The sequence below is a fragment of the Acinetobacter modestus genome (genome assembly GCF_014636095.1).
GTDB lineage: Bacteria > Pseudomonadota > Gammaproteobacteria > Pseudomonadales > Moraxellaceae > Acinetobacter > Acinetobacter modestus.
The window spans coordinates 1-40,414 of record NZ_BMDV01000012.1 but is presented as its reverse complement, the minus strand read 5'-3'; the positions used below and the strand labels follow the sequence as shown (position 1 = coordinate 40,414).

Genomic DNA, 40,414 nt, shown 5'->3' with positions numbered 1-40,414 from the left:
GGTAATATTCTAGGAGAAGTTTGGCTAGTAAATAGAGTTTTCGGTCTCTAAGCTTTTTTGAAGGGAAAATCATTGACTCAGATCCCTATTTGCAACAGTGCCGTTATGACTATGTAATTGTCGATGTTGCTGGACATGACAGCAAAGAGCTTAGAACAGCAATGTTAACGGCACATTACCTGGTAGTACCATTTAGACCATCACAATTCGACTTGGATACTTTGCCTCATCTGTCAGAAGTCATTGACCAAGCCAAGTCCTTTAATGAGGAACTTAAGCCATTTGGATTACTAACATTGGCCCCAACAAATCCATCGGTGTCTGAAGTACAACAAGCCAATGATTATCTAGCTGACTTCCCACTGTTCACAGCGTTGTCATCAGTGATCCATGATCGCAAGGTTTATCGTGATGTCACTGCTGAAGGTAAAGGTGTAGTTGAATCCAATAATCCAAAAGCAATAGAAGAATTTGAGGCATTCATGGAGGAGCTTCTGGCATGATTAAGAAAAGAGAAACTACGAAACCTTTTTCTGAGGAAGCATTCATTAATGGTGCTAATGAACAGCTCACACCAAAATTAGACCCGAAAGCTTCTAGAAAATTTAAGACGCATACGATCCCGATGAATGAGTATGAGTACAAGTTATTAGCTGAACTGGCAGAGAAATATGGTCAAACCCATAATGGAATTATTAGATTTGCACTAAAGAAATTAAGTGAGGAATAACAACTAATATAGAACTTATTTGAAACTATTTTAGTTTCAAAAAACTTAATTGAATGTAGTAAAACCATAGTAGGCTGTTGATGTTCATCACAGACTAGACATTTTTATTGGTGAGAATACAGACAAGACACTTTAAATTGTTTCTAACATCTGAACTGCGCATAAGAGATTTTATGTTAAATAGATTGTGGTAGTTAAGAAGATACAATGTGGTACTTTAAATAAGTATTATAATACTTAGCTTTCTAATGATTAATGGAGGTGTTCTATGTTGTATTTCACAACAAAAGATACTCGTAAAGCTACTATTGCAAAAGGTTCACGTACAAGTACCTCAAACTCAAATACCTCATCTGGTTGTAGTAAAGAAGGATCAGATATTGATCTTTATAAAGTAAATTCTGCCTTTAATAACTCAATGAAACGCCATGCCAACTCAGACAGAAAATAATAGAAATCAAAAATATAGCTATGTTTTTCAAGAGCTTACTAAAGATGATAATGATGAGCATAATCTAGTTAGCTACATTGCATACATCTTATATAAGGAAAGAAAGATTGAATTTATTTCCTCAAAAAATGGTAATCCAAGTCCTGAAGAAATAAAAACTTTCAATGACATTTATTTAATGCCTGCCCAGTTAGATGGTTTGAGGAATGAGGCTGAGTCTATATTGACAGATATTTTGAATGTTACATATGGTGAGAAGCTTAAAGAAGTAGAGATCCGTTTAGAGGCATCTCTACCTTCTGAAATGAAAAAAGAATATCTTCAACTACAAACACAAATTCGTACTAATCAAGGCCAACTTCAAACAGAGCTTAGTACTTTGAATAAACGTGGTTGGGGCTATTGGTTAACTGAAGTGGGTAAAGGAACATTAATCACTATTGTTTCAACCCTAATAATTTGGAATCTTGCTGCTGCTTTTGTTGGAAAAGAAGTATTAAGTAAAATGGACGCAATTTTTACACCTAATTCCCAGAATAATACATCGCCTAATACGAATATTAATTCATCAAAATCTAGTGGTAGTAATGACGCAAATCAATAAACCTAAGTTATTTATTGCATCTTCAACAGAGTCAATTCATATAGTTGAAGCAATAAATATAAAATTATCAACTACATGTGAAGTATCACAATGGGATAATGCTTTTGATCCATCGAGTTTCACTTTTCCAACCTTAGTTAAAAAAGCAAATGAAGTAAATTTTGCTATTTTTGTTTTTCATCCAGACGATGAAATTATTATTAGAGAGAATACATATAGTATTGTTAGAGATAATGTATTGTTTGAATTAGGTTTATTTGTTGGAACTTTAGGAATTGAAAAATGCTTTATTATTTGTCCTGAAAGTATGGATCAAAAAACTTTAAGAATCCCAACAGATTTATCAGGAATAACTTACTGTACTTATGATCCAAAGAGGTTGGGAACAGAGCCTTTAGATGCGGTTAGCACAGCTTGCGGTCGTATTAGAATGAATATAAATGGTTATATGCAAGAGCAGCAGCAAGCGGAACAACCACAATCTTTACCCTTAAATATTCCTACTGAGCATATACGCAATTTAGAAAGTCAAGTCTGGAACATGACGCATGATCTAAAAAGAGCGGAAGAAGAAAAGCATAAGTTAGAAAATATTATATTAGAGCACTTTAATTCAACTGTTCGTCCTGCAACAGAACGGGAAATCAAAGCATGGATTGAAGGGGCCAAAGATAATTATGAAAGTCCTATGATTTCTAGACACAATATTTTTTATACTGATAGTGATGTTATTTTACCACCATTGTATGGTGCTAATTCTCTTGGCCTAATAGTTGGCCCTAATGCCAAGGTATTTGGAATACATAATAGAGGACATAATGACATCTATTTTATGAGTGGTTTTACGAAGCTAAACTAATCTAGACAATAAAAAAGCCCGACATCCTGTCGGGCCTTTTTACATTGGGTTGTGCGTTATATTGTTAGAGCTAGGCCCATTCCTTGAACAATTTTCTTATTCTTATTTTTTGGGAAACATCCAGTTCCCTTATGTCTGATCATAGGACTAAGATTTTAGTTATCCAATCCGCAAATTATCTAAATCTATGTACGCTTTGGCTTACAAAGTTGGCCTATTTTATCCCAAGAGTTGTCCGCAGAAATTGGGGATTATTTCTGAATCTGGACCATTGAGAAATCAGGAAAAAATACAAAAACGAATGTTTTTTGATCAATTTTATTGGCGAAACATATCAAAACTGCTCATAAAAAAGCTGATTTGTTTCAAAATCGGCTTTTTGTGCAATTTTTGGTTAGCGCTAAATTTTTAAGTAATTGATATTTATATTAATATACAAGTGTACTTCGTATAAGCACCATTATGTTAAATGGATCTTGGATTGAGCGATTTTTAGAGAGTTTTACTTTTAAAAAATAGATAAAATTTGAATCGGATGATTCATGAAATATATGGTTAGATATCCCAAGATTATAAGCCATATCAAGATAATTATTGCGGCTGCCCAACGGTTTACAGGTCTCTCAACGAGACCCTCTGCTAGAATTTTACAATCATCTATTATATTTTGTGGAGTAAGCTTAATAACCAATAAAAGACCTAAAGGTACAATAATAATATCGTCTAAATATCCAAGTATTGGGATAAAATCTGGAATTAAATCAATTGGTGATAAGGCATAAGCCGCAATAACTAGAGCTAATAGCTTTATAAAATTGGGTGTTCGCTTGTCTTTTGCAATAAGCCAAACAACTAAGATGTCTTTTTTTACCGATCTAGCCCATTGTTTGATTCTTTGATACATAGCAGATATAAAATTTTATAGAGATCCAATCATAAGTGAGTTTTCTTAAATCTATATTATTTTATTAAGAACTTCTAAAATTAACATAATACACGTTATGCGAAATTATTTTATTTTTCATTTAAAATCAATTACTTAATTGTTGTTGGAAATCCTAATCCTCATCGATTGGGCTTTTTATCTTCTCGCATGTTTTTACCTGTTTTTCAAACATCACTCCACAAGACAGCTTATCGTGTTTTTTTAAGTACACCCTAAAATTACATTTTAAAAGTTCTTAAAAATATGTACCATTTAAATGTTTTTTAATCATAAGTAACATGTAACTTTGGTATTAAAGATTTATAATTTACGAAATTGTTCATTTTTATCCAATTGGGGCGTAAAAAGTGAAAGGCCAAAAAGTAGGCTATGTGCGAGTGAGTTCGGTCGAGCAAAATACGGGACGTCAACTTGAGGGAATTGAAGTCGACCGGATTTTTGTTGACCGTGCTTCAGGTAAAAATACCGACCGACCGAAATTTCAGGAAATGTTGAATTATGTCCGGGAAGGAGACCAGGTGATAGTACATTCCATGGATCGTTTTGCGCGAAGCTTAAAAGATTTGGTGACTGAAGTGGATAAACTGGTCAAACGAGGGATTGCCATCCAGTTTGTAAAAGAAAATATTACTTTTACGGCCCAATCCACCCCGATGGATAATTTGATGCTGCAACTGATGGGTGCTTTTGCACAGTTTGAACGTGAGATCATTTTAGAGCGGCAAAAGGAAGGAATTAAACTTGCCTCTTCTCAAGGGAAGTACAAAGGCCGGGTACATAAATTGAAACCTGATCAGGCTGAAGCTTTGCGACAAGACTGGAAGGAAGGGAAGTACCCTTCAAAAATGGCATTAGGCCAGGCATTTGGAATTAGTCGCCAAGCGGTATATCGGTATTTAAAAGCCGGGAAATAACTCAATTGAAATTGGCGACTATATTTAGTTTAGCTTATGAAAATCGTGAAACGTTGATTAAATAATAAGTGCAGAAAGCAAAGAGTTACTAATTTTATACAATATAAGTTTTTGATTTATAATTAATTAACTCGATTGCAATCTAGCTTTTTCAGCAACGATTTATCTTTTTTAAAATAGTATTAATTTATTTTTTTGAGAACAAACCTTAACAAAATTACAAGTTTGTAATTTTGTTGTCATTCTGATGTATATATTTACTCATTATTATAAGTAAAGATTTTTTTGCTCAGTTCTATGTTGTAAATTCCAGCAATTATCATAGCCACGCGGCTGTTACTGAAGAGAATAGTAAGAAGTTAATATTTGCTGTAGGTTTGACCACTACTTTTTAATCGTAGAAATTATAACCGTTTTTATTACTCTAAGTTTAACTTTTGTGATTGTCTAAAAACACATAGCGGTCGAATGGCCATATTAACTGACTTAAAATCAGTCGCATACTTTAATGTAGCGGTTCTGATAGCACAAAAGTTCGCAGCATGAAAACGGAACCGGCATAATTGATTTATAGTGAACCCATACACTAAGCATAATGATTTAGAGGACGATAATCCCAATGAAAAAATTCCTTTTAGGAGCTGTTGCCGCATCTGTTTTGGCCTTTTCAGGTAGTGCTATGGCCAATTTTGTGGCAGGTCAGGACTATCAGGTGGTCGCAAAACCAGTCAAAGTCGAAAAACCGGGCAAAATTGAGGTACGTGAATTCTTCTGGTATGGCTGTGGTCACTGTTTCGCGCTTGAACCACATATGCAGGGCTGGTTGAAAAAATTACCAAAAGATGTACGTTTTGTACGTACACCTGCTGCAATGAACCCGCTTTGGGAACAGGCTGCACGTGCTTATTATGTTTCAGAAGCCCTGGGTGTGCGTCAAAAAGCACATTTACAGTTATTCCATGATATTCATGACAAGCAGCGTCCAATTTTAGAACAGGCACAATTGGCCAAGTTCTATACCCGTTATGGTATTTCTGAAGAGAAATTTAACACGACTTATAAATCTTTCCCGATCACTTCGAAAATTGCCCAAGCCAAAAATCTGGCTGCTCAGTATCAGTTAAGTGGTGTTCCGGCAGTGACCGTGAATGGTAAATATATTGTGCAGGGTAATGATGCCAAAGTCATTCAGGTGGTGAATTACCTGATCGAGAAAGAGCGTAAAGCCAAATAAGACGCGATTGATTATCTCTAAAAAAAACCTGCATCGAATCTGCAGGTTTTTTTATTTAAACTGGAGGAATGGTTATTTACGTCCTGACTGCCGGATCTGGTGTTTCTATCGGCGGGCGATACCAGTGTAAAATTCCTCGGAATAAGAGCTGCATCTGCAACACGCTTTGCGCTTTAAAGGCATGGGATTGAATATGAATCGTGGATTGTATCTTTACCCGTTCATACCCGATATCTTCATTCAGAAAATGAATTTTCCTTTCTATTTCAAAACGCAGCACTGCCGAGGCGCCCCGACGCTCTACAACAAACAAATTCTAATCTAAGATTTACATAAATAGACTGATAAAGTTTAAAAGGAATAAATATTAATTTAAACAACATGGAAATTCTTGTTAATTTCAACAGAAATATGAACAATTTCTTCATGAATTGACAAAGCTTTACGAACTACCTCTGCTGTTAAGGAGTCATTAACTGTATTTAGGGATAAAATACATGAAAATTTACTTCTACCTACTTTCCAGACATGCAGATCAGTAATCGTAATTTGGTTATCTAATTCCTCTACAACTTCCTGAATCTCCTTTACTACAGGATGTTCCATCTCTGCATCAAGCAATGTTTTACCTGTTTCTCTAATCAATCCCCAAGACCATTGTGCTACAAGCACTGCACCTACGATCCCTAGAATTGCATCTAAAAAATCCCATCCAAAATACTTCCCTGCGAAAAGTGCAATAATAGCTAATACAGAAGTTACTGCATCTGCTACTACATGAAGAAAAGCGGCTTTCTGGTTTAAGTCATGGTCATCATGAGAGTGATGATGGTGGTGGTGACCATTTTCACGTAGTAACCAGGCACAAATAAAATTAACGATCAAGCCAACAATCGCAATTGAAATTGCCTCGTTGTAGTGAATATTCACAGGATTGAATAAACGTTCTATCGATTGAACACCCATGAATACAGCAACAACCATCAATAAAATGGCACTCGAATATCCAGCTAAGATTTCTATCTTCCATGTACCGAAACAGAATCTCTGATCACGAGCATATTTTCGAGCCATTTTATAGGCAAAATAAGCTAAGCCCAATGCCAACATATGAGAACTCATATGCCATCCATCAGCCAATAAAGCCATGGAATTAAAGAACCATCCTCCAAAAATTTCAAACACCATCATTACACCAGTGAGGATGGTTGCGATTAAAATTTTCTTTTGTGCTAAAGGATTTCCTTCGTCAAATTGATGCGAATGGTCACTTTTAACATTATTTAGATATTGCATTTTATTGCACCACAATTAATACTCCCCCATAGTATATGTTCTTGAGGTTGAATAGTATGTCTCACTTAAATCAGAACAAAAAAATTTTAAATCGGATTAGACGAATTCAAGGTCAAACCAATGCCCTTGAACAGAATATTTTAAATTCTGAAAATTCTTGTATTGAGGTATTACAGCAAGTTGCAGCAATTAAAGGTGCGATAAATGGCTTAATGAGTGAGTTAATAGAACTTCATCTTAGAGAACATGTACTCGGTGATACTGAGGAAATAAAGGAAAAAGAACTGAATGAATTTTTAGCTTTAGTTAAACGCTACTTATAACTTTAAAGCACAGTCTTTTAAATAAAAAAACTGTGTGCGCACCTATTAATGACAGTGGTAATCACCAGTTTTACTGTTGGTATGACAACCCTGTGAGTTCGTTCCCCCAGAATGAGCATTCGCATAGGTAAATGACATGCCTATAAAGCATATGAATAAAATTCTTTTCATCTTAATCCCTCTCAAATAATTAGAATATCAACTGTATGATCTTTAATCAAAGCCAACATGGCTTAGACCATTTTTAAATAAATCAAATATATAAAAATATAACGGGAAAATTTAGCCATCAAAACTAAAAAAAGGAACTTATAAAATTTCTCCTTAAGCATTCCACTGACCAGGGTAATGGGATCACCGATCACTGGAACCCAGCTTAATAGCAGTAGAGGTGAACCATAACGCCCATATAGGTTCTGTGCCTTTAATAGCTTTTCTTCAGACACAGGAAACCATTTCTTCTCTTTGTATCTTTCAATTTGTATTCCCAACCACCAATTCACGCATGAACCTAATACATTCCCTAGCGTTGCCACACCTATAAGTAAAACCGGTGAATATTCTCTCAATATTAGCATTCCTGCCAATACAGATTCTGATTGAAGAGGCAGTAATGTTGCTGCCCCAAATGCACTTAAGAATAAAAAAATATAAGCCACTATTTAGGCCAGTGCTGGTGATAGCTATCAATCATAAATTCATGCTCATGCTTACCTTTATGATTGTGCTGCAATAAATGCTCATGGTCTTGCGGTAAATCAGGATGAGTATGCTCTAGCACTAAATCATCTTTCTTGGGCCAGATAACAAACGCGACGACTATTGATACCAAGGCGATGAATGCCATAGGCACAAAAGTAATCAATGTCCCAAATTTTGTACTTAACCAGCCCACTAATGGATAAGTGATTAGCCAGCAGGCATGTGAAAATGCAAATTGAGCTGCAAATAGCGCTGTCCGGTTTTCACTGGGAGCAGACTTTCTAATAAGACGTCCGGTTGGTGTTTGAGAAACTGAATAACCAATACCTAATATAAACCAAAGGGCTAATAGCCCAGTATAGGCAGAAATAAAGTAACCGCTAAACAGTCCAACGACGAGAACCACAGTGCCTGAAAGCATGACAGTTCTATCATTCAATTTATCTAATATTTTTGGTAATGCAAATGCAGCAAGCATTGAGCCTAATCCAAATAAACCAAATGCCCAAGTAGTCGCCTGTTCAGTTAATTCAAATGTCGTTTGAACTAAAACTACAGTATTGACAATGACAACCGCACTGGCTGAAGCAATAGCCAGATTTAAAGCGAGTAAAGCTTTTAGGCGGGGTGTTCTGAAATATATTTTTGCGCCTTGTTTGATTCGGTTATATACCCCGATAAACTCCGGCATTTTCGCATTTGGTAATTTCGCACTGACTACAAATAGTGCCGAACCAATAAATCCAACCACAGTTCCCAAAAACAAGTTGTGATAACTCATCACAGTGAGTAACAAGCCTGCCAGCATTGGACTTATAATATTTTCAAGATCGTAGGCCAATCGTGATAGAGACAGCGCGTTTGTATACTCTTCTTCTATGGGCAATACATCAGGAATCATGGCTTGAAATGTGGGGGTAAAAGCAGCTGAGGCAGACTGAAGAATAAAGATCAAAATATAGATTTGCCAGATTTGAGTCACGAAAGGCAGACACAATGCGGTTAAGGCTCGAATGACATCCAACCCTACCAAAACTTTTTTTCTCGGTAATCTTTCTGCAAATGCGGAGGCAATGGGTGCGACACTAATATAAGCAATCATTTTAATCGCCAAGGCAATACCCAGGACTTGGGCTGCTTGCTCTTTTGCGATGTCATAAGCCTGTAAAGCTAGAGCAATAGTAATGAGTCCAGTACCAATCAAAGCGATGACTTGGGCTAAGAAAAAATGCCGATATGTTGTGTTTTTTAATACTTCTAGCATTTTAGGGACTCCTTATTTAGAACCTAACTTTTATGCCATACAGGTTCCAGATGAGGCTTAGACCTCATCTGGAATTTTACAAATTAAAAGACCTTTTTAATTTCACTGAAATGACCTTCAATATTCAAAGTTACAGTCACTGGATTTTCTGTTCTGTTTCGCCAGAACCAGCCATGCTTTCCGTCAAATGCAGCGGTCAATGTGCCAGATTGCTCAGTTTCATTTTTACCTTTACCGTATCCATGATAGAAATCTTTTGGTGCATTTACAGGATCGCCATGCGTGTCATAGTTCAGACCACCACCTGAAGATTTCCAATCAAAGCTTACACTGGCATGTTTAGGCATAGCCAACTTAACTTCAGTTGCCTGGTTAGGTTTTAATTCGATAGAGATCGATTCTTTCTTAATAGCTGGCATCATATTTGAGCTCTCATCTGATACAGCAGCCTGAGCAACCGAACTATTAGCAGTAATTACTGAAGGGACCTGAGAGGTCTCTCCCATACCATTCTCTGATTCAGCCGCTAAAGATTGCTTAATTTCACCCATTTTGGTTAAACCTAACACTTTACCTACACCAGTAGGGTCAATAGCGTATTCGGCTGGCATTACCCAAGTCACAAGAACAACAATGGCGCTCACCGCAGCAATAGCAGTTGATTTGATCAGTTTTTTTGAAGAGGGTAATTCAACATCTTTTGGAATTTCAGCGTTAAACATAATTTAGATCCTTATTGAGTAATGAAGCCAGTGAGTTGGTAGCCAACAAGTAGAAAACCAAGGAACATCAAGAAGACATTGCTTTGATATGCTGTTCTGAAGAAATAAGGGGTTTTTCTCCACATCGTCATAAGCAATAAAATGATGGCTAATGCCATGAATTGCCCTAATTCGACCCCGATGTTGAATGAGATCAGATTCGCAAGCAGGCCATCATCTGGCACTTCATATTCCTGAATTTTTACAGCTAAACCAAAACCATGAATCAAACCAAAAATCAGCGTGGCAATTTTTGTATTGGGCTGGAATCCAAACCAGCGTTGATAAGCACCTAAATTGTCTAAAGCTTTATAAACAATAGAAAAACCAATAATTGCATCAATAATGTATGCATTCATCGAAATGTTGTAATACACCCCTATCAGCATGGTAACTGAGTGACCAATTGCGAACAGGCTGACATACAAACCAATATCTCTCATACGGTATAAAAAGAAAATAATACCGACCAGAAATAATAAATGGTCATAACCTGTAACCATGTGTTTGGCACCCAGATAAATAAAGGGGATCACATGAACACCGTAGATTTCCTGTATATAGCCTTTATCACCCTCTGCAACACCATGAGCAAAAAGTGCAGGGCTTATCAAGACCATACATAAAGCAATCAACAGCTTTAAATAGGTTTTGAGCTTCACATAATGTGAATCAATAATTTGCATCTAAATCAAACTCCAAAAATTAAAAAATGGTTCAAAAAACTTATGATTTTTTTGGAGGTTTAAAAATACGACTTGCAAGCAATAGAGCGTATTTCTGCGTACGGTCAAATATTTGCGCACCTAACAGAAGCAAGATGAGTGCTATTTCTTTGATAGATGCAACATTAGAAAAATGTTCGTAATAGGTATCTTGATGATGATGTGAATGTTGCTGATTTACCTCATGATGATGAGTGTGAATCACATCTACATAGGCATGCTCTTGAAAGCGGTTTTCAGTCGCATGCTCGTTAAAATGCAGACATAGTGCAAGACTGATGATGCAAACCAGACACATCATCACATATCTCATTTTTGAATCTTGCACTATTGCCATCATATTGAACTTCTCTACCCTTTCTGCTCAGCGAAACCGTCAGATTTTTTCTGAAGAGCTTGGTTAAACCAAACATAGAGGGTGGGCAGAATAATCAAGGTAAGTAGCGTTGAGGAAATAATTCCCCCTATAACAACGGTTGCAATTGGGCGCTGTACTTCTGAACCAATCCCCACGTTTAAAGCCATAGGGATAAAGCCCAAAGAGGCAACCAGTGCAGTAATCAGCACTGGCCGCAAACGTTCTAATGCACCATGTTTTACTGCATCAATCAGCCCTTCACCCTGATCACGCAATCTCTGAATGGCCGATACGAGTACCAAACCATTGAGTACTGCAACACCCGATAAAGCAATAAAACCAACAGCAGCCGAGATAGAGAAAGGAATATCACGGAGGGCTAAAGCAATGACTCCACCCGTTAATGCAAAAGGCACACCAGTAAAGACCAGCACACTATTTCTGATATTGCCTAAGGCCATATAAATCATTGCAAATATCAAAATCAAAGCGATGGGTACAACAATCATAAGTCTATTAGAGGCTGACTCCATTTGTTCAAAAGTACCGCCCCAAGTGAGCCAGTAACCTTCTGGCATTTGGAAATCAGAGTTTAATTTTGATTGTGCATCAGCAATATAACTACCGATATCAGTACCACGCACGTTTGCCGTGATCACAATACGACGTTTACCATTTTCACGAGAAATTTGGTTTGGTCCTTGAATATTCTTTAATTCAATCAACTCGGACAACAATACACTTGAACCATCAGGCAAATTGACAGGAATTTGATACAGTTTTTCCAAGTCAGTTACTGAGTTTTGATCCATCCGCACAACAATATCGAACTTCCGATCACCCTCAAATACTTTACCTGCTGTTTCACCGGTGATTAGACTAGAAACGTGCTTTTGCACATCTTCTGCATCTAGCCCATAGTTCGCAATCATATCTTTTTTGAGTTCAACAGACACCATTGGCAGTCCCGACATCTGTTCAACTTTCAAGTCAGCTGTACCATTCACACCTTCAAGTACATCTGCAACCCCATTTCCCAATTCCAAAAGCTGCTCTAAATCGTCTCCATAAATTTTTACAGCAACGTCAGTACGGACACCTGAAATAAGTTCGTTGAATCGCATTTGAATCGGTTGAGTGAACTCATAGTTGTTCCCATATACACCTTTAGAAACACGCTCAATTTCAGCAACGATAGCGGATTTTTCTTTATCGGGATCTGGCCACTGATCGCGTGGTTTCAATATGACAAAATTATCAGCTACGTTTGGCGGCACCGGATCAGTTGCAATCTCAGCCGTACCGACTTTGGCAAATATCGTTTGAACCTCAGGGATTTTCTTGATTTCTTTCTCAAGCGCATATTGCATTTCTACCGCTTGAGTTAAGGACGTGCCCGGTATACGCAGCGCATGTAAGGCCACATCACCTTCATCTAAAGAGGGGATAAATTCAGACCCCAATCGTGTTGAAAGGCTTGCACTGAATACAAAGAATACGGCTACAAAAGCAATCAACTTGTATCTATGATTCAATGACCAATCTAAGACCGGGTTATAAATCTTTTTAATGAAGTGAACAATTCTAGACTCTTCATCTTTGATTTTACCTGCGGTCACTAAAGCCACCATTGCAGGTACAAATGTAATCGATAGAAGCATAGCGGCAACCAATGCCATCACCACGGTCATTGCCATAGGCGTGAACATCTTGCCTTCTATCCCAGTCAAGGTCATTATCGGCAAATACACCAAGATGATAATCAACTGACCGTAGAGAATGGCTTTTCGTGATTCTTTAGTCGCTTCAAAAACCGTTGTGAATCGTTCTTGACGGGTGAGTATTCGTCCTAATTCTTTCTGCTTCATGGCCAATCTGGCCAGTGAGGCTTCAACAATTACCACGGCACCATCTACAATGATCCCGAAGTCCAAAGCCCCTAAGCTCATTAAATTTGCACTAATTTTCTGATTCACCATGCCTGTGATAGTCATCAACATCGACAGTGGTATCACCATTGCGGTAATCAGCGCAGCACGGAAATGACCCAGAAAAATGAACAACACGACAATGACCAGAATTGCACCTTCAAGCAAATTCTTCTTCACGGTTTCAATCGTGGCATCCACTAATGTCGTACGGTTATATACTGCTTTGGCTTCAACACCTTCAGGTAAGGACTTTTGGACTTGCTGTAATTTTTGATCTACTGCATCAGCGACATTACGCGAGTTTTCTCCAATCAGCATAAAAGCTGTACCCAGCACAATTTCCTGGCCATCTTTTGTTGCAGCGCCTGTACGGAGTTCGTGTCCAATAGAAATCTTAGCTACATCTTTTAAACGCAAGATATAACCATTGCTTGTGGTGATCGGAATATTCTGAATTTGCTCAATCGAACTGATTTGAGAATCAGAACGTATCAAGTACTGCTCACCATTCTTCTCAATATAGCCTGAACCTTTATTCATGCTATTTTTAGAAATAGCATCCAAAATAGTCTTTTGATCTAGACCAATACTTCGTAAATACGCATAGTCGGGCTGTACAACAAATTGTTTTAAATAGCCACCAATCGTATTGATTTCATTCACACCTTCGACATTTCGAAGCTGAGGCTTGATCACCCAATCCTGAAGTGTTCGCAATTCAGTCGGTGAAAGTGGAGTCGGGTTGTTTTTTGCATTTTCCACCGTGTACATGAAGATTTCGCCAAGTCCTGTAGAAACAGGACCCATAGAAGTCGATATACCCCCGGGGAGACTTGGTGTAACCCCTTGCAACTTTTCATTCACTAGCTGACGGGCAAAGTAAATGTCCGTGCCTTCCTTAAAAATCGCAGTCACTTGAGATAAGCCGTATCTGGATACTGATCGGGTATAGTCCAGATTAGGAATACCAGCCAAAGCCGTTTCAATTGGGTAGGTGACCTGGGACTCCATCTCGGTTGGAGATAAGCCCTGGGCCTCACTGTTAATTTGAACTTGTACGTTGGTAATATCGGGTACAGCATCAATTGGCAGTTTAAAATAGTTGTAAACGCCAAATGCCCCTATGAATAGGAAAATGATCAGTACCAGCCAACGATTCTTTATCGAGAGCTTTACAATTTGGTCAAACATAAACGCTACTCCTTAATGATCATGAGTAGCGCCAGATTTACCCAGCTCTGCTTTTAATAAATAAGAATTACCTGCTGCATAAATCTGCCCTGCTTTTAGACCAGATTTAACTTCAACAAAACCATTAAATTTATCGCCTAACTCTAGAGGACGTGCTTCACAGTCATTCCCGACACGAATAAACACCACATCCCAATCACGGAAGTTTTGCAAAGCATCTTCACGGACAACCATCGGTTTCATGCTCTGGTTTTCAAAGATTTGTGCAGTGATTAACTGCCCTGAACGCCATTTAAACTGGTTTGGAATTTCAATAAAGACTTGCGCAGTTCGTGTTTTTGGATCAATCACATCACTGATATATTTGAGACGTCCCAACGCTTCTTCTGTGCCTGTTTGAGTTTGAGGCTTAACAGTTACTTTATTGTTTGGATTAATGGCATCCAATTTATCTGCTGGCACATTGACCACAGCAAGAAGTTGAGATGTATTGGCAATTTTGAACAATGGAGATGATGGCGTTACATTAGAACCAACTGCTCCAAGCACTTGTAAAATCGTACCTGACATTGCGGCTCTGACTTCAATTGTTCCATTACCCGCACCTCCATAAGAGCTGATTAAACTATTGAGTTCATTAGCCCTAGTCTGAGCATTTTCAAATTCACGTTTGGCATTGATGTAATCAATTTCAGGTGAAACACGCTTTTGGAATAAAGCTCGTTCCTGCTCCATCTTTTTACGGGCAAATTGTAAGGTATCCAATGCAAGAGTACGTTCCGCATTAAGACGAATTAAATCTGGACTTTGTACAGTCGCCAAAAGATCCCCCTGATTCACTTGATCGCCAATTGAACGGTACGTTTTTATTAATGTTCCGCTCGCTTTAGGGGTAATAAAACTTTCAAAATTATCAGGAAATTTCAGTTCACCTTTGAGTTCGAGTGCATTTTCAAACATCATGCGTTCAACTTTTAAAAGTTCCAAACCACTGCTCTTGATACTGCTATCAAGCATAGTGACTCGTCCCTCTTTGGTATCCCATTTCCAAGTATGTTTTTTACCTTGATAATCAACATTGATCACCATCAAGAATGAATGTGGCTCATAGACAATTTCATTCCCAATCAAGTAATCACTTTCAGGCTTAAATGAGATGGTTTGTTCTGCATCAAGACGCTTGATAAAAATATTGGCATTAATCTCTTCTGGTTTTAATGGCTTATCTTTAAAGTAGCCATACACCCGTAAATGAGGCTCTACCCCTTCCTCGAAGATTTTGACTTCAGCAGCAAAATCACCATCGCGATATAAACGGCCCCCATGCGGGCCTTTTTCATCTCCTACTACAGCAACTTTTTCTTCAGCCCCTTCACTATGACTTGAAGTTTCGGCTTTATTACCCGTTTTGTACCAAGCGATTGCACATAAAATGACTAATAAAGCGATAACACCTGTAGTAATTAAAGTATTGGTTAGTTTATTCATATTTTCAGGCCTTATTCTTGATCTAAATTGGTCACATAATTTCGTTCAACCTCTGCAATTTGATTTTGCAAAGCCAACCACAAATCGAATCGAGCGAGATGTTTATCCAACCAAATTTGCTTAATACTATTGAATTCAAGTAAAGAGATTTTTCCTGCCTGATAGCCCATTTCAGCAATTCTCAAACTTTCTTTGGTAGCAGGAAGTATCGACTGATCATAGTTTTTGATCGAATCAATCAGGTTGGATACTTCAATAGACTTATTTTCTAATTCAATTTTGGAGTTACGGTTTACGAGAATAGAACGAGTTTCTGCATGCACTTGCTCAGCTTGCGCAAGTGCAATTTTCCCCTTATTTCGATTAAAAACAGTTAATGGAATTGATGTAGAAACCAGGAATACTTTGTCGTTGGTTTCCTGATAGTTCCTTACTCCTAAACCCAGCGTAATATCTGGCACGGCTTCTTTTTTAGCTAATTCATACTGGGTTTTAGCCAGTTGAGTTTTAAGCAAGGCGTCTTGTTCAGATAAGCTCACTTTATCCGCAAAGTTAATGCTTAAAGGAACTTCAATTGCTTGATCAGGTAATACAGATATGAATTTGGAACACAGATTTTTTTGAAATTGAACTTTCTTCACTTCGTTCTGATAACGTAGTTTTGATTCAGACGATAAAGCTGAACTCAATTGAACATCAGATGGAATAACTCTACCAAACTTCAATTTTTCATTCAGAACATGGGCTTGTCTCGCGTTCATCTTGCTTTCGGTAGAATAAATTTCTACCCGTTTTGAAGCCGCATACCAATTTGCCATACAAACACGAAAATCGGCTTTTAATTCTGCCTGACGCTTCAATGCCTCAAATTGGTTGTTATTCCCTTGAAACCCTGCCAACTGCCTACGCAAAGCGCGTTTATTATTGAGAGGAATATCCTGAGACAAACCAATCATCGTCGTTGGCCCATCAAGATCTTTAAGGTCTGAATTACCTAAATTGTCTAATTCAAGATTAAACGTAGGATTATTAAGTCTACCGGCATATTTCTGATTTATGGCATATGCGTTTTGAGACTGTTGCAAACTCTTCAAAATTGAATCGTTTGAAATTACCTGTTGTTGTAGCTGAACGTAATCAGATGCTGCAAATAATCGAGTCGTTGCTGCTACTAAACCACAGGCAAGAAATATCTGATATTTTTTAGACATGACTTTACCTATACAAAAAAATGGAAATTATTTTTTGTACAGAAAAATCAATTTCTTAGAACAATTAAACCTTTTGTAAATATATAGGAATTACAAAGATATTCTATCCTTTTCCTAAGTGCATAGGATCGAACGGGTCGTTCAAAAAGACTCAGGAAAAGCAGAATGAGAGGGAGGGAAAAACTCAAGAGAAAAACTGGATCAATGCTCATTTGGTCTTTAGCTTGAACCGGTGGAGTAGAATGATGAAAAGGTGCTTCATCATAACTGGTCCAGTTGTGATTTTTAGTATCTTCTATTAAGACTTGCTCTTCAGCATGATGAATAAGAGACCATTGGCTGGAACTGTCTGTTTCAACTGAGATAGTCACATCATGATGATGATCAAGATTTTTAGCTATAACTGGCGCCCATTTGTAAGCTCCCGTTGTTGTTATCGCAAACAAAAACAGGACAAACGCAAGAATAAGTTTTGAGAACTTATTATGTGGCATACGAAAAAATCATCTCGAGATTCGCAGAAAGCATACTGAATAGAACTTCAAAAGTAAATTGTTACCTAAGATAAAAACTATTTGTATTATTTTTAGAAAAAAGTATGAGTAAGCTACCAAAGATAAGTACTCTAATGTTTGAGTTCCTCAACAACCTTATTTTAGAATTATCTTATTCAATACCCACTACTGTTGTTATGCCTGTAATAAGGATCTCATTTCCAAATATATAAAGTGAAGCCAACAAAACTTTAAATGTATATAAAAAAGGGTTAAATAATTGCAAGGGGGGCTTTAAAACGTTTTAATCGTAAAGCATTTCCTAGTACAAATATTGACGAGAGAGCCATTGCACCAGCAGCAAATACAGGAGAAAGTAGCAGTCCAAATTGCGGATAAAGTACACCTGCTGCAATAGGAATCAGAGCTGCATTGTAAACAAATGCCCAAAATAAATTTTCACGAATATTGGTTATAGTCGCTTTGCTTAAAGCGATAGCATTTGGCACTCCTTTCAGGTTGCCAGACATCAAAACCACATCAGCAGCTTCAATAGCTACGTCTGTACCTGTACCTATTGCTAAACCAATATCTGCTTCTGCAAGTGCAGGGGCATCATTAATGCCATCTCCAACATATGCGAGTTTACCATATTGATTTTTTAATTTTTTAACGGCCTCTATTTTACCTTCTGGTAAGACTTCTGCAATAACCTCATCAATACCTAGTTTTTTTGCAATCGCTTGAGCTGTATGACGGTTATCACCTGTAATCATGGCAACCTTTAAACCTAACTGATGTAACGCTTCAATTGCAGCAAATGTTGATTCTTTAATTGGATCTGCTACAGCAATAATGGCAGCAAGTTTCTGGTCAATCGCAACATAGAGAGGGGTTTTTCCTTCTTCTCCCAAACGATCCGAAAATTGAGAAAAAACATTAGGATTCAAACCTAGTTTTTCCATATATCGATCTGCACCAATATGAACCAAATGTTCAGACACCGTTGCTTCTATTCCATAGCCCGTGACTGACTTGAAATCAGCAACAGGAGACAGGATTAATTCCTTATCTATAGCGGCTTGTACAATTGCTCGAGCAATAGGATGCTCAGACTTTGATTCAACGGCTGCCATAAGTGAAAGTACGGCATTGTATTCAAACCCTTCTAAGACATGCAGATCGGTTAAAACTGGTTTCCCTTCAGTCAGAGTCCCTGTTTTATCAACTGCAACCACTTTAGTTTCTTTGAGCAGCTGTAAAGCTTCACCTTTACGAAATAAAACCCCCATTTCAGCACCCCGCCCAGTTCCCACCATGATTGATGTAGGCGTTGCAAGTCCCATCGCACAAGGACATGCAATAATGAGTACAGCAACCGCGTTCACTAAACTAAAAGTTAGGGCTGGTTCAGGGCCGAAGATAAACCACGTAAGAAAAGTTAAAAGAGAGAGACCCATTACTACAGGTACAAACCACATGGTAATTTTATCAACCAATGCCTGAATAGGCAGCTTGGAACCCTGTGCCTGTTCAACCATTCGGATGATTTGAGAAAGCACTGATGAACTACCAACAGAGGTGGCTTTGATATTTAAGCTGCCACTTTGGTTAATTGTTCCTCCTACCACAGTAGAGCCTATCGTTTTTTCAACGGGCATAGGCTCGCCAGTAATCATGGATTCATCAATAAAACTTTGGCCGTGAATAACTTCACCATCGACAGGGATACGCTCGCCTGGTCTAATCTCTACAATCGTTCCTGTTTGAACTTCGGCAATCGGAACTTCTATCACCTGATTATTGAGCTGTATTCTGGCAACTTTAGGCTGCATTCCAACTAGATGTTGAATTGCTAAAGACGTTCGGCCTTTTGCCTTGGCTTCAAAAAATCTACCTAATAGAATTAAAGTGATAATAACCGCTGCAGCTTCATAATAAACATTGACCGTGCCTTGTGGCAGGACACTTGGAAAGAAAGTAGCAACCACTGAATAAAGATAAGCAGCCAATGTTCCTACAGCCACCAAGGAATTCATGTCTGGTGCTAAGCGGAATAAACTTGGGATGCCCTTTTTGAAGAAGCGTCGGCCTGGAAAAATTAATGCTACTGTGGTCAAGAAAAATTGCATTAACCAGCTATTTTGTTGGCCAATGTTATCCATCATAAACGTATGAAAGGCGGGAATCAGGTGTGATCCCATTTCTAAAATAAAAACGGGTAGAGTCAATAAGACTGACAAAATTAAATCTTTTTTAAGTTTTTCTAATTCAATATTTTTTTTATCTTGAAAGCTTTCCGTAGTTTGATGAACTGACTTTGCTTCAAACCCTGCTTTGGTGACAGCCTGAATTAACGAGTCACGAGTGACAGATGAGCTTGCCTGAATAGTCGCTTTTTCAGTAGCCAGATTTACATGTGCTGATTCCACACCCTCAACAGATTTTAAGGCTTTTTCTACTCGACCTACACAAGAAGCACATGACATACCCTCAATCGTAAGCTCTATTGGTTGCAGCGCTTCCACTTCGTAGCCTGCTTTTTCTACGGCTTTAATTAAAGTAGCGCGATCAAGTGGTTGATGCGCATAAATGACTGCTTTTTCGGTAGCCAGATTTACATGAGCCGATTCAACACCTTCAACAGATTTTAAAGCTTTTTCCACACGGCCTACACAAGAAGCACATGTCATCCCCTCAATCTCTAATGTTTCACTGTAGTGTGGCGTATCAGTCATTTCGGTACTCATATACGATCTCTATCATTTAGATATGCTGAGTTCTATATGCGAAGATCAGCTCGAACCAAGATTAGGGGGAATTCAGGGATTACTTTTATTTCAAGCAAGTACAGGTTTTATCTGTACGATGAGGAAAATAAGAGAGAGTAAAAGTGGTAAGGAATTCCCACTGTTACTCTAACAGAGATTAAGCAGGATCAGCTGTAAATCCACGCTCACTGAGAGTGGCAATGACTTGATCCTGACTCACCGTTGTGTTGATTTCAACAATACGGTTTTGTAAATCAATATCGAGTGAGGCATTCGAGTCGAGCTCTTTAATTGCGGTAGTAATGCCGCGTGCACAACCACCACAAGTCATATTAGCGATGTGAAATTTCATATGTTGCTCCTTTTTAACAAAACATTTGTTTAAAACATTAGAACAGTAACTCTAAACTTTCACCATACAACCAGCCTTTTTCTGAATCAGTTACTCGCTGTAACTTGGTCTGTTTACAACCTTACAGTTTTCTTCAGAGTATTCCAAAGAAGAGTGTTCTAATGACTACAGTAAAAGTACTTAACCAACATTAATGTGACTTTAAAATGACATTTTTGTCATCTACGATCACTCTGAAATTTATAAGATTAGTTATTTCAATCAGTGGTAGTGAACTGAATAGATGAGACCGTTATGGGTTGAAGATAAGCTAAAAACCGGTGACTACCTTTATGTATAATGCCTCATGATGCGATTTTACTGTTCTGATTGTCGTAAGTTGACAGTCCAGTAGAAACTTTATTGCTCAGCTACAAAAGATAAATGCAGTAATGTTAAATTTCCTCAATTCCCTTATTTTGAAATTCTCCTATTCAATACCCACGACAGTGGTTATATAGCCTGTTGTTAATAGAATTGTTAGACCTAATAACATCTCAAATAAAATGGCATGACTAAGGTGTTTAGCGAATTTAGGATGTTGAAGACGCGGGGTGAAATACCATTTGTTGAAGGCAGCTAAAAGTAGAATACTTATAACAAAAAACATTTTAACCATGAAACCATAGCCATATGCAGTATTGATTAAGGTATTAAAATCTTTAATTAAAAGAAGAGCTACACTAGCGCCACAGGCGATTAATATCCCAACAATGAAAGCAGCAATACGTCCAAATACATGCATGCGATCTTTTAAAGGTAAACCACTTATTTCCCGGCTGGTTTTCCATAACGGATATAAAGACCCCATCCATAACGACATAACTAGAATATGGATTGATAATAAAATTTGAGCAAGTAAGGTTAAATTAGCGACATGTCCGAGCTGGGAAAAACTAAAAATAATTGGGATAAGTAAAATACAAAATATTGAACTTTCAATTATAGAAAAATGACCTTTGTTCCTGTTAAGTTTAACCACCATGAGAAGAAGTAAAAGAGCAAAACTAATAGAACGAAGAACGTTTATATACCCCGTCGGAGTATTAACCAATATATTAATATACGTGGGGTCCACCATACCTGTAATACCAGTATTGGCAAAACTACCAATCAGAATAAAAAATCCCAAGGTACTGGAAATTAGGCCTAATCCAGCGCCAATTGTAATATATTTAAGAATCGATTCTTTTAGTTCAAGATATTGTCTAAGTAAAAAATAGCAAAAGGCTCCACCAACGACAAAAGCTACACTTAAATATAAAATAACCTTAGTTAACCAAGTGGCCCACATCCAATATTCAGAAATCATTATTTTTGTCCATTCTAGAACAACATGCCAGCACCTCACTGACATGTTGAAAGGTAATCAATTCTTATTTAGTTGATTTGATAGTGAAACTATATTCACCATTCATGTTGTGACCATCTTTCCCCATTGTTGTCCAGACAACGGTATATTTACCTTTTTTCAGTTTCGGAAGAGCGACATCAAAGGATTTCTTTAAGTCATGAGTAACTTTATATTTTAAAGGAACATCTCTTCGCTGAGCATCCAGTAACTTAATATTCATCAACATAACCTCTGCACCAAAGTTAAGGGTCAAGTTCTTTGGTTGACTAAGGATAGATGCATTTTCCGCAGGAATCGCACTCAATAAACTCACATGAGCGAACGTAGTTGTAGTAGCCACAATCATCGTTGCAGCTACTACAACATTACGTAGAGCAGTCATTTTATTTTGAAATAATTTCATTTACGTTTCCTCTTGATTCGTTAGTTCATTAGAGATGACTTTATAAAATCTATATTTAATGAGACCACATCATCTCCTCTTATATTTCAATTATTAGTGAGAGACAGAAACAGAGCGATGACTTCAAAATTACATTTTTGTCATTTTTAAAATTTAAAATCTTTAACTATTAGGGTGTGTTGACACTTTTAGCTTAAAAAAATAGCGAAGTAGTAAAATCAAATCGCCAAACCCAATTTTACTATTCGCTATGCCTCGTACCATGCTGACAGATCAACACTGGCAAAAGTTGAAAGTTATTCTGCGTAATTTATCCATTCACCACAACTCAAATTTACGCAATTTTATTGAAGCTATTCTCTATAGAATTAGAACAGGCTGTCCGTGGCGAGATATTCCTTGTTGTTTTGGTCATTCAAACTCTATTTTCAAACGTTTTAATCGTTGGTCAAGCAGCGGTAAGTTACTTAGATTATTCAAATTACTAGCCTCATGCCCCGATATGGAGTGGATTTCTATTGATGGCTCTCATGTACGTGCTCATCAACATTCTGCCGGCATAGCGAATCAATCTATTTCTAAAAGTGTAGGAGGAAACTCCTCAAAAATACATTTGATTGTTGATGCACATGGCAATCCTATTGATTTCATGATTACCGATGGAACCACACATGATGTTAAAGTTGCACCTGATTTAATATCAACATTAGATTTAAAAGAGACAAAAGTGGTATGTGCAGATAAAGGCTATGATTCAGAACCACTGCGTGAACAGATCAGGAAAACAGGGACTAAAGCGAATATACCAAAGAAAACAAATAGCCAATCGAACAATGACCATATGGACTGGTGTTTATATAAAATCAGGCATTTAGTTGAAAATATGTTTTGTAGATTAAAGCAATTTAGAGGAATAGCTACTCGATATGACAAGCTCAAAAGAAATTATCAAAGTTCTGTTGCTTTAGCCTGTATATTTTTATGGCTACCTTTATAGGGTTAATTATGAACAGTAAATGTCAACAGACCCTAAAATAATCTTATTGAAAAATAATGATCATTTAACAAACAAATTATGTAGGTGGTTGATTTATGAAATGTAGTAATCATTTTGTCTAAGAAAATAGTAGCTATTTAATTTTTTATATTTTAGTTTAAATATAAACATGTTATGTTTAATTTGATCTAATATAAATTTGTGGGCTAAGCACATGACTCAAACACGTCCAAGAATGACCAAATTATTTGAACAGCTTGGTTTAGCTTCTACTGAAGAAGCAATTGCAAAATTCATAGAGAGCCATCAGCTAGCTGGAGATGTTTTTTTAACACAAGCAATTTTTTGGACTGATGCTCAACGTCATTTTTTAGAAGAAAAACTACACTCTGATGGTGAATGGACGACAGTGATTGATCAATTAAATGAGTCTTTACATGAAAATTCAGTAAAATAATTTTCCGTTAGTATTAAGGATCTACATTCTTCCCTGCATTGAATACAACTCATTCATACAGTAGTACTGTTTTGGAGATGGAATCTCTATTATATAAGTAGTAGATTCCTTACTCTGAAATTTGGATTATAAACCCTAATATTAAAAATAATCTTCTTTACCTTCTATCTAATAAATATACCAATAAGTTTAATAATTAAATTATCCACCCTTTTTTCTATAAAAAACTATTTTGATCAACTGTATTTTTTCTTTAAAGGAATAACAGTGTAAATTACATTAAGAATGTGTCTCTAACTAGCCTTGGAGTCATCTAATCATTTCATTTTTATTTTTTTAAGCACATAAAATCATAACAACTTTAATAGTTTTAAAAGATTAATATTAAATAAAATTTTTGTCATCTCAGCATAGACTATATATTTCGAGAAGATCTCAAAATTACATTTTTGTCATTTTTAAAAATAATTAATTAATAGTGCTTAAATTTTTAAGAGAAACAGAGAATAACCAAAAATTTCATCAGTTTAGTAGTCAAATTCCTAGTCTCTGTTCAGTACTAAAACATAGCTTTTACTTCCAAATTATTTAAAGGAAAAAATTATGATGAAATTCAAAAACATTTTTTTGGGCTTATGTATCGCAGCCGCGTCATTGAATACATTTGCACAGCAATCCGATGAACACAAAGATCACCATCCTGAAAAAACAGCACCATCTGCAGTAACAATTAAGCAAACAGTTACCAGCACCACTGCTACAGATAAAATGGCTGCAATGGACCAGCACATGAAAGCAATGCAAGCCATGCATGCAAAGATGATGGCTGCAAAAAACCCTCAAGAACGTCAAAAACTTATGGCTGAGCACATGAAACTAATGCAAGGAGGTATGAGTATGATGAAACAGATGAGCGGCCAAAGCATGAATGCAAATATGGCTGACCGTCAGCAAATGATGGAAAAACGTATGGACATGATGCAATCCATGATGCAGATGATGATGGACTGTATGCTTCCCTCCACAACTAAATTTACCCATGAATTAGAGAGGGAAGCACCATGAACCATCAACCTCAAGAACATAATTCAGTACCTAACTTTTGGTCTACACGTTATGCCATCGGCCTATTCGTGATTGGTGGTGTGGCAGCCTATTTTCTCCTAACCGAGCATTTGGCCCATGTCGTTGGTGTTTTACCCTTTTTACTCCTTTTAGCATGCCCACTCATGCATATTTTTATGCATGGTGGTCATGGGCATAACCACTCGCAGCAAAAAAAATCCGATATATCTGATAACAAAAAATAGCTCTTATCAGGAGATCCATCATGAATCATGCGGAATCGGCTTATGGTTTATGGACGCTGGTTATCATTAACTCAGCAGTTTTTATCATGTTCGCTTTCAGTTTTTTTAGACCTTCCACTGCGCGCGATTGGCGTACATTTGGGGCCTTTTCGGCTTTTATCATTGCTCTATTTGTCGAAATGTATGGTTTTCCTTTAACCATTTACCTGTTATCTGGTTGGCTTCAAACTCGCTTCCCTCAACTTGACTTACTTTCTCATAATGCAGGTCACTTGTGGTCAACGCTATTAGGTGAAAAAGGTGATCCACATTTTGGCATTTTGCATATCGCCAGTTACGTTTTCTTGGGCTATGGATTTTACCTGTTATCAACGTCATGGCACGTGCTGTACAACGCGCAACGTCAGCATTCTTTAGCGATCACAGGCCCTTATGCACGTATACGTCACCCACAATACGTGGCTTTTGTGATGATCTTGCTGGGTTTTTTATTGCAATGGCCAACTTTACTGACACTGATTATGTTTCCAATCCTACTCTTAATGTACAGCCGCTTGGCAATTAAGGAAGAGGCTGAAATGAGTAAACAGTTTGGCGCTGTCTATGACAGCTATGCTCAACAGACTCCGAGATTTATTCCAAAATTCGGCCATAAAACCACTTTTCCATAAGAGAATTATTTATGTCAGATCAAAAAAATCATAACCAGGACCATATGGCACAGGCTACAACAGACGTACTGAAAGACCCAGTCTGTGGTATGACCGTCACTGAAGAATCGAAATACCATGAGGAATTTAAGGGGAAAACTTACTTTTTTTGCAGTGATAAATGTCAATCAAAGTTTCATAGCAGCCCGGTGCAATATATCGCTAAACCCGCAACGACGACTGCCGATGCACATACACAGCATCATCAGACTGTTCAACACGTTAATGCGGCAAGCACAACAGGTACGACCATCTATACATGCCCAATGCATCCAGAAATCAGGCAAGATCATCCTGGAAACTGTCCTAAATGCGGAATGACACTGGAGCCACTCATTCCTGAATTAGAGGAAGATGAGAATCCGGAGTTACGTGATTTCCGCCGACGCTTCTGGTGGACACTGCCATTGACCATCATCGTGACTTTTTTGGCGATGTTTGGTCATCAAATGAACCTGTTCAATATGGCTGTTCAGAGCTGGATTGAACTGGTGTTGTCACTCCCAATTGTACTTTGGGCAGGTTGGCCATTTTTTTCCCGGGGTTGGCAATCGGTTGTGAATCGCAGCCCGAACATGTGGACGCTGATTGGTTTGGGCACTGGAGCTGCATTTATTTATAGTGTGGTCGCAACCATTGCACCGCAAATCTTCCCAGACTCATTTATTTCCATGGGTCGTGTTGCTGTTTACTTTGAAGCTTCAGCGGTCATCATTTCATTGACCCTACTGGGACAAATATTGGAGTTAAAAGCACGTTCGCAAACTTCTGCTGCAATTAAGTCACTCCTTGGGCTCGCTCCTAAAACAGCTCGCCGAATCCTGCCTGATGGAACTGAAGAAGATGTTCCTCTAACGCATGTCCATGTAGGAGATTTACTCAGAATTCGCCCAGGTGAAAAAGTGCCTGTGGATGGTGTAATCACTGAAGGAAGTAGTTCAGTGGATGAATCGATGCTGACAGGTGAACCTTTACCTATCACTAAACGTATCGGCGATAAAGTCATTGGAGCTACCCTGAATACCAATGGTTCATTGATCATGCGTTCAGAGAAAATTGGTTCAAGTACCATGTTATCCCAGATCGTACAGATGGTGGCGCAAGCTCAACGATCGAGAGCACCAATGCAACGTATGGCTGATCAGGTAGCAGGTTGGTTCGTCATGGCTGTAGTGACCATTGCCTTGCTTACCTTCTTTGGATGGGGACTATTCGGCCCAGAAGAATCAAGCTGGGTTTATGCATTAATCAATGCTGTGGCAGTACTCATTATTGCCTGTCCTTGTGCACTAGGCTTGGCAACTCCAATGTCTATCATGGTTGCGACGGGTCAAGGTGCTACTCATGGTGTGCTGTTCCGTGATGCAGCAGCCATTGAGAATCTACGCAAGATTGACACACTAATCATCGATAAAACAGGTACGTTAACTGAAGGACGCCCTGTATTCGATCGTGTAGTTGCCGCATCAGATTTTGACGAATCTGAAGTATTACGTTTAGCCGCCAGTCTTGATCAAGGCAGTGAACACCCGCTAGCCGAAGCGATTGTAAACGCAGCACACGAACGTGGCCTGTCTCTTGAAACACCAGATAATTTTGAATCGGGCTCAGGGATTGGTGTTCGAGGTCAAGTGGGCGATCGTCAGTTAGCTTTGGGCAACACAGCACTGATGGAGCAATTGGGTATCTCGGTACAATCTCTGATTCCGCAAGCCGAAGAGCTGCGTTCGGAAGGTGCAAGTGTGATGCATCTAGCCATCAATGGTGAATTGGCCGGTCTGCTTGCAGTATCCGATCCCATCAAAAAAAATACCCCAGAAGCACTTGCCACCCTGAAGGAAGCGGGTCTACGTATCGTGATGGCAACAGGAGATGGTCTCACCACTGCCCGTTCAGTCGCAGCACGTCTAGGCATTGATGAGGTACATGGCGAAGTCAAACCCGCAGATAAACTAGAACTGGTCAGCAAATTGCAGAAGGAAGGTCGCATCGTGGCTATGGCTGGTGATGGCATCAATGATGCACCAGCCTTGGCTAAAGCTGATGTCGGTATCGCTATGGGAACCGGGACTGATGTTGCAATGAATAGTGCCCAAGTTACGCTGGTCAAGGGAGATTTACGAGGGATTGCTGTTGCCCGTTCACTTTCGGAAGCTACTGTCGGCAACATGAAACAGAACCTCATGTTTGCTTTCCTTTACAATGCTTTGGGTATCCCTATCGCGGCTGGCGTACTATATCCATTTACCGGTTGGTTGTTGTCACCGATGATTGCCGCCTTGGCTATGAGTTTGAGTTCAGCTTCAGTCATCACGAATGCCCTTCGCCTGCGAAATAAAAAGTTATGATAGAGAGTTCTTTTCTTCCACCAGATGTACCAGGTCTTATTGCAGCACTTGCCATCGGCCTGCTCATTGGTTTAGAACGAGGATGGCACGATCGTGAATTGCCCGAGGGCAGCCGAGTAGCAGGCCTACGTACCTTCACATTGACAGGATTGCTCGGAGGAGTGCTCGGTCATTTACAACCAAACTTCGGGCCTTGGCCGCTGGTCGCGGCCGTATTAGGGCTTTCCTTATTATTAACAGTGTCCTACGCGCGTACCGCAAAACTTTCCGGTAATCTAAGCGCTACCACGACGATCGCGATGCTGTTGACATTAGTTTTAGGTGCATATGCATCCCATGGTAATGTTACTTTAGCATTAACCGCGGCTGTAATCGTCGCTGTATTTTTGGATCTCAAGCCAACCTTACACGGTTGGCTACGCTTGATAGAGCATCGTGAATTAACCGCATCCCTGCAGTTGCTGGTACTTTCTGTCGTTATATTACCCTACTTACCCAATACGGGTCTGGGACCTTTTGCTGCATTAAATCCTTACCAGTTATGGTGGGCAGTGATCCTGATTGCCGGACTCTCTCTGGCAGGTCATTTTGCCATGCGGCTTACCGGTTCAGAAAGAGGCATATTCTGGACAGGTCTATTGGGTGGTTTGGCATCTTCTACAGCTGCAACTGTCGCACTGGCACGCTATACACGCCAGCACCCCGTCATGGTCAGTGCTGCTATATCTGGAACATTGGCTGCCTGTGGCATCATGTTTTTTCGTATGGTTGTGCTGATAGGCGTCATTGAGCCAGCATTGCTAAGCACTTTTGGTGGTGCAATGATGATTGCGGGAATCCTTCTGCTGGGTATGGCATTGTGGAGACAACGCCAAATTACCAGCGCTGAAAACAACGATCGAACAATAGAAGCAATGGCTCCTTTTGATCTTGGGACAGCATTCAGCTTCGCTGCTTTCCTGGCTGTCATGGCAGTCTTGGTCCCGGCAGCAAAACAATGGTTGGGCACCAGCGGCATCTTCGTATTATCGACTATTTCTGGGCTAGCAGACGTAGATGCTATTTTAGTCTCACTTGCCCGCCTGCATAGTACTGAAGGCTTAACAACAAATGTGGCTGCTGTCGCGCTAGGGCTGGCCACACTGAGCAACATGTTAAGCAAAGCGACAATTGCATGGATGACAGGGGGGGCACAGTTTGGCCGAGCTATCATATTTGGCTACACAATTGCCATGATAGGTGCTGGCGTAGCTCTGGCTCTCAGTTTGAGCTTTATGTAAGGTCAACTCGGGTAAATGGAAGATGTTCAAAAAATGAGTTAAAATGATTCCCCTTGCATGGATTCACTTTGAAAAACAATGGTAAAAATGATTCGACCATTGAGGGATTCAGCCTGGATGGTCGCCCCAAGCATATCAAGAATAGATTTTGTTATGGCAAGCCCTAAGCCGGTTCCTTCTTCTGTTCTTTGTCTAGACGCATCTGTTCGATAAAAACGATCAAATAATCTGGATAGTTGTTCAGGAGAGAGTTCAGGGCCTTCATTTTCAATTGAAAATATTGTGTTATCTAAATTCTGTTGAAGTTTTATCTGTATTGTAGAATTCTTGTTTCCATATTTAACTGCATTAGACAATAGGTTGCTGAGTGCGCGACGTAACATAGCAGGATCACCTTTTACATTGCCAGATCCTGTTTGTTGAAGTGTCATATTTTTTTCGGCAGCTAGCGCATCATAGAAATCAAATAAAGTGGTAACTTCTTTAATGAGGTCAATATTCTGTAAGTTCTGTAAATTTAAGCCATGTTCTGCTTTTGCCAAGAAAAGCATATCGGACACCATTCGAGCCAAACGTTCAAATTCTTCTAAATTAGAAAATAGTATTTCTTGATAAGTACCAATATCTCGGTTACGGGCGAGACATACTTGAGTTTGGGTCATTAAATTATTAATCGGTGTTCTAATTTCATGTGCTAAATCAGATGAAAAATCGGAAAGTTTTTCTAAAGCTGACTCTAGTCTGTCCAGCATAGCATTGAAGGCGATTGCCAATGATTTTAGTTCGGTTGGTGTATGCTCAACTTCTAAACGTTCTGAAAGATGTTGAGCAGAAATTCCTTCTGCGACCTTAGCCATTTTTTGCACTGGTCTTAAACCTCTCCAGGTTGCAAACCAACCTAAAAACATTAAACAAATTGTACCAGCCAAACCAATATACAAAAGTTGACGCTTAAAATCTTTTAGAAAATGTAGATGTTCTGATGTATCGATCCCAACAATAATTCGTACAGATTGTATTTCAGAATTTCTATTTATACCTGTAGTGTAGATCATGCCACGATAGGTCTTATTTTGAACTTGCCATTTAATCCATGAATTATTTGCTGACTTGATTAAATTTTGAGTATTAATGATTGAGGATGCTGAACTAAATAAAACTTTACCTGTCGGTCGTTCTATTTGGACCATAAGATCATGGTGTCCAACTAACGCATCTCTTAAATAAAGATCAAGTTCTGGAGAATTTTTAGGATGCTGTTGGAGAAGATTCTGAATAAGCTGGATTTTACCTTCTAATTGGGTACGGTCTTGAGTTTCAAAATGATGCATTACTAATTTATTTATGAACAAACCCATAATAATTAGAATGAAAATAGTAGATAATGAGAAAATGATACCGATCCGGAAACTGATCGCTCTGAATAAATTATTATTCATCCTCTACCTCTAGTACATACCCCATTCCTCGAATATTCTGAATTAATTTGGGAGTAAAGTTACTGTCAACTTTACTTCTTAATCGTTTAATAGCGACTTCAACGACATTCGTATCACTATCAAAGTTCATATCCCAAATTTGAGATGCAATAAGTGCTCTTGGTAGAATTTCACCTCTTCTACGCATAAAAAGCTCCATAAGCGCAAATTCTTTAGCCGTCAGATCAATGCGTTGACCTGCTCGTGTTACCCGACGTTTTCTCAAATCAAGTTCTAAATCAGCAATCTTAATAATATTATTATCTTCTCTTTGTTGTCCTCGTCTAAGGAGCGTTTTTATTCGAGCTAGAAGCTCTGCAAAAGCAAAAGGCTTTACTAAATAATCATCAGCGCCTAACTCTAAACCTTTTACTCGATCTTCGATTTGATCTCGGGCGGTAAGAAAAAGAATGGGCATTGTTTTACCGCTGCTACGAATATCATTGATAATATTCCAACCATTTAGTCCAGGTAACATCACGTCTAAAATAATTAAGTCATACTCTTCAGAAAGAGCTTGATGTTTACCCGTTAACCCATCTGTAACCCAGTCCGTAATATAGCCAGCTTCGGATAAACCTTGCTTGAGATAATCACCAGTTTTTTGTTCATCTTCAACTAATAGTATTCTCATTTCCGAATCCTAAGTTATTCATTAAAACTATAATAACGTTATAAAACATCTGATCGAGATAGATTACAAAAATGTCATTTTCAAGTCACTTAGATGTTCAGTGCTTCACTTTATTGTAGTAGCAAGAAATTAACTTTTAGAGAAACTTATGAAAACTGTAGTGCGTCGTAGTCTAACAATTTTAATGTGTGCTGGAACTTTAATTGCAGGAACTCAGTCTTGGGCAGCCGATGCTAAACAGGGAACCACTGTAGTCACTGAAACTAAAGCGGACTCAAAAATGTCAGAGAAATGCCAAAAACCTTGTAATATGAAGAATGATGAGAAAACCCAACAGGATCATAGTCAGCATGAGCATGGCAATATGGCTGATATGTCTCAGATGGATCACTCTAAGATGATGAATATGGATCAGTCTAAAATGGGTAATATGGATCATTCAAATATGATGAACATGGACCACTCAAAGATGAACATGTCAAATACATCAAATAAATAACAAATACGATAAATGAAAGATTGGGGAGATTAAAGCGAATAATTGGTTTGCTTGAGCTCCCCATCTTTATATTAGATAGGTGAAATAAATGTCTAAAAAATTAAGTCATGTCCTTTTAATAGGAGTTGGTTTATTTTCATCAACTTGGGTAATGGCGGCAGTTAAAGAATATGATTTAACAATCGCTGAACAAACTGTAAATATCACAGGAAAACCAGTTGAGAGAATTACTGTAAATGGTAAATTCGTTGCACCACTTCTTGAATTTGAAGAAGGTGATGAGGCCGTTATCCGTGTTCACAATAAGTTAAAAAATCAGGACTCTTCAATCCATTGGCATGGCTTATTATTACCTGGAATTATGGATGGTGTACCTGGATTTAACAAATTTAATGGCATTGCCCCTAATAAAACTTATGAATATAAGTTTAAAGTCCGCCAAAATGGTACTTATTGGTATCATTCACATAGTAAAGGACAAGAACAAGACGGTTTATATGGTGCTTTTGTTATTTATCCTAAAGATAAAACTCCACTAACAGCTGCTGAAAAAACCGATAAAGATTACGTTGTTTTGCTTTCTGATTTTCATAATTCGACAAGTGATCAAATTATGAAAAATCTTAAAAAAGAAGCAGACTACTATCAGAACCGCCGCGAAACAGTATTCGATGTATTAAAACAAGTTAAACGTGATGGGCTAAAAGCGACTTGGCAAGACCGTTCTATGTGGAATCAGATGCGAATGCTGAAAACAGATATGTCCGATGTGACTGGTTATACATTTTTAATGAATGGCAAGACACCTCAGCAAAATTGGACGGGTAACTTCAAAGCTGGTGAAAAAGTTCGCCTTCGTTTTATTAATGCTTCCGCTATGTCATTCTTTGATGTACGCATTCCAAACCTAAAAATGACTGTAGTCAGTGCTGATGGTCAACCTGTAAAGCCCGTTCCTGTAGATGAGTTCCGTATTGGTACTGCTGAAACTTATGATGTCATTGTGGAACCAAAACAAGCACATTACCAAATTGAAGCTGAATCTATTGATCGTACTGGTTTTTCGGTTGGAACCTTACATGATGAAAATACCTTACCTGTAAAACAAATTGAGATGCCTAAACCTCGTCCTCGCTCTTTATTGACTATGGAAGATATGGGGATGGATCATGACATGTCTTCAATGCAAGGTATGAATCATGATATGTCTTCTATGAAAGGTATGGATCATGATATGTCTTCTATGAAAGGCATGAATCACGATATGTCTTCTATGAAAGGTATGGATCATGATATGTCTTCAATGAAAGATATGAATCATGATATGTCTTCTATGAAAGGCATGAATCACGATATGTCTTCTATGAAAGGCATGAATCACGATATGTCTTCTATGAAAGGTATGAATCATGATATGCCGATGAATAGCGCTACTGTTAAGTCGGCTTCAGACAAGAATGATAATACCGTATTTGGATGGGCAAATGCTTCAACACCCGTTGGTCAAAAAGCACTCCAGTATAGTGATTTACAATCTTTAAACCCTCAACCAGATACTCGTGCCCCTGAACGTGAAATGGAAATCCGTCTTGGTGGGAATATGGAGCGCTACATTTGGACAATTAATGGTAAGAAGTTTAATGAAACAGAACCATTCAAAGTGAAATATGGGGAACGTATACGCTTGAAATTTGTGAATGACAGTATGATGGCTCACCCAATGCACTTGCACGGTATGTTTATGCAGCTTGAAAATGGTCAAGATCCAAGTAATATGCCAAATAAACACACGATCATTGTGCCACCAGGGAAAACAGTTACAACTTTACTTACTGCTGATGAATTAGGTGAATGGGCTATCCACTGCCATTTGTTATATCACATGGCAGCTGGAATGATGAACAAACTCATTGTGGCAAATGTAGATAGCAATGATGTTGATTCAAAAAGTATCGTTGCCCAACCCCATGCAAATGATAAGGGAGTGAATCAACATGCAAACCACTAAAAAACTTTTTTCAAAAACACTTTTATCAGTTGCTTTAATTGGTTTAGCAGGTATGGCATTTGCTAATGATAATTCGACTGAAAATCTAAATAAGAGTACGTCAAGTATGAATGTGCTTTTAAAAGAAGCTGGAGGATTAGGCTATGTTGAACGTAATGCTGCTCAAAGTACTTCAAAAGGCAAATTAGCTCTTAGCCAAAATCATGATAAACATCTGAACGAGCATGGTGGACAGATTTACCAAACAACTAAATTTTCCAATGAGTGGGTAATTGATAACGATGGTAAGGGTAGTTTAGGTTCTAGTTTCGAAACATTGATTGGAACAGATGAGAATCGAGTATTTGTTGAAGCCAATCTGAATAAAGCAGAGAGTAATGATCCCAATTATGATGTGTCTGCACTTTATAGCCGTAATGTAGCACCATTTTGGGATGTACAAGCTGGTCTAAGATACAGCGAGGATAAAAATAACAAGAACAGCGATCGAGTCGATGGTGTCGTTGGTATATTAGGTCTTGCTCCTTATTTCTTTGAGACCAAAGCTTACCTTTATGGTGGAAAAGACAACTTCTGGGGAGCTAGTTTTGATTTCGACCGTGATTTATTACTCACTCAAAAGTTGATTACTCAACCATATATTGAAGCAGATGTTGTGTTTAATGATAATTCTGACTTTGCATCAAAGACGGGGTTGTCAGAATTGAAGACAGGTATTAAAACTCGTTATGAGATTACCAAACGTATCAGACCATTTGTTGATATAGCCTATCAATATGAGAAAGGAAAAAAATCAACTCCTTTTCAAGAAGCAACAGATTCTGAAAAGGGATGGCTATATGGTGCAGGTATTGAATTAGTTTTTTAATTTGTCTCGATATTAAAATAGCAGCCTTAAGGCTGCTATTTTAATGAATAAAATTGCTAATTTTTTCTAAATATGTAAAAGTAAAAAAGCTTAAATTTTGGTCATGACATTATGCAGTGGTTAAAAACATGCCTATCGCTGTTTTTATCGTTTGCTATCCTTTTAGTAGGATCGGCTGCTGCTGCTTCGTCTGTACATAAGCGGTGTTTAATGCCATCTGAACAGATGAAATCCATGCAAATGGAAGCATCTCAAAACCAGGATATGATGCATACCGACTGTATGAAAGTTGAAGCAAAGGTCAAAAAAACGCTACATGATCCTTCCTGTATGTCTGAGCAAGATTGCATTATGTCTTTTGCCAAAATTGCGTACGCCAGTGATCCTCAAAGCATTTTGCACTCAACGGTATTCTCACCCGTAGAGCGATCAGTCTTTTATTTTCCAGATCAAAATCTTCCTGCTCCATACCCTTCAGGTTTATGGAAGCCCCCACGCTCTAACTAATTTGATAATTCTTCGTCATTCATAGCATTTTTTATGGATGTTCTGCGCGTGCGCGTGTATATCATTTTAGAGCTAAAAATATGAAATTTTATAAAGAAAAGCTATCTCGCAGGGTGAGATGGCCGATAGGTGTGATCTGTTTTTCTCTAGTCTATGGTCAAGTCTATGCCCAGCCACTGACTTTGGATACAGCTTTGAAGCTTGCCGAGCAATATGCTCCAACTTTAAGAGTAAATAGTGCCCAAATTGAAGGGGCTGAGAATATGGTTTCAGCTTCAGGTATTTTACCCAACCCTAAATTATTTGTCGGTTTGGAGAATTATCCTATATCTGGTGATGCGTCATGGTCAGTCACACAAAATGGCATGACCATGCAGAAAATTGGCGTTATGCAAGATTTTCCAAACCGCGCCAAAAGACAAGCCGAGGTCGAGTTAGCAAAAGCTGAATTGGGTTCAGTCACTGCTCAAACTGAGATTCTACGTATTGAGTTACGTCAAAAAGTTGCATCTGCTTGGTTTAAACGTTTTTATCTTGAGCGTAAATTGGCGCTATACGATGAACTGTTTTCAGAGAATCGATTACTTTCTCAGATGACCCAAACACAGGTCACCTCTGGTCGGACAATGGTTGCTGATGCACTTGATCCAAAACAAGAAGCCACGGTATTGCTTGACCAGAAGGATGATTTGCTTCGTGATTTAAATAAAGCCAAGCTAGAGTTGCATCGCTTGATCAGTGCAGAGCCTACCGAAAACCTTACTCAAATTGAAACCTTACCTGACCAAGCTCCATCCATCCATCTTGATTCATCAAAGTTATATCATCATTTGCATCAACATCCTGAATTAAAAGCATTTCAGGCAGAAAAGAAAACTGCTGAAGCAAAACTGAAGCAAGCTCAGGCTTTACAGAAACCAGATTGGGGGATTGAGCTTGCTTATCAGCATCGAGCACGCGAATTTGGCGATATGATCGGGGTTCAACTCACAACAGAGCTTCCAGTATTTTCAAAAAGACGTAGTGGGCCGCTCGTTCAGGCAGCTTTAGCCGAACAAAACCGGATCATTGCCGATCAAGAAGTTCAATACCGTGAACATCTCACCATGCTGGATGATGGGTTATCTGATCTTGATGCGCTTGATCAGCAAATTAGACGTGCAATGCAAATAAGTATTCCACTCGCTAAACAAAAAGTGGGTTTACAGTTGGCAAGCTACCAAGCTGGTAAAAGCAATTTGTCTGATGTTATTACTGCCCGACAATCTCTTTTAGAACAACGTTTGCGTCTCATTGATCTCCAACAACAACAGGCTGTGACTAAAGCCCAACTTTATTTTGCCTTTGAAGAACCAACCTTAAACTATGTTGAGGAGCAGCCATAATGTTAAGAAATAAATTGGCAGTGACTGTCATAGGAGTTGCCACAATTAGTTTGGTTGCAGGTGGTGGTGCTGGATATTGGATAGCACATCAGAAAGACAATCCTCAATCTACTTTAGCGGGTCAGCAACAGGATGCCAAAGTGTTGTATTGGTACGACCCAATGAAGCCTGAACAGCATTTTGATAAGCCAGGTAAGTCTCCATTTATGGACATGCAACTGGTACCTAAATATGCAGACGAAAATACTGCGATGACGGATGAAAGTCGTCCTACAGTCAAAATAGATCCATCTCTTCAACAAAATTTAGCCATCCGTTACGGCACTGTTGAACAGGCTGTAATTGGAAATGCCATGTTTACTAATGGCATATTACAAGCAAATGAACGGCAAACAGCTATTTTACAAACTAGAGCAAGTGGCTTTGTTCAGCGAGTGTATGGGCATGCTGTTGGAGATATGGTTACCGAAGGAAGCCCTATAGCTGATATTTCAATACCCGAATGGACTGGAGAGCAAACTGAATTTTTAGCTGTGCTCCGTACTGGAGATCGTTCCCTTATTCAAGCAAGCCGTCAACGTTTGCAGCTTTTAGGAATACCACAAAATGTGATTCATCAAGTTGAGCGAACTCGTCGAGTGCAATCTAATATAACTTTGCAAGCTCCCATTAGTGGATTTATTGATTCACTAGAAGTCCGCAATGGTATGGCTTTGGCTATGGGACAAACCTTGGCCACAATTAAAGGTATCAACCCGATTTGGCTAGAGGCAGCCGTTCCTGAAAAACAAATTGCTGGAATCAAACGAGGTATGAGTGTAGAAGCCAATTTTGCTGCTTTTTCTCAAAAAGTAACTGGCAAAGTTATCGACATTTTGCCTACCTTAGATACAACATCAAGAACTATTAAAGTTCGTATTGAATTATCAAATCCTAGTGGTCAACTTAAGCCAGGGATGTTTGCTTCTGTCAATATAATAAATAATCCCCAAAGCAGTTTGGTTGTACCAGAGCAAGCTGTTATACGGACAGGTACTCGGAATGTTGTCATTGTAGGGCGTGAGCAAGGACGTTTTGAACCAGTTGTTGTACAGTTAGGGCAAAGTGATGGCAATAAAATTGCAGTCCTGCAAGGGTTGAAAGCTGGTCAGAGAGTAGTGATTTCAGGACAATTTCTGATTGATTCTGAAGCAAATTTGCAAGGCGTATTGGATAAGCTCAACACTGGGCAACCAATTGCATCATCTCAAACGATTAAGAGGTCAACATATCAAGGTCTTGGTAAAGTTGAAAAAGTCACAAATCAAGATATTACCATTTCACACCAAGCTATTCCTGAGTTGGGCTGGGGTGCTATGACCATGATCTTTAAACAGCCAGTACAACCATTTACCCGAATTCAGCAAGGTGACCAGGTCAACTTTAGTTTTACAAAAGTTGGAAATTCTTATGTCATTTCTGACATTTCAAAGATGTCTATGGCATCTATGAAGAACTAACGGGAGAACTATTATGATCGCCCGTATTATTCGTTTTTCAATTTTGAATCGTGTATTTGTCTTATTGGCAGCTTTAATTCTGGCAGCTTGGGGTGTTTGGGCTGTAAAAAATACTCCGGTTGATGCTTTACCGGATTTATCTGATGTACAAGTGATTGTCAGAACTAATTACCCAGGTCAGGCACCACAAATTGTTGAAAATCAGGTGACGTACCCTTTAACAACAACCATGTTATCAGTGCCCGGTGTTAAAACGGTTCGTGGTTATTCTTTTTTTGGTGATTCATTTGTATATGTCATTTTTGATGAACATACCGATCTTTATTGGGCCCGTTCGCGTGTATTGGAATATCTAAACCAGATTCAGGGAAAAATGCCTGCAAATGCGAAATCTTCATTAGGGCCAGATGCCACAGGCGTTGGCTGGGTTTATGAATATGCGTTAGTTGATCCAACAGGACAACATGACCTTTCACAACTGAGAAGCATACAAGACTGGTTTTTAAAGTATGAACTAAAGACATTACCCAATGTGGCTGAAGTTGCTACGATTGGGGGAATGGTGAAGCAATATCAGGTTGTTTTAGATCCAAGTAAAATGGCCGCCTTAGGAATTACTCAAAACAATGTCATTGAAGCGATTCAAAAGGCCAATCAAGAAACCGGTGGTTCAGTTCTGGAGATGGCTGAAACTGAATATATGGTACGAGCTTCTGGTTATTTAAAGACATTAGAAGATTTTCGACAGATCCCGATAAAAACAAATAGTTTTGGGATTCCTGTTACTTTAGGCGATGTTGCAACTATTCAACTCGGACCGGAAATGCGTCGTGGTATCACTGAGCTGAATGGACAAGGTGAAACTGTTGGCGGTGTTGTGATTTTACGGGCCGGTAAGAATGCACGTGAAACGATTACTGCTGTGAAAGCAAAACTGGCTGAATTGCAACAAAGTTTACCTAAAGGAGTGCAAGTTGTTCCTGTATATGATCGCAGTAAACTGATTGATCGGGCAGTCGAGAATCTCAGTCATAAATTAATTGAAGAATTTATTGTCGTGGCTTTAGTCTGTGGACTTTTCCTCTGGCATTTACGATCAGCAATGGTAGCTATTGTTTCTTTACCACTTGGGATTTTGTCGGCTTTCTTAGTCATGTACTATCAGGGCCTAAATGCCAATATCATGTCATTGGGGGGGATTGCCATTGCTATTGGTGCTATGGTTGATGCAGCGGTTGTGATGGTTGAAAATGCACATAAGCATATAGAGACTTGGCAGCATGAACATCCCAATCAAGTATTAGAAACTCAAGCACGCTGGAATATTATTGCCCATTCCGCCAGTGAAGTTGGTCCTGCTTTATTTTTTTGCTTACTTATCATTACCTTATCTTTTATTCCTATTTTTACTTTACAGGCACAAGAAGGACGTTTGTTCTCGCCTCTGGCGTTTACCAAAACCTATGCCATGGCAGCGGCAGCTGGTTTATCCATTACCCTGATTCCTGTTTTAATGGGTTATTGGATCCGCGGGAAATTACCTTCAGAACAGCGTAATCCATTGAACCGTTTCCTCATCAAAATATACCGACCTATGTTGGATCAGGTTTTAACTCATCCAAAGACCACTTTATTTGGTGCGTTGCTAATTTTCCTTATTAGTCTTTTTCCTTTAACGCGATTAGGTGGAGAGTTTCTACCGAATATGGATGAAGGTGATTTACTGTATATGCCTTCAGCTTTACCAGGATTGTCCGCAGCCAAGGCCTCAGAACTGTTACAGCAAACAGATCGAATGATTAAAACGGTTCCAGAAGTTGCGACAGTATTTGGTAAAGCAGGGAGAGCTGAGTCAGCAACAGATCCTGCGCCTTTAGAAATGTTTGAAACCACGATTCAGTTCAAACCACGATCTGAATGGCGCTCAGGTAGGGGTCGTCTCAGGAAACGGAAAATATAGCACGCTAAGGATTTTCACTCCGACTTCTTTTAACGATATCCAACACGGTATTTTTGCTTAGATTGACCAGCCG

General features: G+C 38.6%; 37 protein-coding genes and 3 pseudogenes. 22 read left to right on the top strand and 18 right to left on the bottom strand.

Translation table 11 applies throughout. The features are described 5' to 3' along the window. Window positions 1–101 precede the first annotated feature (101 nt). From IEV17_RS16570 to IEV17_RS16550, 5 genes and pseudogenes are all read left to right on the top strand, one after another. Window positions 102–503 (top strand): annotated as a pseudogene (locus tag IEV17_RS16570) (cobyrinic acid ac-diamide synthase); the annotation flags it as partial. Further along, window positions 500–730: a ribbon-helix-helix domain-containing protein gene (locus IEV17_RS16565; RefSeq protein WP_004658732.1), complete on the top strand. Its 231-nt coding sequence runs from the start codon at window positions 500–502 to the stop codon at window positions 728–730. The pseudogene IEV17_RS16570 and the gene IEV17_RS16565, both read left to right, overlap by 4 nt. A gap of 268 nt (window positions 731–998) precedes the next feature. Beyond that, window positions 999–1,181, top strand: coding sequence for a hypothetical protein (locus IEV17_RS16560; RefSeq protein WP_004658734.1), 183 nt, complete (start codon window positions 999–1,001; stop codon window positions 1,179–1,181). Next, window positions 1,159–1,785 (top strand): hypothetical protein, encoded by a 627-nt coding sequence (locus tag IEV17_RS16555; protein WP_004658737.1) that lies wholly within the window; start codon window positions 1,159–1,161, stop codon window positions 1,783–1,785. Before IEV17_RS16560 ends, IEV17_RS16555 begins: the two co-directional genes overlap by 23 nt. Then, the gene (locus IEV17_RS16550) at window positions 1,769–2,644 is read left to right on the top strand and encodes a TIR domain-containing protein (protein WP_004658739.1); all 876 of its coding nucleotides are present in this window, start codon (window positions 1,769–1,771) and stop codon (window positions 2,642–2,644) included. The genes IEV17_RS16555 and IEV17_RS16550 overlap by 17 nt, the downstream gene beginning before the upstream one ends. Window positions 2,645–3,152: 508 nt before the next feature. Here the strand turns inward: IEV17_RS16550 and IEV17_RS16545 are convergent. Further along, on the bottom strand, window positions 3,153–3,548 hold the full coding sequence (locus IEV17_RS16545) for a YkvA family protein (protein ID WP_004658741.1): 396 nt from the start codon (window positions 3,546–3,548) through the stop codon (window positions 3,153–3,155). Window positions 3,549–3,937: 389 nt separating this feature from the next. Between IEV17_RS16545 and IEV17_RS16540 the strand changes: the two genes are divergently transcribed. Continuing rightward, window positions 3,938–4,504 carry a recombinase family protein gene (locus IEV17_RS16540; RefSeq protein WP_004658743.1) on the top strand — a complete coding sequence of 189 codons (567 nt, stop codon included), beginning with the start codon at window positions 3,938–3,940 and terminating at the stop codon, window positions 4,502–4,504. Window positions 4,505–5,123: 619 nt separating this feature from the next. After that, on the top strand, window positions 5,124–5,738 hold the full coding sequence (locus tag IEV17_RS16535; protein ID WP_016658850.1) for a thiol:disulfide interchange protein DsbA/DsbL: 615 nt from the start codon (window positions 5,124–5,126) through the stop codon (window positions 5,736–5,738). Window positions 5,739–6,110: 372 nt separating this feature from the next. Here the strand turns inward: IEV17_RS16535 and dmeF are convergent, their stop codons facing one another. Further along, window positions 6,111–7,034: a CDF family Co(II)/Ni(II) efflux transporter DmeF gene (gene dmeF, locus IEV17_RS16530; RefSeq protein WP_034601915.1), complete on the bottom strand. Its 924-nt coding sequence runs from the start codon at window positions 7,032–7,034 to the stop codon at window positions 6,111–6,113. 56 nt (window positions 7,035–7,090) lie between these two features. Here dmeF and IEV17_RS16525 point away from each other — a divergent pair, with 56 nt between their 5' ends. Next, window positions 7,091–7,357: a metal/formaldehyde-sensitive transcriptional repressor gene (locus IEV17_RS16525; protein WP_004664020.1), complete on the top strand. Its 267-nt coding sequence runs from the start codon at window positions 7,091–7,093 to the stop codon at window positions 7,355–7,357. Between the two features lie 45 nt (window positions 7,358–7,402). Here IEV17_RS16525 and IEV17_RS16520 read toward each other — a convergent pair whose 3' ends face one another. From IEV17_RS16520 to IEV17_RS16455, 14 genes are all read right to left on the bottom strand, one after another. Beyond that, complete coding sequence (locus IEV17_RS16520) at window positions 7,403–7,495, bottom strand: YHYH domain-containing protein (protein ID WP_151809984.1); 93 nt, start codon at window positions 7,493–7,495, stop codon at window positions 7,403–7,405. 95 nt (window positions 7,496–7,590) lie between these two features. Beyond that, a complete protein-coding gene (locus IEV17_RS16515) occupies window positions 7,591–8,019 on the bottom strand; it encodes a YqaA family protein (RefSeq protein WP_171062466.1) in 429 nt (142 codons plus the stop codon). Further along, entirely contained in the window at window positions 8,016–9,323 is a 1,308-nt protein-coding gene (locus tag IEV17_RS16510; protein ID WP_004664018.1) for an MFS transporter, read from the bottom strand. Before IEV17_RS16510 ends, IEV17_RS16515 begins: the two co-directional genes overlap by 4 nt. A gap of 83 nt (window positions 9,324–9,406) precedes the next feature. After that, entirely contained in the window at window positions 9,407–10,045 is a 639-nt protein-coding gene (locus IEV17_RS16505) for a hypothetical protein (RefSeq protein WP_004664015.1), read from the bottom strand. A gap of 11 nt (window positions 10,046–10,056) precedes the next feature. Further along, a complete protein-coding gene (locus tag IEV17_RS16500; protein ID WP_004664014.1) occupies window positions 10,057–10,770 on the bottom strand; it encodes a HupE/UreJ family protein in 714 nt (237 codons plus the stop codon). A gap of 40 nt (window positions 10,771–10,810) precedes the next feature. After that, window positions 10,811–11,149, bottom strand: a complete 339-nt coding sequence (locus IEV17_RS16495; protein ID WP_005404006.1) for a hypothetical protein — start codon at window positions 11,147–11,149, stop codon at window positions 10,811–10,813. An 11-nt stretch (window positions 11,150–11,160) separates the two neighbouring features. Continuing rightward, a complete protein-coding gene (locus IEV17_RS16490) occupies window positions 11,161–14,289 on the bottom strand; it encodes an efflux RND transporter permease subunit (protein ID WP_004664011.1) in 3,129 nt (1,042 codons plus the stop codon). 12 nt (window positions 14,290–14,301) lie between these two features. Further along, a complete protein-coding gene (locus tag IEV17_RS16485; RefSeq protein WP_004664010.1) occupies window positions 14,302–15,777 on the bottom strand; it encodes an efflux RND transporter periplasmic adaptor subunit in 1,476 nt (491 codons plus the stop codon). 11 nt (window positions 15,778–15,788) lie between these two features. Beyond that, entirely contained in the window at window positions 15,789–16,988 is a 1,200-nt protein-coding gene (locus tag IEV17_RS16480) for a TolC family protein (protein ID WP_004664008.1), read from the bottom strand. Window positions 16,989–17,035: 47 nt separating this feature from the next. Continuing rightward, entirely contained in the window at window positions 17,036–17,482 is a 447-nt protein-coding gene (locus tag IEV17_RS16475; RefSeq protein ID WP_004664005.1) for a hypothetical protein, read from the bottom strand. A gap of 272 nt (window positions 17,483–17,754) precedes the next feature. Continuing rightward, the gene (locus tag IEV17_RS16470; protein ID WP_004664003.1) at window positions 17,755–20,232 is read right to left on the bottom strand and encodes a heavy metal translocating P-type ATPase; all 2,478 of its coding nucleotides are present in this window, start codon (window positions 20,230–20,232) and stop codon (window positions 17,755–17,757) included. A 178-nt stretch (window positions 20,233–20,410) separates the two neighbouring features. After that, on the bottom strand, window positions 20,411–20,605 hold the full coding sequence (locus IEV17_RS16465) for a heavy-metal-associated domain-containing protein (protein ID WP_004281879.1): 195 nt from the start codon (window positions 20,603–20,605) through the stop codon (window positions 20,411–20,413). Between the two features lie 469 nt (window positions 20,606–21,074). Continuing rightward, on the bottom strand, window positions 21,075–21,956 hold the full coding sequence (locus tag IEV17_RS16460; RefSeq protein ID WP_004664002.1) for a CopD family protein: 882 nt from the start codon (window positions 21,954–21,956) through the stop codon (window positions 21,075–21,077). 64 nt (window positions 21,957–22,020) lie between these two features. Further along, window positions 22,021–22,401 (bottom strand): copper resistance CopC family protein, encoded by a 381-nt coding sequence (locus tag IEV17_RS16455; protein WP_004664001.1) that lies wholly within the window; start codon window positions 22,399–22,401, stop codon window positions 22,021–22,023. A 250-nt stretch (window positions 22,402–22,651) separates the two neighbouring features. Here IEV17_RS16455 and IEV17_RS16450 point away from each other — a divergent pair. The 7 genes and pseudogenes from IEV17_RS16450 (at window position 22,652) to IEV17_RS16420 (ending at window position 29,503) form a co-directional block, all read left to right on the top strand. Further along, window positions 22,652–23,417 (top strand): annotated as a pseudogene (locus IEV17_RS16450) (IS5-like element ISAba31 family transposase). Between the two features lie 195 nt (window positions 23,418–23,612). Further along, a complete protein-coding gene (locus IEV17_RS16445) occupies window positions 23,613–23,855 on the top strand; it encodes a DUF2789 family protein (RefSeq protein ID WP_004281876.1) in 243 nt (80 codons plus the stop codon). 603 nt (window positions 23,856–24,458) lie between these two features. Beyond that, on the top strand, window positions 24,459–24,920 hold the full coding sequence (locus IEV17_RS16440) for a hypothetical protein (protein ID WP_004663999.1): 462 nt from the start codon (window positions 24,459–24,461) through the stop codon (window positions 24,918–24,920). Further along, a complete protein-coding gene (locus IEV17_RS16435) occupies window positions 24,917–25,165 on the top strand; it encodes a DUF2933 domain-containing protein (RefSeq protein ID WP_004663998.1) in 249 nt (82 codons plus the stop codon). The genes IEV17_RS16440 and IEV17_RS16435 overlap by 4 nt, the downstream gene beginning before the upstream one ends. 20 nt (window positions 25,166–25,185) lie before the next feature. Continuing rightward, entirely contained in the window at window positions 25,186–25,836 is a 651-nt protein-coding gene (locus tag IEV17_RS16430; protein WP_004663997.1) for a methyltransferase family protein, read from the top strand. Between the two features lie 11 nt (window positions 25,837–25,847). Further along, window positions 25,848–28,223: a heavy metal translocating P-type ATPase gene (locus IEV17_RS16425; RefSeq protein ID WP_004663996.1), complete on the top strand. Its 2,376-nt coding sequence runs from the start codon at window positions 25,848–25,850 to the stop codon at window positions 28,221–28,223. Then, on the top strand, window positions 28,220–29,503 hold the full coding sequence (locus tag IEV17_RS16420) for an MgtC/SapB family protein (RefSeq protein WP_004663995.1): 1,284 nt from the start codon (window positions 28,220–28,222) through the stop codon (window positions 29,501–29,503). The genes IEV17_RS16425 and IEV17_RS16420 overlap by 4 nt, the downstream gene beginning before the upstream one ends. 38 nt (window positions 29,504–29,541) lie before the next feature. Here the strand turns inward: IEV17_RS16420 and IEV17_RS16415 are convergent, their stop codons facing one another. Both IEV17_RS16415 and IEV17_RS16410 read right to left on the bottom strand, forming a co-directional pair. After that, window positions 29,542–30,942: a heavy metal sensor histidine kinase gene (locus tag IEV17_RS16415; protein WP_004663994.1), complete on the bottom strand. Its 1,401-nt coding sequence runs from the start codon at window positions 30,940–30,942 to the stop codon at window positions 29,542–29,544. After that, window positions 30,935–31,615 (bottom strand): heavy metal response regulator transcription factor, encoded by a 681-nt coding sequence (locus tag IEV17_RS16410; protein WP_004663993.1) that lies wholly within the window; start codon window positions 31,613–31,615, stop codon window positions 30,935–30,937. The genes IEV17_RS16415 and IEV17_RS16410 overlap by 8 nt, the downstream gene beginning before the upstream one ends. A gap of 148 nt (window positions 31,616–31,763) precedes the next feature. Between IEV17_RS16410 and IEV17_RS16405 the strand changes: the two genes are divergently transcribed. From IEV17_RS16405 to IEV17_RS16375, 7 genes and pseudogenes are all read left to right on the top strand, one after another. After that, window positions 31,764–32,114: a hypothetical protein gene (locus IEV17_RS16405; protein WP_004663992.1), complete on the top strand. Its 351-nt coding sequence runs from the start codon at window positions 31,764–31,766 to the stop codon at window positions 32,112–32,114. Window positions 32,115–32,202: 88 nt separating this feature from the next. Beyond that, on the top strand, window positions 32,203–34,122 hold the full coding sequence (locus tag IEV17_RS16400; protein ID WP_136695374.1) for a copper resistance system multicopper oxidase: 1,920 nt from the start codon (window positions 32,203–32,205) through the stop codon (window positions 34,120–34,122). Further along, entirely contained in the window at window positions 34,109–34,990 is an 882-nt protein-coding gene (locus IEV17_RS16395) for a copper resistance protein B (RefSeq protein ID WP_004658646.1), read from the top strand. The genes IEV17_RS16400 and IEV17_RS16395 overlap by 14 nt, the downstream gene beginning before the upstream one ends. A 111-nt stretch (window positions 34,991–35,101) precedes the next feature. After that, window positions 35,102–35,497 (top strand): hypothetical protein, encoded by a 396-nt coding sequence (locus IEV17_RS16390; protein ID WP_002071399.1) that lies wholly within the window; start codon window positions 35,102–35,104, stop codon window positions 35,495–35,497. An 80-nt stretch (window positions 35,498–35,577) separates the two neighbouring features. After that, window positions 35,578–36,882 (top strand): TolC family protein, encoded by a 1,305-nt coding sequence (locus IEV17_RS16385; RefSeq protein ID WP_004658648.1) that lies wholly within the window; start codon window positions 35,578–35,580, stop codon window positions 36,880–36,882. Then, the gene (locus tag IEV17_RS16380) at window positions 36,882–38,381 is read left to right on the top strand and encodes an efflux RND transporter periplasmic adaptor subunit (RefSeq protein ID WP_004658650.1); all 1,500 of its coding nucleotides are present in this window, start codon (window positions 36,882–36,884) and stop codon (window positions 38,379–38,381) included. The genes IEV17_RS16385 and IEV17_RS16380 overlap by 1 nt, the downstream gene beginning before the upstream one ends. A 13-nt stretch (window positions 38,382–38,394) precedes the next feature. Beyond that, window positions 38,395–40,311, top strand: a pseudogene (locus IEV17_RS16375) (efflux RND transporter permease subunit); the annotation flags it as partial. Between the last annotated feature and the right edge of the window lie 103 nt (window positions 40,312–40,414).

Bases quoted from the DNA above. Each gene is read 5' to 3' on its own strand.
- IEV17_RS16550 (WP_004658739.1), top strand. From the start codon at position 1,769: ATGACGCAAATCAATAAACCTAAGTTATTTATTGCATCTTCAACAGAG.
- IEV17_RS16490 (WP_004664011.1), bottom strand. From the start codon at position 14,289: ATGTTTGACCAAATTGTAAAGCTCTCGATAAAGAATCGTTGGCTGGTA.
- IEV17_RS16460 (WP_004664002.1), bottom strand. From the start codon at position 21,956: ATGATTTCTGAATATTGGATGTGGGCCACTTGGTTAACTAAGGTTATT.
- IEV17_RS16535 (WP_016658850.1), top strand. From the start codon at position 5,124: ATGAAAAAATTCCTTTTAGGAGCTGTTGCCGCATCTGTTTTGGCCTTT.
- IEV17_RS16485 (WP_004664010.1), bottom strand. From the start codon at position 15,777: ATGAATAAACTAACCAATACTTTAATTACTACAGGTGTTATCGCTTTA.
- IEV17_RS16510 (WP_004664018.1), bottom strand. From the start codon at position 9,323: ATGCTAGAAGTATTAAAAAACACAACATATCGGCATTTTTTCTTAGCC.
- IEV17_RS16455 (WP_004664001.1), bottom strand. From the start codon at position 22,401: ATGAAATTATTTCAAAATAAAATGACTGCTCTACGTAATGTTGTAGTA.
- IEV17_RS16560 (WP_004658734.1), top strand. From the start codon at position 999: ATGTTGTATTTCACAACAAAAGATACTCGTAAAGCTACTATTGCAAAA.
- IEV17_RS16430 (WP_004663997.1), top strand. From the start codon at position 25,186: ATGAATCATGCGGAATCGGCTTATGGTTTATGGACGCTGGTTATCATT.
- IEV17_RS16425 (WP_004663996.1), top strand. From the start codon at position 25,848: ATGTCAGATCAAAAAAATCATAACCAGGACCATATGGCACAGGCTACA.
- IEV17_RS16475 (WP_004664005.1), bottom strand. From the start codon at position 17,482: ATGCCACATAATAAGTTCTCAAAACTTATTCTTGCGTTTGTCCTGTTT.
- dmeF (WP_034601915.1), bottom strand. From the start codon at position 7,034: ATGCAATATCTAAATAATGTTAAAAGTGACCATTCGCATCAATTTGAC.
- IEV17_RS16380 (WP_004658650.1), top strand. From the start codon at position 36,882: ATGTTAAGAAATAAATTGGCAGTGACTGTCATAGGAGTTGCCACAATT.
- IEV17_RS16470 (WP_004664003.1), bottom strand. From the start codon at position 20,232: ATGAGTACCGAAATGACTGATACGCCACACTACAGTGAAACATTAGAG.
- IEV17_RS16555 (WP_004658737.1), top strand. From the start codon at position 1,159: ATGCCAACTCAGACAGAAAATAATAGAAATCAAAAATATAGCTATGTT.
- IEV17_RS16435 (WP_004663998.1), top strand. From the start codon at position 24,917: ATGAACCATCAACCTCAAGAACATAATTCAGTACCTAACTTTTGGTCT.
- IEV17_RS16415 (WP_004663994.1), bottom strand. From the start codon at position 30,942: ATGAATAATAATTTATTCAGAGCGATCAGTTTCCGGATCGGTATCATT.
- IEV17_RS16410 (WP_004663993.1), bottom strand. From the start codon at position 31,615: ATGAGAATACTATTAGTTGAAGATGAACAAAAAACTGGTGATTATCTC.
- IEV17_RS16445 (WP_004281876.1), top strand. From the start codon at position 23,613: ATGACTCAAACACGTCCAAGAATGACCAAATTATTTGAACAGCTTGGT.
- IEV17_RS16390 (WP_002071399.1), top strand. From the start codon at position 35,102: ATGCAGTGGTTAAAAACATGCCTATCGCTGTTTTTATCGTTTGCTATC.
- IEV17_RS16420 (WP_004663995.1), top strand. From the start codon at position 28,220: ATGATAGAGAGTTCTTTTCTTCCACCAGATGTACCAGGTCTTATTGCA.
- IEV17_RS16525 (WP_004664020.1), top strand. From the start codon at position 7,091: ATGTCTCACTTAAATCAGAACAAAAAAATTTTAAATCGGATTAGACGA.
- IEV17_RS16480 (WP_004664008.1), bottom strand. From the start codon at position 16,988: ATGTCTAAAAAATATCAGATATTTCTTGCCTGTGGTTTAGTAGCAGCA.
- IEV17_RS16545 (WP_004658741.1), bottom strand. From the start codon at position 3,548: ATGTATCAAAGAATCAAACAATGGGCTAGATCGGTAAAAAAAGACATC.
- IEV17_RS16500 (WP_004664014.1), bottom strand. From the start codon at position 10,770: ATGCAAATTATTGATTCACATTATGTGAAGCTCAAAACCTATTTAAAG.
- IEV17_RS16385 (WP_004658648.1), top strand. From the start codon at position 35,578: ATGAAATTTTATAAAGAAAAGCTATCTCGCAGGGTGAGATGGCCGATA.
- IEV17_RS16565 (WP_004658732.1), top strand. From the start codon at position 500: ATGATTAAGAAAAGAGAAACTACGAAACCTTTTTCTGAGGAAGCATTC.
- IEV17_RS16495 (WP_005404006.1), bottom strand. From the start codon at position 11,149: ATGATGGCAATAGTGCAAGATTCAAAAATGAGATATGTGATGATGTGT.
- IEV17_RS16395 (WP_004658646.1), top strand. From the start codon at position 34,109: ATGCAAACCACTAAAAAACTTTTTTCAAAAACACTTTTATCAGTTGCT.
- IEV17_RS16400 (WP_136695374.1), top strand. From the start codon at position 32,203: ATGTCTAAAAAATTAAGTCATGTCCTTTTAATAGGAGTTGGTTTATTT.
- IEV17_RS16440 (WP_004663999.1), top strand. From the start codon at position 24,459: ATGATGAAATTCAAAAACATTTTTTTGGGCTTATGTATCGCAGCCGCG.
- IEV17_RS16520 (WP_151809984.1), bottom strand. From the start codon at position 7,495: ATGTCATTTACCTATGCGAATGCTCATTCTGGGGGAACGAACTCACAG.
- IEV17_RS16465 (WP_004281879.1), bottom strand. From the start codon at position 20,605: ATGAAATTTCACATCGCTAATATGACTTGTGGTGGTTGTGCACGCGGC.
- IEV17_RS16405 (WP_004663992.1), top strand. From the start codon at position 31,764: ATGAAAACTGTAGTGCGTCGTAGTCTAACAATTTTAATGTGTGCTGGA.
- IEV17_RS16505 (WP_004664015.1), bottom strand. From the start codon at position 10,045: ATGTTTAACGCTGAAATTCCAAAAGATGTTGAATTACCCTCTTCAAAA.